The 57,671-nt window shown below is 50.2% G+C and carries 49 protein-coding genes, 1 pseudogene and 1 riboswitch (1 of these 51 running past the window's edge); of the genes and pseudogenes, 24 read left to right on the top strand and 26 right to left on the bottom strand.

What is annotated here, in order from left to right:
- Both E6C74_RS17850 and E6C74_RS17845 read left to right on the top strand, forming a co-directional pair.
- Positions 1–153: the final stretch of an efflux RND transporter periplasmic adaptor subunit gene (locus E6C74_RS17850; RefSeq protein ID WP_136487407.1), read on the top strand. It extends 1,017 nt beyond the left edge of the window; the window shows 153 of its 1,170 coding nt (coding positions 1,018–1,170); its start codon lies off the left edge, out of view; its stop codon occupies positions 151–153.
- Between the two features lie 14 nt (positions 154–167).
- Positions 168–3,320 carry a multidrug efflux RND transporter permease subunit gene (locus tag E6C74_RS17845; protein ID WP_136487406.1) on the top strand — a complete coding sequence of 1,051 codons (3,153 nt, stop codon included), beginning with the start codon at positions 168–170 and terminating at the stop codon, positions 3,318–3,320.
- A 74-nt stretch (positions 3,321–3,394) separates the two neighbouring features.
- Here the strand turns inward: E6C74_RS17845 and E6C74_RS17840 are convergent, their stop codons facing one another.
- From E6C74_RS17840 to E6C74_RS17820, 5 genes are all read right to left on the bottom strand, one after another.
- Positions 3,395–4,285, bottom strand: a complete 891-nt coding sequence (locus E6C74_RS17840) for a LysR family transcriptional regulator (protein WP_136487405.1) — start codon at positions 4,283–4,285, stop codon at positions 3,395–3,397.
- Positions 4,286–4,472: 187 nt separating this feature from the next.
- A complete protein-coding gene (locus E6C74_RS17835) occupies positions 4,473–5,141 on the bottom strand; it encodes a transcriptional regulator (RefSeq protein ID WP_136487404.1) in 669 nt (222 codons plus the stop codon).
- Positions 5,142–5,410: 269 nt separating this feature from the next.
- Positions 5,411–5,731, bottom strand: coding sequence for a DUF2149 domain-containing protein (locus tag E6C74_RS17830; RefSeq protein ID WP_136487403.1), 321 nt, complete (start codon positions 5,729–5,731; stop codon positions 5,411–5,413).
- Positions 5,718–6,188 (bottom strand): MotA/TolQ/ExbB proton channel family protein, encoded by a 471-nt coding sequence (locus E6C74_RS17825; RefSeq protein WP_136487402.1) that lies wholly within the window; start codon positions 6,186–6,188, stop codon positions 5,718–5,720. Before E6C74_RS17825 ends, E6C74_RS17830 begins: the two co-directional genes overlap by 14 nt.
- Positions 6,185–10,501, bottom strand: a complete 4,317-nt coding sequence (locus E6C74_RS17820; protein ID WP_136487401.1) for a cobaltochelatase subunit CobN — start codon at positions 10,499–10,501, stop codon at positions 6,185–6,187. Before E6C74_RS17820 ends, E6C74_RS17825 begins: the two co-directional genes overlap by 4 nt.
- 99 nt (positions 10,502–10,600) lie before the next feature.
- Positions 10,601–10,811, bottom strand: a riboswitch (cobalamin riboswitch).
- A 337-nt stretch (positions 10,812–11,148) separates the two neighbouring features.
- Between E6C74_RS17820 and E6C74_RS17815 the strand changes: the two genes are divergently transcribed.
- Positions 11,149–12,534: an FAD-binding oxidoreductase gene (locus E6C74_RS17815; RefSeq protein ID WP_136487400.1), complete on the top strand. Its 1,386-nt coding sequence runs from the start codon at positions 11,149–11,151 to the stop codon at positions 12,532–12,534.
- Between the two features lie 40 nt (positions 12,535–12,574).
- Here the strand turns inward: E6C74_RS17815 and amrS are convergent, their stop codons facing one another.
- On the bottom strand, positions 12,575–13,660 hold the full coding sequence (gene amrS, locus E6C74_RS17810) for an AmmeMemoRadiSam system radical SAM enzyme (protein WP_136487399.1): 1,086 nt from the start codon (positions 13,658–13,660) through the stop codon (positions 12,575–12,577).
- 73 nt (positions 13,661–13,733) lie between these two features.
- On the opposite strand from amrS, the gene amrB reads away from it, so the two are divergent.
- The gene (gene amrB / locus E6C74_RS17805) at positions 13,734–14,549 is read left to right on the top strand and encodes an AmmeMemoRadiSam system protein B (RefSeq protein WP_136487398.1); all 816 of its coding nucleotides are present in this window, start codon (positions 13,734–13,736) and stop codon (positions 14,547–14,549) included.
- A complete protein-coding gene (gene amrA / locus E6C74_RS17800; RefSeq protein WP_136487397.1) occupies positions 14,527–15,117 on the top strand; it encodes an AmmeMemoRadiSam system protein A in 591 nt (196 codons plus the stop codon). The genes amrB and amrA overlap by 23 nt, the downstream gene beginning before the upstream one ends.
- A gap of 19 nt (positions 15,118–15,136) precedes the next feature.
- Here amrA and E6C74_RS17795 read toward each other — a convergent pair whose 3' ends face one another.
- The 5 genes from E6C74_RS17795 to E6C74_RS17775 form a co-directional block, all read right to left on the bottom strand.
- Positions 15,137–15,622, bottom strand: a complete 486-nt coding sequence (locus E6C74_RS17795; protein ID WP_136487396.1) for a nucleoside deaminase — start codon at positions 15,620–15,622, stop codon at positions 15,137–15,139.
- A 92-nt stretch (positions 15,623–15,714) separates the two neighbouring features.
- Entirely contained in the window at positions 15,715–16,302 is a 588-nt protein-coding gene (locus tag E6C74_RS17790) for an AAA family ATPase (protein ID WP_136487395.1), read from the bottom strand.
- Positions 16,303–16,406: 104 nt separating this feature from the next.
- Positions 16,407–17,981, bottom strand: coding sequence for an EAL domain-containing protein (locus tag E6C74_RS17785; RefSeq protein WP_136487394.1), 1,575 nt, complete (start codon positions 17,979–17,981; stop codon positions 16,407–16,409).
- Between the two features lie 218 nt (positions 17,982–18,199).
- A complete protein-coding gene (locus E6C74_RS17780) occupies positions 18,200–18,958 on the bottom strand; it encodes a metallophosphoesterase (RefSeq protein WP_136487393.1) in 759 nt (252 codons plus the stop codon).
- Positions 18,959–19,045: 87 nt separating this feature from the next.
- Entirely contained in the window at positions 19,046–19,924 is an 879-nt protein-coding gene (locus E6C74_RS17775) for a LysR family transcriptional regulator (RefSeq protein ID WP_136487392.1), read from the bottom strand.
- A gap of 170 nt (positions 19,925–20,094) precedes the next feature.
- Here E6C74_RS17775 and E6C74_RS17770 point away from each other — a divergent pair, with 170 nt between their 5' ends.
- Positions 20,095–21,297 (top strand): MFS transporter, encoded by a 1,203-nt coding sequence (locus E6C74_RS17770; RefSeq protein WP_136487391.1) that lies wholly within the window; start codon positions 20,095–20,097, stop codon positions 21,295–21,297.
- A gap of 206 nt (positions 21,298–21,503) precedes the next feature.
- Here the strand turns inward: E6C74_RS17770 and E6C74_RS17765 are convergent, their stop codons facing one another.
- Together E6C74_RS17765 and E6C74_RS17760 are read right to left on the bottom strand one after the other, a co-directional pair.
- Positions 21,504–23,915, bottom strand: coding sequence for a DUF2309 domain-containing protein (locus E6C74_RS17765; RefSeq protein ID WP_136487390.1), 2,412 nt, complete (start codon positions 23,913–23,915; stop codon positions 21,504–21,506).
- The gene (locus E6C74_RS17760) at positions 23,915–25,282 is read right to left on the bottom strand and encodes an NADH-quinone oxidoreductase subunit L (RefSeq protein WP_136487389.1); all 1,368 of its coding nucleotides are present in this window, start codon (positions 25,280–25,282) and stop codon (positions 23,915–23,917) included. The genes E6C74_RS17765 and E6C74_RS17760 overlap by 1 nt, the downstream gene beginning before the upstream one ends.
- A 99-nt stretch (positions 25,283–25,381) precedes the next feature.
- Between E6C74_RS17760 and E6C74_RS17755 the strand changes: the two genes are divergently transcribed.
- The 3 genes from E6C74_RS17755 to E6C74_RS17745 all read left to right on the top strand — a co-directional run bounded on the left by E6C74_RS17755 (position 25,382) and on the right by E6C74_RS17745 (position 27,794).
- Positions 25,382–26,257, top strand: coding sequence for a LysR family transcriptional regulator (locus tag E6C74_RS17755; protein ID WP_136487388.1), 876 nt, complete (start codon positions 25,382–25,384; stop codon positions 26,255–26,257).
- 156 nt (positions 26,258–26,413) lie between these two features.
- Positions 26,414–27,328 (top strand): EamA family transporter, encoded by a 915-nt coding sequence (locus E6C74_RS17750; protein WP_136487387.1) that lies wholly within the window; start codon positions 26,414–26,416, stop codon positions 27,326–27,328.
- A gap of 97 nt (positions 27,329–27,425) precedes the next feature.
- The gene (locus E6C74_RS17745; protein ID WP_136487386.1) at positions 27,426–27,794 is read left to right on the top strand and encodes a DOPA 4,5-dioxygenase family protein; all 369 of its coding nucleotides are present in this window, start codon (positions 27,426–27,428) and stop codon (positions 27,792–27,794) included.
- A 143-nt stretch (positions 27,795–27,937) separates the two neighbouring features.
- On the opposite strand, the gene E6C74_RS17740 is transcribed toward E6C74_RS17745, so the two are convergent.
- Both E6C74_RS17740 and E6C74_RS17735 read right to left on the bottom strand, forming a co-directional pair.
- The gene (locus E6C74_RS17740; protein WP_136487385.1) at positions 27,938–28,600 is read right to left on the bottom strand and encodes a gamma-glutamyl-gamma-aminobutyrate hydrolase family protein; all 663 of its coding nucleotides are present in this window, start codon (positions 28,598–28,600) and stop codon (positions 27,938–27,940) included.
- On the bottom strand, positions 28,573–29,550 hold the full coding sequence (locus tag E6C74_RS17735) for an amidoligase family protein (protein WP_240798213.1): 978 nt from the start codon (positions 29,548–29,550) through the stop codon (positions 28,573–28,575). The genes E6C74_RS17740 and E6C74_RS17735 overlap by 28 nt, the downstream gene beginning before the upstream one ends.
- Before the next feature lie 246 nt (positions 29,551–29,796).
- Between E6C74_RS17735 and E6C74_RS17730 the strand changes: the two genes are divergently transcribed.
- The gene (locus E6C74_RS17730) at positions 29,797–30,882 is read left to right on the top strand and encodes an ABC transporter substrate-binding protein (RefSeq protein WP_136487384.1); all 1,086 of its coding nucleotides are present in this window, start codon (positions 29,797–29,799) and stop codon (positions 30,880–30,882) included.
- A gap of 201 nt (positions 30,883–31,083) precedes the next feature.
- On the opposite strand, the gene E6C74_RS17725 is transcribed toward E6C74_RS17730, so the two are convergent.
- From E6C74_RS17725 to E6C74_RS17715, 3 genes are all read right to left on the bottom strand, one after another.
- On the bottom strand, positions 31,084–31,512 hold the full coding sequence (locus E6C74_RS17725; protein ID WP_136487383.1) for a hypothetical protein: 429 nt from the start codon (positions 31,510–31,512) through the stop codon (positions 31,084–31,086).
- 132 nt (positions 31,513–31,644) lie between these two features.
- Positions 31,645–33,507 (bottom strand): DUF4105 domain-containing protein, encoded by a 1,863-nt coding sequence (locus E6C74_RS17720; protein ID WP_136487382.1) that lies wholly within the window; start codon positions 33,505–33,507, stop codon positions 31,645–31,647.
- A gap of 69 nt (positions 33,508–33,576) precedes the next feature.
- Positions 33,577–34,062: a DUF3015 domain-containing protein gene (locus E6C74_RS17715; protein WP_136487381.1), complete on the bottom strand. Its 486-nt coding sequence runs from the start codon at positions 34,060–34,062 to the stop codon at positions 33,577–33,579.
- Between the two features lie 397 nt (positions 34,063–34,459).
- Between E6C74_RS17715 and E6C74_RS17710 the strand changes: the two genes are divergently transcribed.
- Both E6C74_RS17710 and E6C74_RS17705 read left to right on the top strand, forming a co-directional pair.
- Positions 34,460–35,707: a dicarboxylate/amino acid:cation symporter gene (locus tag E6C74_RS17710; protein ID WP_206208441.1), complete on the top strand. Its 1,248-nt coding sequence runs from the start codon at positions 34,460–34,462 to the stop codon at positions 35,705–35,707.
- Positions 35,708–35,863: 156 nt separating this feature from the next.
- Positions 35,864–36,322 carry a GNAT family N-acetyltransferase gene (locus E6C74_RS17705; RefSeq protein ID WP_136487453.1) on the top strand — a complete coding sequence of 153 codons (459 nt, stop codon included), beginning with the start codon at positions 35,864–35,866 and terminating at the stop codon, positions 36,320–36,322.
- A 70-nt stretch (positions 36,323–36,392) separates the two neighbouring features.
- Here E6C74_RS17705 and map read toward each other — a convergent pair whose 3' ends face one another.
- From map to E6C74_RS17690, 3 genes are all read right to left on the bottom strand, one after another.
- A complete protein-coding gene (gene map / locus E6C74_RS17700; RefSeq protein WP_136487380.1) occupies positions 36,393–37,178 on the bottom strand; it encodes a type I methionyl aminopeptidase in 786 nt (261 codons plus the stop codon).
- Between the two features lie 420 nt (positions 37,179–37,598).
- Entirely contained in the window at positions 37,599–38,042 is a 444-nt protein-coding gene (locus E6C74_RS17695; RefSeq protein ID WP_136487379.1) for a GNAT family N-acetyltransferase, read from the bottom strand.
- Between the two features lie 247 nt (positions 38,043–38,289).
- Positions 38,290–39,279, bottom strand: coding sequence for a D-glycerate dehydrogenase (locus E6C74_RS17690; RefSeq protein WP_136487378.1), 990 nt, complete (start codon positions 39,277–39,279; stop codon positions 38,290–38,292).
- A 526-nt stretch (positions 39,280–39,805) separates the two neighbouring features.
- Between E6C74_RS17690 and garD the strand changes: the two genes are divergently transcribed.
- The 10 genes from garD to E6C74_RS17640 all read left to right on the top strand — a co-directional run bounded on the left by garD (position 39,806) and on the right by E6C74_RS17640 (position 51,695).
- Positions 39,806–41,356: a galactarate dehydratase gene (gene garD / locus E6C74_RS17685; protein WP_136487377.1), complete on the top strand. Its 1,551-nt coding sequence runs from the start codon at positions 39,806–39,808 to the stop codon at positions 41,354–41,356.
- Between the two features lie 65 nt (positions 41,357–41,421).
- Complete coding sequence (locus E6C74_RS17680; RefSeq protein WP_136487376.1) at positions 41,422–42,459, top strand: ABC transporter substrate-binding protein; 1,038 nt, start codon at positions 41,422–41,424, stop codon at positions 42,457–42,459.
- A gap of 169 nt (positions 42,460–42,628) precedes the next feature.
- Complete coding sequence (locus E6C74_RS17675) at positions 42,629–43,039, top strand: hypothetical protein (protein WP_136487375.1); 411 nt, start codon at positions 42,629–42,631, stop codon at positions 43,037–43,039.
- Positions 43,040–43,363: 324 nt separating this feature from the next.
- A complete protein-coding gene (poxB, locus tag E6C74_RS17670) occupies positions 43,364–45,091 on the top strand; it encodes a ubiquinone-dependent pyruvate dehydrogenase (RefSeq protein ID WP_136487374.1) in 1,728 nt (575 codons plus the stop codon).
- 386 nt (positions 45,092–45,477) lie between these two features.
- Complete coding sequence (locus E6C74_RS17665; protein WP_136487373.1) at positions 45,478–45,891, top strand: tripartite tricarboxylate transporter TctB family protein; 414 nt, start codon at positions 45,478–45,480, stop codon at positions 45,889–45,891.
- A gap of 33 nt (positions 45,892–45,924) precedes the next feature.
- Positions 45,925–47,439: a tripartite tricarboxylate transporter permease gene (locus E6C74_RS17660; protein WP_136487372.1), complete on the top strand. Its 1,515-nt coding sequence runs from the start codon at positions 45,925–45,927 to the stop codon at positions 47,437–47,439.
- Positions 47,440–47,451: 12 nt separating this feature from the next.
- Positions 47,452–48,792: a glucarate dehydratase gene (gene gudD / locus E6C74_RS17655; RefSeq protein WP_206208440.1), complete on the top strand. Its 1,341-nt coding sequence runs from the start codon at positions 47,452–47,454 to the stop codon at positions 48,790–48,792.
- 21 nt (positions 48,793–48,813) lie between these two features.
- A complete protein-coding gene (garL, locus tag E6C74_RS17650) occupies positions 48,814–49,584 on the top strand; it encodes a 2-dehydro-3-deoxyglucarate aldolase (protein ID WP_136487370.1) in 771 nt (256 codons plus the stop codon).
- Between the two features lie 21 nt (positions 49,585–49,605).
- Positions 49,606–50,490 (top strand): 2-hydroxy-3-oxopropionate reductase, encoded by an 885-nt coding sequence (gene garR / locus E6C74_RS17645; RefSeq protein ID WP_136487369.1) that lies wholly within the window; start codon positions 49,606–49,608, stop codon positions 50,488–50,490.
- A gap of 62 nt (positions 50,491–50,552) precedes the next feature.
- On the top strand, positions 50,553–51,695 hold the full coding sequence (locus E6C74_RS17640) for a glycerate kinase (protein ID WP_136487368.1): 1,143 nt from the start codon (positions 50,553–50,555) through the stop codon (positions 51,693–51,695).
- A gap of 4 nt (positions 51,696–51,699) precedes the next feature.
- Here the strand turns inward: E6C74_RS17640 and E6C74_RS17635 are convergent, their stop codons facing one another.
- Entirely contained in the window at positions 51,700–52,800 is a 1,101-nt protein-coding gene (locus E6C74_RS17635; protein WP_168797054.1) for a sugar diacid recognition domain-containing protein, read from the bottom strand.
- 278 nt (positions 52,801–53,078) lie between these two features.
- Here E6C74_RS17635 and E6C74_RS17630 point away from each other — a divergent pair, with 278 nt between their 5' ends.
- A complete protein-coding gene (locus tag E6C74_RS17630) occupies positions 53,079–53,984 on the top strand; it encodes a DUF6279 family lipoprotein (RefSeq protein ID WP_136487366.1) in 906 nt (301 codons plus the stop codon).
- Here E6C74_RS17630 and E6C74_RS17625 read toward each other — a convergent pair.
- Together E6C74_RS17625 and E6C74_RS17620 are read right to left on the bottom strand one after the other, a co-directional pair.
- Positions 53,963–55,294 (bottom strand): basic amino acid/polyamine antiporter, encoded by a 1,332-nt coding sequence (locus E6C74_RS17625; RefSeq protein ID WP_136487365.1) that lies wholly within the window; start codon positions 55,292–55,294, stop codon positions 53,963–53,965. The two genes, E6C74_RS17630 and E6C74_RS17625, sit on opposite strands and share 22 nt — an antisense overlap.
- Positions 55,295–55,306: 12 nt before the next feature.
- Positions 55,307–56,218 carry a homocysteine S-methyltransferase family protein gene (locus E6C74_RS17620; protein WP_206208439.1) on the bottom strand — a complete coding sequence of 304 codons (912 nt, stop codon included), beginning with the start codon at positions 56,216–56,218 and terminating at the stop codon, positions 55,307–55,309.
- A gap of 438 nt (positions 56,219–56,656) precedes the next feature.
- Here E6C74_RS17620 and E6C74_RS17615 point away from each other — a divergent pair, with 438 nt between their 5' ends.
- The gene (locus E6C74_RS17615; protein WP_136487364.1) at positions 56,657–56,899 is read left to right on the top strand and encodes a CG2 omega domain protein; all 243 of its coding nucleotides are present in this window, start codon (positions 56,657–56,659) and stop codon (positions 56,897–56,899) included.
- Between the two features lie 88 nt (positions 56,900–56,987).
- Here E6C74_RS17615 and E6C74_RS21015 read toward each other — a convergent pair whose 3' ends face one another.
- Positions 56,988–57,125: a hypothetical protein gene (locus tag E6C74_RS21015; protein WP_168797053.1), complete on the bottom strand. Its 138-nt coding sequence runs from the start codon at positions 57,123–57,125 to the stop codon at positions 56,988–56,990.
- Positions 57,126–57,245: 120 nt separating this feature from the next.
- Positions 57,246–57,671: pseudogene (locus tag E6C74_RS17610) on the bottom strand (NADP-dependent phosphogluconate dehydrogenase); the annotation flags it as partial.

Genomic DNA, 57,671 nt, shown 5'->3' with positions numbered 1-57,671 from the left:
GGTTCGCTGCGTATCGTGACCAAGGGCCTTAAGCCTGACGAACTGGTGGTACTGAACGGTCCGGCTAAAGTCCAGCCAGGTATGCCAGTCACGCCTCAAGTGGTCGATATCGATTCACAACTCGAACAGGTTGTGGCCAAGCAAGTACAGTAAGTAGGTTATTGCGGATGAAATTTAGTCACTTTTTTATACAGCGGCCGATTTTTGCGGCCATGCTGTCCCTGCTGATCCTGGTAGGCGGTGCGATATCACTGTTTAACCTGCCAATCAGTGAATACCCGGAGGTGGTTCCGCCAACTGTAGTGGTGACCGCCAGTTATCCGGGCGCTAACCCTAAGGTGATCGGTGAAACGGTATCCGGGCCGCTAGAAGATGAAATGAACGGTCTGGAAAACATGTTGTACATGTCATCCCAGGCAACTTCTGACGGCACCATGACGCTGACCATTACGTTTTCTCTCGGCACTGATCTGGATAAAGCGCAGGTTGCGGTACAAAACCGGGTCAGCAGTGCTCTGCCTCGTCTGCCGCAAGAAGTGCAGCGACTGGGTGTCATTGCTGAGAAATCGTCACCAAACCTGGTGATGGTGGTTCACCTTATCTCAGAAGACGGCTCGCGTCCGGCCAATTATCTGTCGAACTATGCCAGCCTGAACGTACAGGATAACCTGCTGCGTCTGCCAGGTGTCGGACAGGTGCAAATGTTTGGCGCCGGCGAATACTCAATGCGTCTGTGGCTTAACCCGGATCAGCTCGCTTCGCGTCAGATGACAGCGATGGATGTGGTGCATGCTGTGCAGCAGCAAAACCGTCAAGTGGCAGCCGGTACACTGGGCGCGCAACCTGTGCCGCTGGATAATCAGTTCCAGTATCTGCTCAATGTCAAAGGTCGTCTGCAGTCACCGGAAGAGTTTGAAAACATTGTGGTCCGTGTCGATGACAGTGGGGCGATTACTCGTCTGAAAGATGTGGCCCGGGTTGAACTGGGTGAAGACAGCTATGCGCTGCGCGCGATGCTGAACGGTAAATCAGCGGTCGGTCTGGGTATTTTTCAGCGTCCCGGCTCGAACGCGATTGAGCTGTCTAATCAGGTTCGTGCGACCATGGATGAGATGGAAAAAGCGTTTCCGAGCGGTGTCCAGTACCGTATCGCTTATGATCCGACCGTTTTTGTACGTGGTTCGATTGAAGGGGTAGTGCATACACTGGTGGAAGCGATTGTGCTGGTGGTGCTGGTGGTGATCCTGTTCCTGCAAACCTGGCGTGCGTCTATTATTCCTCTGATCGCGGTGCCGGTTTCTCTGATTGGTACTTTTGCAGTGATGAACTGGCTCGGGGTTTCGATTAACACCCTGTCGCTGTTTGGTCTGGTACTGGCTATCGGTATCGTGGTCGATGACGCCATCGTGGTGGTGGAAAACGTTGAGCGTAATATCGGGCTTGGCCTGAATCCGCTTGAAGCGACCAAAAAAGCGATGGAGGAGGTAACCGGCCCCATTATTGCGATTGCGCTGGTGCTGTGTGCGGTATTTATTCCGACCGCATTTATTCAGGGTCTGAGTGGACAGTTCTATAAGCAGTTCGCGCTGACGATTACCGTTTCAACTGTGATCTCGGCTTTCAACTCACTGACTCTTTCTCCGGCGCTGTCAGCCCTGTTGCTGAAAGGTCATCACGATAAGCCGGATCTTCTGACGCGCGGTATGGATCGTCTGTTTGGCCGTTGGTTGTTCAAGCCGTTTAACCGCTTGTTTGACGCGGGTGCCAATAAATACGAACAAGGCGTAAAACGTATTATCCGTTTGGGTGCGGTGATCGGGATTATCTACCTAGGACTGCTTTTGACTACAGCGAAACTGTTTGATTCTGTTCCGGGCGGCTTTATCCCGATGCAGGATAAGCAGTACCTGGTTGCGGTGGCTCAATTGCCGGATGCGTCCAGTCTGGATCGTTCACAGGCCGTGGTTGCACGTATGGAGCAGATGGCGCTGAAGACGCCGGGAGTTGCCGATACGTTATCGTTCCCTGGTCTGTCTGTGAATGGTTTCACCAACAGTACCAACAGCGGTATTGTGTTTGTGATGCTGGACGATTTTGACCGGCGAGAAAGTGCAGATAAGTCCGCCAATGCGATCGTGGCATCTCTCAACCAGCAATATTCAGCAATTGATGAAGCCTTTGTGGCCGTATTCCCGCCACCGCCGATTCTTGGTCTGGGCAGTACCGGTGGCTTCAAACTGCAAATTGAAGACCGCGGCAACCTGGGTTTTGAGGCACTGTTTGATAACCTGCAACGTGTGATTACTAAAGCGCAGCAACAGCCTGAACTGGTCGGTCTGTTCTCCAGTTTCCGTATTCAGGTGCCACAGATGGATATCGATGTCGACCGTGAACAGGCACTGATTCAAGGCATCCCTCTGGACGAAGTGTTTGATACGCTGCAGGTTTACCTGGGCTCTATGTATGTGAATGACTTCAACATGCTGGGTAAAACTTATCAGGTGAATGCACAAGCGGACGCGCGCTATCGTGTCGATCCACAACAGATTCTGCGCCTGAAAGTGCGTAACGCTAACGGTGATATGGTGCCACTGGGCTCTGTTCTGCGCGTGACAGCAACGACGGGCCCGGATCGTGTCATGCACTACAACGGCTTTCCGAGCGCTGAGCTGAATGGTAGTCCGGCACCGGGTTACAGTTCGGATCAGGCTCAGGCGGCGATTGAACGTGTGCTCAACAGTGAGCTGGAAGATGGCATGACATTCGAGTGGACGGAAGTGACGTATCAGCAAATCCTGGCTGGTAACACCATGGTGTATGTTTTCCCGCTGGTGGTACTGCTGGTGTACATGATTCTGGCTGCTCAGTACGAGAGCCTGCGTCTGCCGTTGTCAATTATTCTGATTGTGCCGATGACGATTTTGTCGGCCCTGACCGGAGTGTGGCTGACTGGCGGTGATAACAACATCTTCACCGGTATTGCCCTGATTGTATTGGTGGCACTGGCGTGTAAGAACTCCATCCTGATGGTGGAGTTTGCCCGGGATACGCAAATGAGTGGCAGCTCCCGTCTGGACGCGATTCTGGCAGCATGTCGTCTGCGTCTGCGTCCAATCCTGATGACGTCGATTGCCTTTACCGCGGGTGTTGTGCCGTTGATTACCGCAACAGGCGCCGGCGCTGAGATGCGCCACGTGATGGGCATTGCCGTGTTCTCTGGTATGATTGGTGTAACCTTGTTTGGCCTGCTGTTTACTCCGCTGTTCTACATGATGATGACGGCCAAGCGTCAACGAAAGCCGAGTCTTAAACCAAATTAAAATTGTTTGAGCGAATAAAAAGGCCCTTAATTCACAGCGAATTAAGGGCCTTTTTTCATTGTTTCGAGCACTGTTTAGTCGTGGCGCAATGCCTCAATCAACAGCTTGAAGGCATGCAACGGTTGTTTACGGCTCGGGTAATAGAGGTAGTAGCCGGGAAACGGATCGCACCACTCTTGCAGCACTTTGACCAGTTCACCGCGTTCGACGTATTCATCGACGATGTCTTCGGTTAAGTATGCCAGGCCAAGTCCGGATAGGGCTGAGCGGACAATTGGCATATAAGTATTGAACGTCAGCTGACCTTTGGGACGGATGTTGATCGTTTGTCCGTTATGGTCAAATTCCCAGATCAGATTACCGCCGGATGTCGGCAGGCGCAGATTGAGGCAGGAATGTTCGAGCAGATCTTTCGGCTGTGTCGGTTTATCAAAACGGGTGAAGTAATCGGGCGAGCCGACCACGGCCACACGCATCGGCGGGCCGACTGGTATTGCGATCATATCTTTTTCAACCATGTCACCCAATCGGACACCGGCATCAAAACGTTGATCGACGATATTAGTCAAGGTGTTGTCCATGTGTACTTCGACATGAATGTCTGGGTACTGGGCAATAAATTTAGCCAGTTTAGCGTAAATTACGCTGTCGAATGCGTGTTCGCCACAGGTGAGGCGAATGTTACCGACCGGCGTATCTTTGAAAATAGATAACTCAGACACATGAGAAGAAATGTCGCTGAAATGCTGCTCTAAGGAGCCCATCAGTTTTTCACCCGCTGCGGTCGGCGATACGCTGCGCGTGGTGCGGGCCAGTAAACGAATATTGAGGCGTTCTTCCAGTGAACGAATGGTCTGGCTTAAGGCTGACTGAGTCACACCGAGCTTAGCTGCCGCCTTGGTAAAGCTTCTTTCCTGCGCCACAATGACAAAGGCGTAGAGATCATTAAAGTTTTCGCGAATCATTTATTAGTATTTCTTATTAACTCATGATGATTATCCTATCTAATCAAGGCAGCGAAGACCATTTAAAATTGCGTTATTCTGATTAAGTTGATGCTCAGGGCAGCTGCTGATTTGGCTCGTCTTGAAGCGGTAATGGCTAAGATTGAAGTTGCCAGTTCTCGTTGCTGAGTCTGCTTGTGCTTACCAGTTATTGCAGCAGATCGAGCAGGTAAAACAGCACATAGCGCGAGTTATTGACGTTCATCGAAATCAGCGTCGAGATCAGCAACAGCAAGGTAATCAGTGACAGAAAAAACAGACGGGTAACTTTGTTATTAGCGGCGATTGTGGCCGCCTCTGCTGTGCCCGGCGTTATCTGGCATTCGGGTGCAGGCGGAGTGGCGCCGCTGTTATTTTGTAGCGCAGGTTTTGTGACCCGTGGCTGAGCGCTCATCTGCGGCGCAACGACCTCTGACAACGGCTGACCGGCGTCATCCTCTGCCAGTGAACGTACATCAGGTTCGACAATAGTTACGTCCGCGATAAATCGATAACCTATTTTAGGTTCGGTGCGGATACATTTCGGACTTCTGGCGGAATCACGCAGGTTCTTACGCAGCGTCGATACCGCCTGGGTCAGGCTGGAATCATCGACCTCAAAGCCTCTTGCTTTCCAGACGTAATCATACAGCTCATCGCGACTGATACTGCGATGTGGATTAAGGATAAAAAAGTGTAGTAACCGGCTTTCATTTTCACCCAGGATATAATCTTGTCCGGCAATCGTTAAGGTATTGATTTCTGATTTAAAAACCAGCTGACCATTAATGATAGCCTTTACCTGACTGACTTTGGTTTGAAACGTGCCCAACATCATTGCAATAAATAATTATGATAGTTATTGAATTTACTGGGATTATAAACGAATGGACAATGATAATTAGTGGTTTTATCTGAATGGTATTATTAGGTCAGCTAATTAATAAAAAACTTTAACCTCTTAATAGTTATGGATATTAGTTGGGCGACCACGCCTCGGCTGGGATGTGGTCGCCAAAACAGGACTTAGAACAGGGGCAGCATGACATAACATCCTGCCCCTGTTCTTGATGTCTTCCTAAGGCTGATGCCGATTGATCGTCGCCGTTAATTGCCGATTAAGATCAGCTTACCGGTGCGGGCGTCGCGGTAGACTTTGCCGACCGATTCCATCCCGTTTTGATCCGTGCCGCTACCCTGCATACTTTCCGGCATGTCAATCAGTTCTTCGCTGGTGGTTACCGATACGGTTTCCAGACCAAAATGCTGCTGCAGCGACTGGCTCTGGCTGATAAGTGCGACCATCAGTCCGAGGGCAAATACCAGCATCACATCCATCAGGTTGGCAAAGCCGGATAACGGGTCGACATCCTGTTCGGCAAAACGCCTGCGCTCCCACGGACGCGGATGATGCTTAGGCTGGTTCATGGAGCGCCTCCGCGATTGCCAGGCCCGATTCCAGTTGCTGGAAGGTTTGCTCATACCAGCGGCGTCTGACCCGACCGAGCGTGTAGCCGACCAGACCAATGCCGAGGCCAAGTACTGTGGTATCAAACGCCACCATCATCGCGGTGGCGAGTTGAGAAAGGTCACCGTTTGACAGCGCCGCCAGTCCCGGCCCCAGTGGGATCAGGGTGCCCATCAGGCCAAGAATCGGGCCGGTACGTGACAGCAGATCCACCCGCTCGAGGCGTTTTTCCGCGTAGTCAGCAAACAGTCCGATATTGGCCGGGGAGAGATGACGCAGGCTGCCTAACCCCTCACTGATGAAGGTGCCGATCTCCCAGATCACCGCCAGTAAAGCGATGCCAAGCGCGAGCAACACCGGGTACAGTAACCATTCGACAACATGATGAAGTATGCCGATTGTCAGACCATGAATCATGACATTTTTCCTTTCATTTTCAGTGTAATGTGACGGTTGCGTCTCCAGGCAACCACCAGAGTCAGTACGGCCAGTAGCCCAATCAGCCAGTACCAGTCCGGAATCTCGGTTTCGCCCTGGCTTTCTTGCTGCTCGGCGTCGCCGGATTGCTGAGGAGCGGTTGGCGCCTCATTGGGCTGATTGTCCTGGCTGATGGTCAGCTCTTTAATTGAGTGTTGTTCCTGCTGTTTCTGTTCAGGTTGTAATGCCTGGTCGAGGACAGATTTAAGTGCCTGCCAGTCTTTGGGCTGCAGGTATTGTTCCAGCCACGGCATCATCGGATGATCGGGCTTGGTGTGTCCGCTGCCCGGTAAACCGTGCTCAGCGACTGACTGGGCAAAGTCGGTCGCGATGTCACGAATGGTTTGCGGCGATGCATCCCAGAAGCCTTTGTTAATCGCGACCAGCATAATCGCCAGCATGTTGGTACGTACCTGGACGTTGTGACCTTGCTTGAGAAACTCATCGATGCCGATGTCATAGCGGTCATCGAGATAGACATCTTTCACTTCTTCCCAGGCCCAATTTCCGACCAGAGACGGGTTGGTCACCTGCCAGCCCCACAGGTATTCAAGAAACTCAGAACCCATGGTCCGTGCGCCCGCGTAGCCATGTTTCATCAGCCCTTGCAGCCACTCCGGATTAAGGAATCGGCCACGTAACTCCTGGCGTAATGCCAGACTAAGCGGTTGAGTGATGATATTTTCAGGGTCGGCGTGGTTGAGCACAAAGTTATTCGGTGCCTGCCCGGACAGGCTTTCAACCGCCAGGCTCAGACCACCGAGGTAGTCAAACGCATCGTTGTTATCAATCAAACCGTAGAGGTTACTGGAGCGGCCAAAATAGGTATTTTGCACATTGGACAGCACGTGCTTAAACGTCTCTTGTGCCGGCAGACCGTATGAATCAGAGGTGTAGGCGTGGCCGAGACGGCGCAGGTACACATCCGCCAGCTCTTCACGTTGCTGCCAGGCTCCGGAACGTTCGACCAGACGGTTGACTCCGGCACCATAACTGCCCGGCGCATCGCCAAAAATACGCAGCGTGCTGAGTTTGGCCGCTTGTTTGGCCGTAATCCCCTGGCTGATTTGCGCGCGGGTATCTTCCACCCAATGAGCGGCAACCTGGTTGACTTGCAGTGATTCGCTGCCGCCGCGTTGCAGCTTACCAAGCGGTGATAAAGCGCTGTTGAGTGCTTCCGTCAGCGCCGGGTACTTGGCAATGATCTCATCGGCCGAGGCGTCCAGAGCGAGAAGCACAGCCTGATCTAACAGGTGCAGCTGCTTGGCATACAGATCGCGGAACAAGCCGGAGGTGGTAAACACCATGTCACGGCGATGTCGTCCTGGCTGCAGCGCTTGTGAGCGCAGACCGGTGACAAGGCCACGGCTGTTCCATACCGGTTCAAATCCCAGCATATCGAGCGCAAAGGCCACCATTACCCCTTCGTCGCGCACCACGTCGGATGCCCACAACACCTGAGCTTCACGCTTGTCAGCCTGAAACGGGTTTGACCGGCGAGCATCCTGCGCCATGCTCTGGCCAATCTGCCAGGCGACTTTACTTGGGATCAGGCTGTTATCCAGAGCGTAGAAGTTACGTCCGGTCGGCAGACTTTCCGGACTGCGGATAGGGTCGTTACCTTTCCCCGGTTGAATAAACTGGCCATTGAGACCGGCCAGCAGGCTGATCATCTCCTGTTTTGGCGAGTCGGTCAGATTATCGCGCCACTCCTGATGCGGCTGACCATCTTTAGATGACATTGAGGCCAGCATCATTTCAATCGCGTTGTCTTGCCACGGCTTACCAAAGATATGTAAACCGTAAGGCATGAACTTCTCCTGCAGGCTGGTGAGGTAGTGGCCGATTTCATGCACCAGCATCGCATCGTCTACTTCCTCAAAACTGATGCCCATCACCGCCAGTTCGGCTGACATCGACTGCGCCAGTTCATCGCGCAGATCCAGTGTGTCGACTTTATCGCGAATGCGTTTAATCAGGGTTTTCGGCAGGGATTGGTTCTGGTTATCGCGGTTGGCCTCGTAGCTTTCGATCAGCTGACGCAGCTGCAGCAGTTCATCATATAATGGCGTACTTTCCAGTGGCGGCGTCAGATGATCGACCATCACAGCCAGGCCGCGGCGTTTGGCCTGGATGCCTTCACCCACTCCATCCACGATATACGGGTAGACGCCGGGAATATCGGCCGCGATAAGGCGCGAGTAGTCGTCTCCGGCCAGACCGACTGAGCGATGCGGCAGAAATTCATAGGTCGAGTGGCGGCCAAGATGCACCATGGCATCGGCTTGAAAAATATCGCGCAGGTAGTGGTAAAAGGCCAGATACTGGTGCGGCGGCGGGAAAGCCAGGTTAGCATGCAACAGCTCTTCGTTCACTTCCCAGCCACGCGGCGGCTGCGGTCCGATAAAGATGTTGCCAAATTGCAGGCCCGGCAGCAGCATTTGGCCGTCATGCACCATCACGTAGCCCGGTGCTTGGCCCCAGCCACCTAACGCTTCGATGCCGATTTTACCTAACGCATTAATAATAGTTTGTGCCTGTTGCCAGCCTTGTTCTGAGTAAGACTCCAGCTCCTGCTGATAGGTATCCCGCAGTTGATTGAGCAGCGCCAGAGCGCGGGCGCGGCCCGGATGATTCACCCCTTCAATCAGATGGAACATCTCTTCAATCGTTGAGTTAAGTAGCTGACGCGCAAAGTCGGTCTGTTTGTGCTCAAGGTTAAATTTGAGCTGGGCATGCAGGCGTCCCATCGGACCGTAGATGATCTCTTGCTGAACCTCACCCGGCAGAGAAGCGAAGTAAGGCTGATACTGCTCAGCGGTCATGGATAAAATATTGCTGCTCATCGCATCCAGTGCCGCTCGGTCATTGGGTAAATTGACCCCGCGTTGCTGAATCTGGTCCAGCAGCGCTTCCTGGCTCTCTGGCAGGGTGCCGACATCGTAACCCTGGGTTTGTAACGATTGCAGGATTTGCCACAAACTGGCCGGAACATCGAGGTTATCGGCACCGATATTGTGGCGACCTGGGGGATGGTTATAGTAGATGATCGCGATCTTCTTATCGCGATTCTGTTTAACCTGCAACTGATGCCAGCGATGGATCCGTTGACTGATGAGATCAATACCATCCTGCGCGCTGCTGATCGGTTGAATTCGAATGCCGCTGATGACGTCATCCTGAATATCGCCCGCCGTTGCGACCACGATCGGCTGGCTGACTCCCTGAATTTCCGGCATGGAAACCTGGTAGTAGACTTTATCTGAGGCGAGGCCGTCGGACGAGTTAAGCCATTCCTGCTCAGTGCGGTCACGCAGCTTGAGGGCTTTGAGCACCGGTACATTCAGTTCAGATAATACCCGGGTTGCCTGCTCACGTCCTTCACCGCCACCGATAACGAAGTCTTGTAACATCACAATCGCGGCCAGCGGCGCGCTGAGCGTTTTCAGGCTTTGCACTGCTTCAAGGCTGGGCGCGCCCCAACTGGCCAGAGCGACCAGACAATGCACGTCATCGTAACGGCTGATAGTGTCACACAGATTCTGAAAGACCAGACGATCGCCCGGACGGTCAGAGCCTGAGTGATCGATAAGCGTGACCACGGCTTTGTCCGGACTCAGCTCCGGCAGCGTTTCTACATACTGACCCTGATACCACCATTGCAGGCGTGGCTGCGGTTGCGGCGGGTGAAGGGTGATGTTTCCGTCGACCTGATGACTCATCCAGCGCATCAGCTCCACTGTATTATCGACTCCGCCGGCCTGCCAGTAGGCGCGCGCGTCGAGCCAGTCGCGCTGTTTGGGATATTGCTGTTTTAAGCGCTTCAGCCAGTGTGACAGATCATCCCCCGGACGTGTGGCGGCTATTTCGGTCACTTCATCGCTATTCGCAAACGGACGCGCCCGCTCACTGTGGCTGAGCTGGATCAGACGGTGATCGCTGCTGAAAATCATCACCTGCGATGGCGAGTGGCGTTGGAGATCACTGGCGACTTCACTGACGGATGCACCAAACAGACCAATACCGACCATAGCATCGGCTTGTTTAAGGATCCGCTGTCTGTCGTCCGGGGACATTTCCAGCCATTGAGTATCTGAGCGGGCGATAATCGGGTTATCGTGCGCGGAGGAAAATTGCTGCGCTGCCTGGGCAATCGTCTCAGCATTACGCTGTGACACCAGCAGAAACAGAGTGGGGGACGCTACGGCCTGAGCCGTGAACAACCCGAAAAATAACACAAATAGAAAACGCATTGTTACCTCAAGGAGAATAAACCTTAAGGCAAAGAAAACTGACTACTGACATTATGGGCGAAGCCAATCATAAACCAGTACCAGGTCTTCCCGCCCGGTGTTGCTTGGTAAAATTTGAGCTTCAAGTATCTGACTTGTAACCAGGAACGCATTTTCAAAAGCAAAGTGACTGTTTAGAACAAGCGGCTGCTAAAAATGAATAACGCTCAATTGGCTGGCTATTTACAGTTGCGGGTACAGTGACGGAATTACACCATCTTCCTTGATGCGGATGAGAATTTTGCATCCAGCTCGAAACGCGTAGTTATAGAGAGTTCTGATTGAAAGGTCAACACGGCTTGGCTGTGTGAATGGGTTTTATCGATTAATTAATATTTTTATCATTTTATATTGTTGTTATAAAGCTATGATTTTTATTTGTTCTGAATTATCTATGGGGGCTAATTTTTTTATCCACTCAAATAAAGAGGTTTCTTTCTGCTAGGCTTTTAACTCATAAAGTGCCTGCATCATTTCGGGCGCTGTCGCGATTAAGCACGACACAGGTACGCTAACTCTAAGTCTGATAAATAGTACGCTGGACGCAGTTCGAATTAGCTTGGTTTCACTGTTGCGATGACTCATGGAAAACATGAGAGGTAAATCGTATGAAAAACTTACAAAACTCAGAAATTGAGGCTTTTAAAAATCAATTTGGTGGTGAAGTTCTTTTGCCGACCGATCCCGCCTATGAAGACGTTCGTCAAATCTGGAATGCCATGATCGACCGTAAACCCGGTATCATCGCTCGCTGCACGTGTGCGGACGATGTGGTGTTGGCGGTTAACCTGGCCCGCGAGCACCAACTGTTATTGTCGGTGCGCGGTGGCGGCCACAATATTGCGGGTAATGCTGTGTGCGATGAAGGTCTGATGATTGATCTGTCGCTATTAAATCAGGTCGAGGTTGATCCTGATGCTCGCCTGGCGAGAGTCGGTCCGGGCTGCACCCTGGCTGATGTGGACGGGGCGACCCAGAAACATGGGCTGGCACTGCCGGTCGGCATCAATTCCACTACCGGGATTGCCGGTTTAACCCTGGGCGGCGGATTCGGCTGGCTGAGCCGCAAGTATGGTATGACCATCGATAGTTTGGTCAGTGCTCACGTGGTGACTGCGGACGGGCGTCAGATCCTCGCCAGTGAAACAGAAAACAGCGACCTGTTTTGGGGGCTGCGTGGTGGTGGCGGTAACTTTGGCATCGTGACCCAGTTTGAATTCAAATTGCATCCGGTGGGGCCGGAGGTACTGAGCGGCTTGATGGTGTTCCCTTTTGCGCAGGCCAAATCGATTCTGACGCAGTTTGCCAGCTTTACCCAAACCGCGCCGGATGAACTGAGCGTGTGGATGGTCGCCCGTAAAGCACCGCCATTGCCGTTTCTGTCCGAAGATGTGCATGGTAAGGAAATTATCGCTCTGGCGATGTGTTACGTCGGCGATCCGGCGGAAGGCGAAAAACTGATTGCGCCGTTACGTCAGTTTGGTGACCCGCATGGCGAACATATCGGCGTGCAGCCATTCTGTGACTGGCAACAGGCGTTTGATCCCTTGTTGACGCCCGGGGCCCGCAATTATTGGAAATCACATAACTTTACTGAGCTGAGTGAAGGTGCGATTGATTGCGCGCTTGAGTATGCGGCCAGCCTGCCATCGCCACAGTGCGAAATATTTATTGCCTCACTGGGCTGTGCCACCGGACGTCCCGCGCCGGATGCGATGGCATATTCCAGCCGTGATGCTAATTATGTACTCAATGTTCACGGTCGCTGGGATGTGAAAGAAGATGATGAAGCCTGTATCGAGTGGGCGCGTGAATTTTTCAGAAAAAGCAAACCGTTTGCCAGTGGCGGGGCCTACATTAATTTCCTCACTCAGGATGAAGCGGACCGCACCGAATCCGCTTACGGGCCTACTTTCAAGCGGCTGCAGGCGATCAAGAAAAAATATGACCCGGATAATTTGTTCCGTATGAACCAGAACATCAAGCCCGCCTGACGGCGGATCGGGTTATGCCACGCTTTCGGGTTATACCATGCTAACGATGGATCGCGACCGGGATACGGCGCGGTCCGAAATTTTCGCGTGGCCCGGCAAAACGGCCGGGCAGCGAATATCCGCAATGAAGGCAGTGCCCGGTGTCGTCCAGGGCATAATCACCAAGCTGATACCAGTCACGTTCAATCACCGGTTGATGGCACGCCGGGCAATAGGTGGCATCCGAGGCCGGATCATGCACGTTGCCGCAATAGACAAAGTGCAGGCCGTGAGCAAGGGCGATAGCGCGGGCGTGCAGCAAGGTATCGAGCGGTGTTCTTGGCTTATCGCGCATTTTAAAGTCAGGATGAAAGGCGCTGAAATGCAAGGGCACATCCGGGCCGAGATGATCGCTAATCCACTGACACATCGCATGCAGTTCCTGATCGCTGTCGTTTTCATCCGGGATCAGTAAGGTGGTGATTTCCAGCCACACATCCGTTTCTTGTTTCAGATAAAGCAGTGTATCGAGCACCGGTTGCAGGTGGCCATGGCAGATCTTGTGGTAGAAATGTTCACTGAAGCCTTTTAAATCAATGTTAGCGGCGTCCATACAGCGGTAAAAGGCTTCTCTTGGCTGGTCACAGATATATCCGGCACTGACTGCCACGCTTTTCAGTCCGAGTTCGTGCGCGGCGAGCGCAGTATCCATGGCATACTCCAAAAACACCACAGGATCGTTATAAGTAAACGCCAGACTTTTACAGCCGTATTTGAGCGCGGTTTGCGCCAGCTCCTCGGGCATCGCGGTGTCGCATAAGGTGTCCTGTTGGCGCGATTTACTGATATCCCAGTTCTGGCAAAACTGACAGCTGAGGTTACAACCGGCCGTCCCAAAGCTCAGTACGCTGGATCCGGGATAAAAATGGTTGAGCGGTTTCTTTTCAATCGGATCAATACAGAAGCCGGATGAACGGCCGTAACTGGTCAGAACGATCTCGCCCTGGTGATGAATACGCACAAAGCAGGCGCCGCGTTTGCCCTCACGCAGGGTGCATTGGCGCGGGCAGACATCGCAGCATACCCGGCCATCGGCCAGTTTATGCCAGTAACGGGTCGGGAAATAGTCGGGTGGAGAACCTTGCATAACCGATACCTTCTGTCTGCTGCATCATGACCTACACTGAAAGTATAGTTGATGGGATGTGGGCACAAAGCTAATGAAGTATCGTGACGCCGCCGTGGCCGGAAAGTTTTATCCGAGCACCCCGAATGAACTGAGACGTCAAATGACGCTCTATCTGGGCCATGAACCTGCCTCTGGACATCGGCAATACAATCAGCCTAAGGCGCTGATTGTTCCTCACGCCGGCTACTTTTATTCCGGTGAGGTGGCCGCACAGGCGTATCAGTGTCTGGCACCGTTTCGTTCGGTGATCACTCATGTTGTGTTGCTCGGCCCCAGTCATCATGTCGCCTTGCAGGGCGCAGCTGTACCTGACAGTGATGTGTTTATCACGCCTTTAGGTGAGGTAAAGATTGATAAGGCAGGTGTTGATATGTTATTGCAGCGGCAATTGGTGATTCAATCTGAGCGCGCTCATCATTGGGAGCATGCACTGGAAGTGCAACTGCCGTTTTTGCAGCATTGCCTTGCCAACTTTACTGTCTTGCCGTTGGTGGTCGGTCCGAGTGAGCCGACTAAGCTGAAACAAATACTGACGTTATCATCGTTAGGAGACCAGACGTTGATCGTGGTGAGCAGTGACCTGAGTCATTATCATCCTTATCAGGAGGCGCAGCGTATTGACGCCGATACGGTTGAGCGGGTGTCTGCCCTGAGTACGGATATTCATTCTCACCAGGCTTGTGGCTGCTATGCCATTAACGGCTTACTGGAATTGGCCCGAGATCAGGCCTGGCAGATTGAGTGTCTGGCTCAGACCAACTCAGGTGAGGTGATGGCAAAACGCAAGCATCGCGCTGTCAAGGCTGATGAGGAAGTGGTGGGCTATGCCAGTTTTGTCTTGTATTAAGCTCAGCGATGACGAGCGCCGGGCATTGCTCGATTTGGTGTGGCAGGTGTTGGAACAGGCGCTCGCTGGTCGGGGCTTTCAACTGCCGAATGCGCCGCAAAGTGAAACCCTGAGCCAACCTGCCGCCAGCTTTGTTACTCTGCATCACAACGGGCAACTGCGCGGCTGTATTGGTTCGTTGTCGGCCGATGAAGCGTTATGGAAAAACGTCTGTCACAATGCTTACGCCAGTGGATTTAAAGACGCGCGCTTTGCGCCGCTGACAGTGCAAGACAAGGCGGGATTAAGCGTTGAGGTTTCAGTATTGTCTACGTTCACTCCCGTCGAAAATCTGGGTGAGGTTGAATTGTTGCAGCGGCTCAGGCCAGCCATCGATGGCTTATTGCTTGAAGATCAGCGTCATCGCGCCGTCTTCCTGCCCTCGGTATGGCAAGTCTTGCCCGAGCCCGATCAGTTCGTGGCCGCGTTAAAAGCCAAAGGTGGCTGGCCGCCGGGCTATTGGAGCAAGGACATCGACATCCATTTATTTGCGACCACGGTCATCAGTGACAACGCAGGCTCGGTATAAATTCGCTCGTGTTAACACCTTATGGTTTAGCACTCAGCCGGGTGAACTCATCCCAGATGGCCTGACAGTCTTCTCTTCCCTGAGTGACATGAATCATGTCGAAGGCCGATTTGTCCGAGCCATCAAGGTAATCACGCAGGTGTTGGTCGGAAAAGCCATGCGCGGCCGCATCACGGTGTGACGACGCGTAATAACAGGTTTTGATACCGGCCCACATCATCACCGCGACACACATCGGGCACGGCTCACAGGTGGCGTACATCACACAATCGGACAGATCCAGGGTGTCGAGTTTTTTACACCCCTGTCGCACTGCGACCATTTCGGCATGGCCGGAAATATCGGTTTGTTCCAACACCGTATTGCCGACCGCACAAATGACTTCACCGTTGCGTACTAATGTGGCGCCAAATGGGCCGCCGGTGCCTTTTCTCAAACCTTCGATGGTGGTATCGCAGGCGAGCTGAAAATATTGACCGAGATGGGTTGGCACCGTTTGACACATAATGATGATCCGCAGTTGTTAAGGAAAGTGAAGTCACGAATTATATAGGATGTCGTTCTAACATGCTTTGCCACAAATCCGCTTGAACCCGCTTAAGGCGCAGGGTAGCGATTAATCACATTCTCCAGCGTCATAATGCCGAACATGATTTTTCTGACAAAGGATTCGGAGCTGCCGACAAAATAAAAGTGTGGATGGCGTGACCAGATACGCTGTAACTTTTTATCCAACTTGGCCGCCTGAGCCAGAGATTCATTACGGGTTGGATTATTGCTGCTGATGTCTTTACCCGAAGCCGCGGCTGACTCAAAAAAGATCACGGCGTCGTAGCGGGCGATCTCTTTCTCGAAAGTGGAGTTAACCTGCTTGAAGAAGTCACTTTCCGAATTGGGCCAATAGGCGAGGCCATCGAGAGAGCCACGATCACAGACTAATAAACGGTCCGGATACTGCAGTTTATGAATATCTTCCAGGTTTCTCTGCAGCTGAAAAATGGTTTTCTGCACCATTTTTATCGCCTGCTCGTTATTACAGCGGGTTACGCCGCCTGAAAACAGCAGCGTTGCCGCTTCGGGGACCACAACGATCTGCTTTCCCAGTTCGCGTCGAAACAGATCCAGAGCGGTGGTTTTACCGCCGCCAGGGCCTCCGGTTACTACCACTTGTAATGGCTTTTTCATCAGTGCCTCGGTTGCGTTTTTGTGTTGTTTTAAGCATAGCCAAGAGCACCCAGGTAGGGCGGTAAAGTTAGATGACTTAAAGTGAGCGAAAAGATCGTCGGTTATTAAATTACTTTTAGTTGTGCCAGATTTGGTGTCAGTGGGCCATTGTGAATCCCGGGCGTTAACGCTTGCTTAGCCAGCAGTTGGTCCAGTTCGGGTTTCGGCATTGAACGGTAAAAGTACCAACCCTGAATATAGCCCCAATGGCAGTTTTGCTTGATGATGTCGTGTTCGCGCTGGGTTTCAACCCCTTCAAATATCACTGGTCGGTTTAAACTGGTGAGCAGTTCCATTATCGGCCCAACCATCTTGCGTTTCACATCGTAATTCAATGCATTCACAAAAATCCGGTCTACTTTGATAAAGTCAAAATCGAGCTCGGTCAGCCACACCAGGTTGGCGACACCGGTGCCGAAATCATCCAGCACCACATTAAAACCGAACGATTTTGCCCGTTGGGAAAAATCCGACAGTTCAGTTAGTGGCAGAGAAATGCGCTCGGTGATCTCGATTTTGATCTGATCCGGATTAATGTTGTAGCATTGAACCAGTTCAAACAGGTAAGGCAGGTATTTCTGATCCTGTATTTCATAGGTATCAATATTTATGCCCAATGCAAAGGTTGGATACCTCTGTAATATCGGCGCCATTTCTGTAACCGAGTGTTCGGCGATAAAATAAGATAACTTCGGATAAAGATGCAGCTTTTCTGCAATAGCAATAAATACTTCAGGAGATACTCGGCCAAACTTGCTGTCATGCCAGCGTACCAAGCTTTCAACACCAATAATGTGGCGGTCATTCACCGCGATTACTGGTTGGTACTCCATAGTTAAGCTTTTCTCTTTTAATGCTTTACGAAAGCGGCTTTCCAGAGAATTACGCTTTTGAAAAAAACTGAACCAGGCATAGGTGGCAATAAGACCAAACAACCCTGCGATGAATAATAAAACAAAAAATATGCCAGGAGGATAATGCGCTAACCCTGCAGCGTAATTATCAATATAGACACAGAAATTGTAATCATCATGACATAACTTCGTATGTATTTCTAATGGCGGGAATAATAGTTTCTTTGATTTGTTTGGTTGATAACGATAAAACACGTGCTGGCCATCATGGGTGCTTATTTGAAACCAGAAATGAGGTTGCTGTCTTATCAAAGATGCATAGAGATTGGGTTCATCGACAGAGAAAAACCGACCTTTTTGTACCAGGCTATAGGTTTGATCGGTCGGAAACAGATGACTGACTTGTGAGTAAAACACAAAGCTTGAAAATGCAGTTTCATTATTGGAAGCAATTTTAATCGGACCCAGTTTGCCCCAGTTTGCAGAGCACAGCACGGTATCGCCTTCGATAAGGCCGAGGTCATAAATTTTACTGTTATGGTGAGTGAGTACTCTGAGAGAATTTAAGGTCTCTGAGTCACATTTAGGCTGTGGCAAAGTCTGCGCTGTATTCAATACCGCGATAATTTGCTCGGCGACTTGCACCGCTTCTTCATAGGCAAGTCGATTAAATCTCAGTTGTTCGTCTTTCTGAATATGATAAGTAATATAATCAACGACTAAGATTGTAATGACAGTGATAGTCAAAAAAACTAAGCATTGATAAAAACGTTTTACTATATCCATTTCCACGTCAAGGCAGGACAATTTCTGAGTGGTATTACTATTGATCGTTTGTTAATTCACATGCAAGAGAAATGTGATGTCTTTTACGCCTTGCTGTCTGTTAAGGGTGAGACTTATTATCTGAAATCGGGTGGTACGTGAAAGGGTAAGAAAGTGCGTTTAGTCGAAACAAAGCCAGAATAAGCCTTAACGCATGACTAAGCGTTGAAGTCTGCATGCTAGACCAATTCGATTTCAGTGCGTTTCTCATCGTGTAAGTTAAACGAACGTATTTCGATGGCGTTCGGATGAAACTCGCAGACGCTCAGCCGAGGATCAGGGATAAAATTATTGGGTTCGTAGCCGGAGCCTGTATCGATAAACAGTTTGTTTTTTCTGATCTTAGGGCAATCGAGAGGTGTGTGTCCGCACACGACAAAGTCCACGTTATCAATTAACTGCGCGCTGCTTCTCAGAATATCGTCTCTTCCCCACAGCATCCGATGGCGCAATTCCTCATCAATAAACTCAGCCTGTGGTGGCCAGTTGAAATACGGGTACTCGGCGTGCAAAACACCGATCGTCTTATTGCCCACCGCGACACTGAGCGTCAGACTGTATTGGCTCACTACGATTTCCCGCGCAAGGGCTTGTTGTGCCGGGCTGAGTTGTAGCCACCATCCACCGCCATTGAGCAGCCAGTTGCTTTGCCGGTCGGGCGATTCATCGTAACGTTGCAGAATGAAGCTTTCATGGTTACCCAATACCGGATAAAACCATTTCTCTCTGGCGAGGGTCAGACACTGCCAGGAGTCATTGCCCCGGTCAGTGAGATCGCCCACCGCAAACACCCGGTCGCGGTACTTGTCAAAATGAACCATCTTGAGCGCATGGATCAGCAAAGTGAAGTCACCGTGCACATCCCCGATAAACAGATCCCGCCCCGAGGTATTGGCACTGATAGAGCGATGTAATGGCAGTTTTTCCAGCGCGTTCATCCTTCTTGCTACCTCAACTTTATCTGTTACTTAAGCTTAGCAGAGGTGGGTTTAGCTGTTTATGTATGAAGGTAAGTGAGGAAAGCCCTAATGCCCATTCACCTCAGCTAAAATGAAATCACGGAATACCTGGTTGGCGCGGGAGAGGTAACTGTCTTTGCGCCAGGCCAGGCTCAGATCAATTTCAAACGTTTCGGCAAATGGGCGGGTGACTATCTGGTCATCCTCGCGGATGGCAACCTGCCACATCGGAGAAATGGCGTAGCCCTGGCGGATAACGGATTTGATCAGTGGTAACAGGTTACTGATAAATGCCACCCGTGGCTTGATGTTCTCTTTGCGGCAGATACGATCGAGCAGAATGTGGTGATAGTAGCCCTTGCGGAACAGCACCAAATCATGGGAGAGAAAGTCGGCATATTCGATGACCTCTTTTTCGGCCAACGGGTGATCGACCGACATACAGACGACCATCTCTTCGCGAATTAACGGGCCGCTTTCGAGTTCCGGAGTGAGATCTTTACTTGCTACCACACCGAGTTCAACCTCGCCATCAAGCAGCATACGGCGAATATTGCGGGTACCAGTGTCCTGAATACTCATATCGATATTGGGATATTGATGGCGAAAGGCCATCAGCAGAGGCGGGAAGTAATAGGAGCCCAGCATGCTCGGTACGGCAATATCGACCTGCCCCTGATCCAACCCTTCCATGGCTTGCATCGCCAGTTTAGCGTCGTCTGCCTGGCGTAATATTTGCCGTGCATGCAATACGAATTCGCTGCCCGCTTTGGTCAGACTGATGCCGCGGTCACGGCGGTTGAACAGCGGTGTTTTCAGCTCCTGTTCGAGCTTTTTGATGCTGCTGCTGATGGCTGGCTGAGCCAGATTGAGTACCCGGGCTGCGGCTGAAATCGACCCCTGTTCCACGGCAGTGACAAAGTGCTTTAACTGTCTGAGTTCCATATGTGTTCATCCCTTACCTGAACTGAATGCCGATGTCATTGTTTTTTCTTAGGGTATAAATTTTATCTATGGTTCAGATAAATACAAAATATTTTTTTTATTGCTTATGGACCGATACCCTAACGCTGTAACCCGTTTCCTTGTTCCGTCACCTGAGTAAGTCGTTAGCAGTGAAAAAAACAGCCCATTACAGTCGAGTCGTTATTTGTGTTTGTCTATTTTCGATAGTCACCTTTGCCAATATCTATTGGTTGCAGCCGTTGTTGCCCGTGATTCAGAAAGAATTTGAGGTAAGCTCTCTGGCCGCTAACCTGGCTATGTCTGCACCTTTGCTGGGTATGGGATTAGGACTGCTTATTTTCGCCAGCGTGTCGGATGCGATAGGTCGTTGTAAAGTGCTGCTGGTCGGGACGGCGATTGGCTTATTGGTGTCTGTGGTTTTGCCGTTGGTGCACAACTATCAGCTGTTTCTTACGCTGCGCTTTTTGCAGGGTGTGTTTCTGGCGGTGACGCCGGCGCTGGCGGTGCCACTGATGGGCGAAGAGCTGAGAAAAAGCTGGCTCGCCGGTGCGGTTGGTTTTTACGTGGCATCGAACACGCTGGGCGGGATTTGCAGCCGCTTACTTGGTGGCCTGAGTACCGAATATCTGGGCAATTGGAACTATGCCGGTTATGTGATTGCCGGCCTCAGCCTGGTTTTGTATGCCATCATCTATTATCTGTTACCTGCGCAACGCCACTTTAAGCCGGCGCCACTTAAAGTGGGTAAGTGTTTGAAAGCGTATGGCTATCATCTGAAAAATCCGCAGTTAGTGATCCTTTATCTGTTGATTGGTCTGGCATTCGGCACTTTTGTTAACTTGTCTAATTACCTGATGCTGGTGCTGAGCGAGTTTCCGTATAACCTGCCAAGTGATGTGCGCAGTCTGATGTTCCTGACTCTGCTCGGCGGAACGACCAGCTCTTCGCTGGCCGGTAAATTTGCCAAGAAGTACAGCCAGATCGCGGGTGTTGCGTTTGGCGCTATCATCATGCTGATGGCGAACTTTCTGATGAGCTGGGCGAACATTTATACCATGGTGATTGGTATGGTGATGGTGTCGGTCGGTTTCTTCTTCTGTCACGCTCAGGCAAGTACCCTGATTGGCCGTAAAGTGACCCAATCAAAAGGCAGCGCCCAGGCACTTTATAGTTTGTTCTATTACTCCGGTGCCAGCTTAGGTGTGTTCTTTCTGGAGCCTTTCTATCAAACCTGGGGGTGGCAGGGCATTCTGGGGGCGACCCGTATCGCCCTGGCGTTGTGTATTTTGCTCGTCATTATTTACCAGTGGATCAGCGCCTATAAAGACAGCCATTCTCACGCAATGTCTTAAGCTCAATAAATAGGTTTAGTTTGGTTGAACGCTGGTAGCTAACCGACTCTGCCTGATTGGAAAGGCGGTTAGAGGATGGAATGGATGGCGCAGGGAAGAACAACAGATTATCTGGCAATAAACTCCGGGTGTCAGTAAACACAACCTAGGTTTCCGGAAAGCAAAAGAGCCGCGCGAGCGGCTCTTTGCGTAAACGCTTGGTGCCATCAGACTGCGGCTACCCACTGCTTGTTGTGATACTGCCAAACCTGGTTGTTGTCATCAATCTGATACAGGAACAGCCAGCCATTATCCACCAAAGACGCAACGTCCTGATGGCGAGCCATAATGGCCTCAATGGCGTACTGTGGAGCCTGAATAAAAGTACTCAGGCGCACAGGCTGATGACGGTACTCTGTGCCGTCATGCACGGATTGCTGAGATAAACCAATACGCAGATCACCGCCGTTGCCTTCAAACACACCGATATGACCACCGACCACGTTATGCAGCAGTTTGTTACCACTGCCGTATTTTTCCGGCGTCGTGACTGACGCATAATATTGCAGATTAATCCAGTTCATCACCAGCAGAGGCGCAGTCATGATCTTTTCCAGTTGGCTGAACTCCGGATCCTGACTGACATGGTATTCATGTAAGAAGGCCCGGCCGTCAAAATTGAGTCCGCGGGTCAGGTAACGTGGTGCGATAAACACGCCAGCGTTGTTACACAAACCCCATTCCGGACGCATCTGAGCCCAGTTGGTGGCACGTTGCTTAAAGAAGCGGCTTAATTGCGCATTATCTTCCGCTTTGGTGCCATCGAACAGTTTGGCACGTTCTCGGCGCGCGTGGTCACTGGCTGCGCTGAGGTTCTGTTTCCAGGAAAGCGGTGCATCGGGCGCATCAAACACCTGATAATCGTCGGTGGTTGTATTGTGCAGCGCGGCAAAGAAGTGGGTGTCTTTCGGAACAACCACCCCAAATTCTGCCATAACCAGACGCACAGCGGAGTCGTTGAGCAGACTCGCCAGGACTTTCACGTTGACTTCGCCGGTTTGACCGCCACACGCACCGCAGTCGAGACCCGATGACGTATGGTTGTTGCAGGTCTGGCTACCGTGACCGGTTAACAGCACGACTTTCGCCAGGCGTTGGCTGATGCCCATTGCTTTAAGAATCCCGGCGCCAAGTTCTGCCTTCTCACGCACGCTAAGCGTGATCTGGTTACGTTTCAGTTGCCACTCTTCGTTACCACGTGCATCGCGGTTAATCGGGTTTTCAGTCCCATCCTGCATCACTACCCGTTTAAACAGGCTGACCAGTTTTAGCAGGCCACCGGCTTCGACCATGCCCAGATTGGAGGATGGTTTTTCCAGACTGTTCTGCCAGCCCAGTTTTGTCACCCGCAGCCAGCGATCCGGTTGCAGTTGGGTCTGCTGCGCAACCAGAGTAGGAGCCAACAGGCCCGGTAATTGAGGACGATGAATATTGCCATCCTGAGTCTGATAGGCGATCGGGATACCAAAGAAGCCGGCAAAACCCAGTGTCTCGATGTGGCTGCCTTGTGCTTCCAGCGCACGACGCATACGTTCCGAACGTACATCAATACAGAAAATAGCCTGCAGTTCAGGACGATTCGGGTCTTGCTGAGTAGTGACGTTCTGCACTTGAGTGATCCAGTCTTTTTGTACACTCAGTTCAAGGGCGCGTTGCCATACCCAGATTGGTGCCAGTTGCTGTTCCGCTAACTGGTACATTTGGCGAACATTAGTCGCTTGATGGCGCAGTAACTGACGGATTTTCAGCGCGGTTTCCAGATGATTTTTCTGCAGCCACTGCATCAGGACACTGTTCCAGGCCAGCAAGATAGCAGTCAGTCCCAGCGCATGGGGCAGATCGGCTTGCTTATTGGCAAGGTTAGCCTGCCAGTCTTGCCAGGATTGCCATCCCGCCCAGCCGGACAATTGATGTAACAGGGCACGCAGAGATGCGTAAGCGCCGTCTTCATCGGTCCAGATGTCCTGCCACAGCGGTCCGACGGTATCAAGCAGGTCATAGATCGAGCCGGGTAAAGTACGGAAATAAGGCAAAAGATCGACGCCCAGCAAGGTTTTGATCCCTTTGTCGCGTGCAACGACTTCAAGCCAGCTCTGGTACAGGTGTTCACCGTTTTTACCTTCAGAATCGAAACGTTCCGGGTATTGGTGGTACAGCGCGATGAACTGGCTGACCTGCTGAACGATTTCCTGCACCCAGCTGTGCCCTTGAGTGGAAGGGATTTCTTCATCCATCAACATGCCCAGAGTTTTCCAGCGGGTCAGCGGTGCTTGCGGGCGCTGAATGTCTTCTTCCAGCTGGGCTATGGTCATGTCGACGCCAAGCTGCTCAATCGCTGAGGCCAGATGTTGCGGTTGAATCTCGGTCTTCCAGCGCTGCTGATAGTAACTTTTGTCCATCAGGCTGGTTTCGCCGGTCAGAACCGCCTGCTCGGCGAAGGTCTTTTCAATACTGTCATGACGTTGTTGCCACCAAGGGTTAACCGCAATGGACTGATCCAGCGGCCAGGCCGGTGCGATAGAAGCGGAAACTTGTTTGGCGATTGTTGCGTATGGAAGCGCGTGTTTTTGTTCGATCATTATTTTGCCTCTGGTTCCATTTGCACTTGAGCTTGTTGCAGTTCAAGCAGTGACTGGCTTGGCCACCATTTCAGGGTCAGGCGGGTCGCCCATTCGTCCAAATACGCACCGGCGTTGAGCCAGATAAATAGTCGTTTAACCCAACCGACATGCGGGCTATATTGTAGTGCCAGTGACAGAGCAAACAGCAGGATAAACATCAGCGCGACCAGGCCATCAGCGGCCAGGTTGAGCGGGACGTTCAAGCCGGTAATCTGTGCCAGTGAATGTTTGGCTGTGGTGTACAGGGTCAAGAGGCCTGCCGCGAATGCCAATGTGATCATCAGACGTGGCAGCATGGTTTTATCCCAAGCGGTCACGCTCGGCACAATCAAAGCACTTAGTGCGAACCACACCAATATGGTGGCGGCAAAACTGGTCATCACAGCAAACTGCCATTGAGCAACAGCCAGCATCAGTGAAGAGAGCAGCAACGCGACACACCAGTTACGAACCTTAGGTTTGACTTCACCCGCCAGCTTGGCGGCCAGATAGTGGTTAACCGTGTTGCCACTGTTAAGGAACGAGTACGCTTTATAAAACGAGTGGGCAAACAGGTGCAGCAGAGCCATCTCATACAGACCCAGGGCAATTTCAACCAGCATCAGACCCATTTGCGAGCTGGTCGACCATGCCAGTTTCACTTTGATACTGATGCGGGTGGTGCTGACCAGACCAGCAATGACGGTACTGATACCGGCACAGACGATGATGAGCCAGCAAGCGATACTGCTGGATGCCAATACCGGTGCGAAGAACAGCAGCAGGATACCGCCCAGGTTGACGATACCGGCGTGCAGCAGTGCTGAGACCGGAGTCGGTGCTTCCACCACCTGCATCAGCCAGCCGTGTACAGGCAATTGAGCACATTTGATCATCGCGACCAATGCCAAAAGTACTGCAGCAATATTAAGGTGCAGACTGCTGTGAGCAAACGAAGTCTGGCGGACGATGTCGCTGATGAAAGGTGTCTGGAACTGATGGTAAAGCGCAAAGAAGGCACCGGCCAGCAGCAGTTCGCTGAAACGAGCCAGCAGGAACTTCTTGTGCGCAGCCAATTGAGCACGCGGGCGCTGCGGATAAAACAGAATCAGTTGGTGCAGACATAGACTGACACTGACCCAGGCTGCCCAGAACAGCAGCAGGTGGTCGCTGAGTATCACTACAACGACGGCTGAAATTGTCATGATAAGGGAACGAAGAAAGCGAGCGCGATCCGCTTCGCCACTGAAGGCCACCCAACTATAACGTACGATAGTGAATCCTAAAATCGCCACCAAACCGAGTAACATCAGTTTGAGGGGCGTCACTAAAAACAGAGAAAACATGACTATCCTCACAGTTCCAAAAGTCGCGGCTATTGTGAAACTGTCTGATTGTTAAGTAAAATATATAATAATTTATGAATCGTTCTGTTTTAGAGAATTATGAGTCGTTTAAACTACCATCATCTGTACTATTTCTGGCAAGTGGCCAAGCAGGGTAACCTGACTCAGACTGCGCAGAAGTTGCATGTGTCTCAGTCTGCTCTTTCTTCACAAATCAAGCAGTTAGAGCAAACTTTGGATGTGCAGTTGTTCACCAGAAAAGGGCGTGCACTGACCCTGACCGAGAGCGGATATCATGCGCTGAGCTATGCCGAAGAAATCTTCAAAAATGGTGAAGAGCTGGAAAAATTATTGACCAGTGGCAAAGCATTACCTGGCGCAACCATCCGGATTGGAATCCTATCGACTATCTCGCGTAACTTTATAGAGCAGTTTATTCAGCCACTTATCAACCAGGAAGACTGTCGTTATACCCTGCAGTCGATGAGTCAGACCGGTTTGCTGACCGCTTTGGGAGAACACCAGCTCGATATGGCATTGACTAACATTCCGGTCAGAGGTTCGAATAAACAGAACTGGCAAAGCCGGGTTCTGGCGCGTCAGGCGGTGTCGATCATCGGGCCGCCGGGGTTAGATCTGGGCAAAGATCTCGGCGCCAGTTATCGCGACCGCCGTTGGGTTTTACCGTACGGAGAAAATCCGCTGCGCGCTGCTTTTGATGCTTTTGCGGCTCAATATCAGCTACATCCCCACATTATCGCCGAATCTGATGATATGGCGATGCTGCGTCTTTTGGCCCGTGACACCGGCGCACTGGCCGTAATGCCGGACGTGGTAGTAAAAGACGAACTCGATAACGGCATTCTGAAAAGTTATCTGGTACTGCCAAGCGTATTCGAAAACTTCTACGCGGTTACGGTCAAGCGGCGTGTGGTGCATCCTAAGCTGGATACCTTGTTCAGGCCATTATTATGACCCTTCCTGTCTGGCGCTTGTTTTATATACGGGAATAGGGCAGTCTGAGGATTCCTTTTTCTCACTCAATGTCAAACTTACCCTTGAAAGGCAAACGCTGAGCAGGTGGCTGCTCGCGTCTCTCCTGACACTGTCGGACGTTTGTAAGGATACAAGATGTCATTACGAGACAGATTCCTGGCCCTGGCGATTGTGCTGGTCTGGGGTGTGAACTTCGTGGTTATCAAAGTCGGATTACAGGGGATGCCACCGCTGCTGCTGGCAGGCTTGCGGTTTGCTTTGGTGGCCTTTCCTGCCCTGCTGTTTATCAAGCGTCCCACCTTACCGCTGAAATGGCTGGTGGCCTACGGACTGACCATCAGTTTTGGTCAGTTTGCCTTATTGTTCTGGGCGCTGAGTATCGGCCTTGCCGCAGGATTAGCTTCGTTGCTGTTACAGGCGCAGGCTTTTATTACTCTGGCGTTTGGTTGTGTGCTGTTGAAAGAAAAAATTCGTCGCCATAATGTGATAGCGGTCATCACTGCGGGAGCGGGGATTTATCTGCTCGCAGTGGCGCAAGGCGCGGGAACCGCATCACTGACAGCTGCTACCTTGCTGTTAATCATCGGCGCGGCCACCTGTTGGGCATTAGGTAACATCACCAATAAGGTGATCATGCAAAACTACGCCGTTCCGACCATGTCTTTGATCGTATGGAGTGCTTTAGTACCAATGTTCACGTTTGCTGTTGCTTCACTCTGGATTGAAGGACCTCAGACCATTGCTGAGTCGCTGCTCAATATGCAGTGGCATAATTTGTTCTCGGTGGTTTACCTTTCTTTACTTGCCACGATCGTCGGATATGGCGGCTGGAGCTACTTGTTGAGCCGTTATCCCACCGCATTGGTTGCTCCGCTTTCGTTGCTGGTTCCGGTATTCGGACTACTGAGCGCCTGGCTGCTGCTGGATGAGAGCCTTACTCTGTATCAAATCGCAGGCGTAGTGGTTATTGCGGTCGGGCTGGTGATTAACGTTTTTGGCCAGCGTTGGTTTGGTCGCCAAGCTGAGCCGGCTTCTTCTCTGGCCAGATAATCCATCGATATACGGATGAGACAACGTGGTACGGAAAGGGCAAGCGACTCGATCCTTAATGAATTCTTTACTATTTTAAGACGTAGAGGCAAAAATAATGACAGAGAATAAACGACCGGTAAATTCCCATCGCGCTTACCATGCTCATGTGTACTTTGATGCGCAAACGCTGGAGTTTGCCTCGCGACTGGTGCATGAAGCGGGGGAGCGTTTCCCTGTGAAAATCGGTCGGGTGCACGAAAAACTGGTGGGCCCTCACCCGAAATGGAGTTGCCAGATTAAGTTTACTTCACACGATTTCGATCAGTTAGTGCCTTGGTTGGACGAAAACCGTAATGGTTTGTCGGTACTGGTTCATGCGCTAACCGGTGATGAAATCGAAGATCATACTCTGTATGCCTGGTGGTTGGGTGACAGCCTGAAACTGGACCTGTCGGTATTTGACAGCTCTTCGATTGAAGACTGAGTTGCAGCGCTTGGGGCCAAAGCCACTGAGTTACAGAGGCAAAGCGCCGCATTACGGCTCGTTTTGATGTTATTGCCAATCACCGCATTGAACTGGCGGTCACTTTCACTTCTGCATCCTGGGTAAATACTTCACCCATACGCTCAGCCTGAGCGCACCAGCCAGCGAAACAGCTTAAATTGGCTGGGAAGATAAAACAGATATTCAGGGTGCCACTGCACGCCGTAGATAGGCTTTTCTTGATTACTTTCAATTGCCTGAGTGAATTGGTCAAGATCTCGCCCGACGACGCGCAGGCCATTACCGACATCCTTGATCGCCTGATGATGCAGGCTGTTGACCCGTAATTTCGATTTGCCACACAAGGCAAACAAATGTGAGTCTGTATCGACAAAGACTTGCTTGGTTGGCAGCAGGCCCGGGCGGTTATAGGTTCGTTTGCGCAATACGGAAATATCGGAATATAAGTTGCCGCCGAGAACGACATTGATTAGTTGCGAGCCGCGACATATCCCTAATAAGGGAGTATTGCGTTCTAATGCCCACTTGATCCAACGTATCTCTAATGTGTCCCGCTCGGGGTCAAACTCATCTTTTTCACTGGCTTGGCCTCCATAGTGCTCGGGATCGATATCATCGCCCCCGCCCACGATCAGACCATCCAGTGGCTGACCGGACCAATGATGTTTAACGCTAATCCTTTCTGCTTGAGCGCCGGCAAGTGCCAGCGCCAGCTTCGTGCACCACCAGGAGGGTGACCAACTGCGATGGTTACCGGTTACTCCAATTCTCGGCTTTTTATCCACTGTTTGACTTCCTTGATCCAATCATTGCGTTTCACGCCGATTACAGGCAGAGACATTGCTTTAAAGCGGCGGGCTAAAAAGTTTAACGCTTCTGGGTCTGCTGCCAATACCTCAACTAAATGCCAGATGTTCCATGAGCTTGCAAAACTCCAGTGGGTATTCTCGATCAAGCAGTCGGGCAGGCGATAATGAAATGTAGGTCTTGGATTAATTTTGGTGTCTTTGACCGTCTGCTTGACTTTGTCTTGGTCAATGGACGCAAACAGCGGCAGTATATCCAAAGCGCGGTTGCGACTTGGATTATGTTCCAGGTAATCATCCATCAGCTCATCGATAGTCTGGTACTGTTTGGTGAGCAGTACTTCAACGTAATCTTCAGTATACAATTGGATATACGGGCTGATTTTGCGGGATACGTTAACGTCATGCGCTTTGTCGAGGCACCACTGTAATAGTCCGAACGATTTCAGATAAGCATGCAGGGTGTGAACATCTAATGATGGGGTTTCCGGATTAATGTGAACACCAAAAGCGGCGATGACAGAATCATCTGTACCTTTTGCCCCGGCATTTCTCAGGGCTGGTATCAGTTTATCTAAATGATCCAGTTTATCGAGAGGGAATGGAGGAGTCACTATTTCTATAGGCACCACTGATAGAGCAATTTTGTGTAAAAAATCGACCCACTCGTGTCCGTGATCCTTAAGCTTGGCTTCCAGCGCGGTGTTCTTGAGGAACTCCCAGTCTAACTCAACTTTAAACTTGCCATATTCTGGGGTCTGCAAGTCATACTCAACCGCGGACTTCTTCTCTAGCTCACCGCCGAAAGTATCCTGCATAATTTGTGTCACTGCGCTGATTGTCAGCCCGGTAAACTCGATTTCGAACCCAACACGGCGGGTAGCGCCATCGTCGGTCGTTGTTAAAGGCGGAGTTTTAAAAGCCATCATTGCCTCCACTCGTTGATTGGGGAATAGACTTTGACCGTTATACGAAAGATTACTCTAAAACCATGACAAAAAATGTGAAACTTTACAAGGCGGTATGTATCGAGATTGCGTATAGCGCAATCATACATTGGTGTAGCGATTAACTGATAATGATTTTCATTGCGGCCATTTATAATGTGATGCATAATCACTGACAATTTTAGTCATATCAATGCTATTCGCTTTAACCTGAAGATGGAATTTTCGATGCTCAGAAAGCTTTTACTTCTTATCTCCCTGACGACCAGTTCTTTTGCCTTTTCAGCGGTGACGACCGTCACTGATGTTCTGGGGCGCGAGGTGACATTCGATGCCCCCGCCAAACGGGTTATTGTCGGTTTTTATCCTGAAGATTATATGGCTATCGGTACGGAAGCGGCATACGACAATGTCGTCGGTATGTCTAAATATATCTGGCAGGCCAGGGCGATGAACTGGGAGATGTACGTTCAGCACCGTCCATCATTAGACGACATTCCGGAGATTGGCCGGGTGGACACCAACGCGTTTTCTCTCGAAAAGGTGCTTGGGTTGCAGCCTGATCTGATCATGCTGGCCGATTGGCAATATAAAGCGTTGTCGTCAGAAATGGAACGCTTAGAACAAATCGGTATACCAGTGGTCGTGGTCGATTACAATGCGCAGACGGTTGAGCGGCATGTGAAAAGTACCCGTTTGATTGGCGAGATTACCGGTCAGCAGGCGCGTGCTGAAAAGATTGCCACTGAATATCAGGATAATGTGGCGATGATTTCACAGCGATTGGAGAAAGCCGGCCTTGCGAAGCCGACGATCTACACGGAATTTGGCGCCAATGGCGTGGCTGATATTGGTTACACCTTTGGTAAGAATATGTGGGGGGCGATCAGCACCACGGCTGGTGGTGAGAACATCTCTAAGCCGTTTGTCGAATGGTGGGGTAAACTCAACCCGGAACAGATCATTGCCAGCAACCCGGATGTGATTGTGATTACCGGTTATGAAACCAGCAGTGCTGACAACGGGATGAAGATAGGGCAGGGTGTGCAAGAGCAGGTCTCGCAGCGGGCTTTAGCAGGGTTTAAACAGCGTTTGGGCTGGTCGTCACTGAATGCGGTGAAAAATAATCGCATGTACGCTGCGTATCACGGCGCATGCCGAACGATTATGGATGGCGCAATGATTCAGTTTTACGCCAAAGCTCTGTATCCGGAGTTGTTTGCAGATTTGAACCCGGAGCAGGCTTACCTGCAATTCTATGAAAAGTATCTGCCGGTTGTTCCGCAAGGGACGTTTATGACTAAACTTCCTTAAGTTAAGTGGTCGTAGATTAAATGGATAATGATCCTGCTCGTACGCTGCGGGCAGGAGGCGGATAGCGTGACGCCACGGTATGCGGTCTCTGCTGGAAGGCAACAATATTCCTATCAACCATAGCGCTGGCGTTTTACGATGTCTACTGGTGTGTACAAAAACGGCCACGTCTCAATGACGTGGCCGCTGCGCAAAATAGGTTTAACCTGCTTGCACTGGAGTTGCTTCGCTGTTGTTAACGTAGAAGCTGAGCTCGTCGATAGAGTTGGCCTGATAAGATTGTAAATCTTTGGCCGCAATATGCTGACCGGTCTTATCCGACACGATTTTGGCAATCGCATCCATCCGTTGCGACTCGTCAAGCTGTTTCAGCATGTTGAGCTCATCTTCGTCCAGATCAATCGAGGCTGAATTTGGCAGATAAATGGTGCCGTAATAGAAGTCAACGCCAAACGCGATTAGCCCGGGAACAATGAACAGGATTAAGCCCGCTGCGTCGAGAATCGCGATCGCCGGGTCGATTTTACCGCCGCGCTGTCCTTCCCGCTCCGGGTGCAGCAATACCCCGCATCCACTTAGCTGAGTAACTAAAATAGCAATAAAAGCAGACATTAACGTTTTATTTTTCATTGGCTCTCCTTAAGTTTTGCGCTCAAGTCATCATCTCAAAGGTTGTTTCAATCATAGGTCAGATTAATCAAGTTTTATCAGCAAACCATCAGCTTTACGTATGTTTTTGATGGATTGGCTCATTGTTCAGGCTCAATAATAATAGTAAGCACTGAGGCGCGAGCTTACTTCTTCCTGATGCCATTGCTGATAATTCAGGCTGGCCCTGAAAGCGAAATTAGGCCGTACGCTCCAGTTCCAGGTCGCATTTACGGAGAAATGGTCATCGACCTCATCGCCTGCCAAAGCAATCCAGGCTGCATTCAAACCCAGTCTCTGGCGGTTATTGATCGAGTAGAATAGCCCTGACTGCAGACCGGCCCCGGCGATAACATCATAACCGGTTAATCTGCCCTGACTGAGTTCGCCTTTCAGCAGGGTATAGAAATGTAATCCATCAGCCTGTCCCCAGGCTTTGCCTGCTCCGCCTTCGACAAACCAGCGGCTGTCGGTATTGGCATCGGGTCGGTCGAAGCCGATTTTTAATCCCCATGCCAGGCTGTCAAATACTCGGTTGCTGGGCGCCAACGCCAGTACGTCGATGATATTGAGATGATCGAGCCGGCTGGTACCGCTGTCGTCGAGACTCAGTTTAGTGTCGAGGAAGTTAATTTGCGCGCCGGGAATAAAGCCATCCAGCGCATCGTACATGTCGTGGTAAGCCGGACGCCACTCGACAGATGTTGAGTGGGTTTGCTGCTGATACAGATTACGCGCGACGCCGACACGAGCTGACCCGTGTCCCTGTTCCGGTGACGTTTCCGGCCGCACCACCGAGGGAAAAGGGGATTCTCGGTTGATCTGACTGCGCTTGATCAAGATTTGGGTCAGTTGTTTGGCGGTTATATCGCGTTCAAGGCCGTCATCGTAAAGTTCAAAATTAAGCCATTCATATGCGAATTCGAGAATTGCCGCCCGCTCTGACTCAGTAAACTCGGCTTTGGAAGGGTAAATACCTTGCTCTTTCAGGCGCCGCGTGGCGAGGTAAATACGCTCGCTGACCAGATCCGATTCATGATTCAGCCGGGTACCAAACGCAGCCCGATAGTGCGGAGGCTGAGTTAATCCGGCTTCAACCAGAACTTTCACCGTATCGGAAGGAATGGCGGTGACCGGAAACTGACTGACTAAATCGAGATTCTGATTGGCCAGTTGCAGCAGAGCCAATAATTGATAAGAGCAGTTTTCGTCCAGGAAGTAGTAGTCGAACTCGGCTTGTTCCATTTCCCACAGATGAAGCAAAATTCTATCCACTTCTTCAGCGGTGAAATTGAGCGGGTATTCCCAGATATCCCGCGACTCGATATCGTTATATTCACGCACTTTTTTGTAGTACGGCATGACGGTAAAGCGGCTTGGATATGCGCCAACCAATCCTTTGAGTGCATAAAGGGCCGGATTATCTGCGCTGTCCGGTTCTGCGGCAAAGTTGATCGCATAAGCGACCAGTGCATTGTTCTGGTTCTGATTCTTGGCATCGACCCGTAGCAGGGTATGGCCAAACATGGACGAAGGATTATTCATAAAGGCAGTTGGAAACACCAGGGTCAGTTTTTCCGGATCCATCGCCTGCTGCCACTTTTTTAATTCAGGGCAATTTAACTCAGGCGGTGCCTTGCCTTGTTGTTGTTCCAGCCATTGATAACGGGCCGGAAACGTGCAGCGCGCCTGATGGCGGCTTTGCGCTGGGCCCTGATACAGCGCCTGAATCGTTGCTTGAAGCTCCTGCGCAGGTTGATGTTTGCCCTGCGATGCTAAAAAAAAGCTATCTGAATCAATGGTGCTGACGTAACCGCCGCTCAGCGCGGGCAGGTAATGGCCCAATTTGAGCCAATAGTTATCCTGGCTTAAGGCTATGACGTTCAGTTCAGGTAACGGTCCGGGCTCTACGTAGGCAAAGCTCAGGGACGAATGTAATCCGCCCAGTAATATGAAAATACAACGCTTCCACTGCATAACGACTCTTGAAATAAAAAGGTGCCTCGTGTTGCAACGAGGCACAGAAGGGTAAGACGAAAGAAGCGGTTACATTGCGTAGCCAGACAGCTTAGAATCGTTCGACATCAATGTGTTGAGGTTATTCAGTACCTCATTAGAGGTGACGTTTTCAGAACGATAAACCACGGCAAAATTTTGTTTCGCCATGGTGTTGAAGGTTGCTTTATCTTCATTCGGGATGCCCCAGACTTCAGACAAGGTTGCCAGTGTTTCACCCTGACCTTTGGCCATATCACGTGCCAGATTGTCCATGTTACCGTCAATAAACATCGCCAGCTTCTGACGTGAATCAATCGTGCCGGTACCATCACAGCCCAGAGTTCCGAATGTGATACCAAAGGTTTGGTTGCCTGATGTACCGTTGGTTGTCGCGCCGAGCACTTTGACCACTTTTCCGGATTTACCGTCAAAAATCATGGTACCCAAACCACAACCAATATCATCATCAGCCATAACCGCCTGAGCAAACGGCAAGGTAGAGAGTAACGTAGCCACTGCGAATAACTTTTTCATATTAATAATCCCTTAGTTCGGTCAAAAAGTGGTGGTCATAAAACGCATTACCACTAGATGAAGATAGGAAAAAGTCGGTGATATTCCAATGTCATGTTGGCGAAATGGGATTAAAATCAAAGCGATTTGGCAAATATTGCCCTGAATATGTCGCGAATAGTGTGAGCTGTTTTTTAAACGACGTACGGTTAAATAGAAATAAAACGCACAAGACCAATGAAAATTTATATGGGGAAAGTTGCATTTGACCCAGCTCTGAGTCAGTTTTGTTGGATAATTATTCCTTGTCAGGGAGTGAAAATAGTCATTTATCACAGTTTACGTCAGGCGACTTTTATTGTGTAATTACGCCTTTGCTTTTTTTAGTCGTTTACACTATCAACACACAAGGAAAGAAATGGACAATCAAGTACAGTCATCCCGTCAGGGTTTTTGGTCAGGCATGGCGCTGTGGAAAAAAATCCTGATTGGTATGGTGGCCGGTATTATCGTTGGTGCGCTGATGGGCCCGAGTGCTGCATTGCTTAAGCCAATCGGTACTCTCTTTATTAACGCGATTAAAATGTTGATCGTGCCTTTGGTGTTCTGTTCTCTGATCGTTGGTATTACATCGATGAAAGACACCCGCAAGATGGGGCGTATTGGCGTCAAAGCCGTGGTGTTGTATTTGGGAACGACCGCCGTTGCGATTGCCATTGGTCTTGGCCTTTCTGCTCTGCTTGAACCTGGCGCCGGACTGAACATGGTTGCGAAAGATCTTGATGATGCTGGTAAGAGTGCGCCCCCGCTGGTGCAGACGCTGCTGGCGATGATCCCGCAAAACCCGGTCAATGCTCTGGCGGCGGGTAACATTCTGCAAATCATCGTTTTTGCGGTTGGTCTTGGTGTTTCCCTGGTGTTGGTGGGTGAAAAAGGTGAACCGGCAGTGAAACTGTTTGAGAGCCTGGCGGAAGCCATGTACAAGCTGACTGAACTGGTGATGAAACTGGCTCCGTACGGCATCTTTGGTCTGATGGCCTGGGTTGCCGGTACTTATGGTCTGGACGTCCTTCTGCCACTGATCAAAGTGATTGGTGCAGTGTACCTGGGTGCGCTGATCCATGTGTTGGTGTTCTATTCAGGCGTGCTGAGCGTGCTGGGTCGACTGAACCCAATCAAATATCTGCGTGCGATTACTAACCCTGCAGCGGTTGCGTTTACCACATCGAGCAGTTCAGGTACCTTACCTGCGACAATTAAAGCGACTCGCCAGGACATGGGTGTGTCTGAAGGTGTGTCGAGTTTTGTTTTGCCGCTGGGGGCAACCATTAACATGGATGGTACGGCACTCTATCAAGGTGTGTGCGCGCTGTTCATCGCGCAGGCATTTGGTATCGATCTGCAAACCTCAGACTACCTGACCATTATTCTGACCGCGACACTAGCATCGGTTGGTACTGCGGGTGTACCGGGTGCGGGTCTTATCATGTTGTCTCTGGTACTGAGCACGGTTGGCCTGCCTGTAGAGGGCCTGGCGATTGTGGCCGGTATTGACCGTATTCTGGATATGGCGCGTACTACGATTAACGTTTGTGGTGACATGATGGTGGCCGTTCTGGTTGCGAAAAGCGAACGCGAACTGGACGAGAATGTCTATAACAGTTAATCAGCGCCACGCCTGATCTCTGCAAAGCCCCGGCCTGTGCCGGGGTTTTTATTATGCAATGAAAATAGCCTTTGAAAAGAAAAGAAATTTGATTTGTGCAGTGGTATCGTGGTCAGGCACAAAACCGAAACAGAGGTGATTATGGCAGTTCGTTTTATGTTGGCGCAGGATGTCCCCGCGGCCGCTCTGATCCATCAGGTGGCTTTTCCGCGTCAGCAATATTCACAGCAATGGCTCCAGTGCAGTTTTAAAGCCGCGCCACGTACGTTTTGTCTGGTCGCAGAGAAACGAGGGGAAGTGGTCGGTTATATCATCTGGGCGCAGAAAAGCGGCTTTCGTCCCCAGGTCGTGTTGGAACTGGAACAACTGGCCGTTGAACCCTCTTATCAGGGCCAGGGGATTGGTCGTCAGTTACTCACCGATTCCCTGCCTCTGGTCAAAGAGCAGTTACGTAATCAGGGTTCCACTCTGAAACATATCCTTATCACTACCCGGGCCGATAACCGGGCTCAGAATCTATATCGCCAGGCGTTGGGAGCGGAAGTCGAAGCGACCCTGAGCGATCTCTATAGCGCCGACGAAGTGATTATGATTGCCCGCCACATCGATGTGTAGCGTTTACGTCAGTGTAACTAAAGCCTGGCTAAGACAGGGTTGACCAAGCCCGTGTCGCAGAACTGTGGCGTTACGCTGCCGGTGAGCCAATCGGATGCTGAGCGGTAAGGACTTCGTAGCCAGTGGCGGTCACCAGTACCGTGTGCTCTGACTGGGCGGAGAGTTGATTATCTGAAGTCGCGACGCTCCAGCCATCTTGCCGGGTATAGACTTTGTCACCGCCGAGATTGAGGATGGGTTCGATGGTAAATACCATTCCTTCGCGCAGTGTCAGGCCGCGGTTGGGCAGGCCGTAATGTAAAACCTGCGGTGCTTCGTGCATTTCGCGGCCAATACCGTGCCCACAGTATTCGCGAACAACGCTGTAACCATGTGATTCAGCAAAACGCTGGATGGTGTAGCCAATGTCGCCCAGCATGGCACCGGGCCTGACTTGCCTGATCCCTGCCCACAACGCCTGATGACTCGCACTGACCAATGCTCTGGCGGCCGCATCGGCGTTCGGCATGAGATAATTTTTGCTGCAATCAACAATGAAACCCTCATGTTCGAGTGTGACATCCAGATTGAGGATGTCTGTCTCGCTCAGGATCTGATCGGGGGCCGGCACGCCGTGGCAAGCAACCTCATTAACAGAGCTGTTAATCGCATAGGGATAACCATATTGCCCTTTGCTGGCAGGGCGTGCACCTAAAGTCCGGACAATAAAATCCTCAACTCTATGATTGATTTCCATGGTCGAACGGCCGGGAATGACGAACTCATCAAGCATGTCGAACACTTGTGCCAGCAGTTTGCCTGCTGTACGCATTTGGGCTATTTCCTGCGCGTTTTTGATGTGTACCGTTCTGTCCATAGCGGTTTTTCCTTACGCCAGTTTTTGCATCAGATCCAGCGAGCACCTTGCTGTCTATTTTTCGGGGGAACAGCGTTTGTGCGGCAGATATCGGATGTACAAAAACGCTTCGTTTAGCGGTGCCAGCAGCTTAATGATTAATAGCTTGATTGTATGAGTTGTCGGAAAGGCGTCAAGATAAAGCGGATGTTATAACAGGCGATTGGGCTTAATTCGAACTGACCAGCCTGATGTCGGGATGAAAAACACTCGTGCGGATCGCAATTTGTCATCCGAACGAGCCGGCGCTTATCTGAAAAAGCTGACTTGTTGTTTGAGGTGAGTGGCTAACTGGGGCAAGTCCTTAGTGCTTTGTGATGTCTGTGCTGCTTTGACTTAATTGCATCAGCGATGCGGCGTTATCGGTGAAAGAAAAGATCATTAATCATCGGTTGGCTTAAATTTCATATAAATAAATTGATAATCTTGACGGTAAGTCTTGAATCCAAAACGTTGATACAGCTCAGTCGCACGGTTACCCTGAATGCAGCACAGCAGACAGGCACGTTGTAACTGGGTGCAACGTTTCGTTACGAATGTCAGTATTTCACTGCCCAGGCCCTGGTTTTGATAGGCGGGGAGAATAAAAAAGCGCGAAAAATGAAAACGCTCATCATGAAGATGAAGACGAAAAGTGCCGACAGCAATCCCGTCAGCACAAATCAGGGTCGGCAGGCCTGAACGCCATTCCTGGCGATGTAACTCCAGTTGCAATTCTTCATCCCAGCCAAATTGACGGGTGATGACATCCTGCTCGCACAGTTTCTTGAGTTCAAACGCGAACAGGTAATCTGCATCGGTCGCGGGGCGCAAGGAGAGCTTCATACCATTCCATATAAAAAATCAGATCCAAAACAAAGTCAGGACAAAGACGAAAGATGGCTATCAGCACACATCTGCTATCCTGCGCTAACTATGAGCAATACCCAGTTAATGCAGGATAAAGTATCAATATGTTCACTGTATAGGATCACACCAAATTCGCCACCCTGATGGCTGAGATAATCACGATTGCCCGGGCTTTTTTCAGAGAAAGAACAGTGGCGGCTTGTGAGCAGATCCTGACGAGCGATCAGATCTCTGCTAAGGCCGCCAAGCGCTTTTGGTTGGCGCACGCTTGCGAGTAGTCGCCGTTCATCGCAGCGATAAACCCGTCGACCGCACACTCCACCATTGCAAGGCGTGTTTCACTGGTCGCTGAACCGATATGCGGCAGCAGAAATACGTTGTCGAGTTTGGTGAGCTCAGAGTTGGCGGGTAGAGGTTCGACTTCAAACACGTCCAGCCCGGCAGCCCGAATCATGTTGTTTTTCAGAGCCGTGATCATGGCTTGTTCATCGACAACCTTACCGCGTGCCGCGTTGACAAAGACAGCACTGGGTTTCATCCGGGCAAACTGCGCCTCGCCAATCAATTTGGTGGTTTGCTCACTGAGAGGCACCAGCACAACGATGAAGTCTGAGACTTGCAGTAACTCATCCAGTTCCAGACGCTGAGCCGCGAAATCCTGTTCTGCTTCCGGGTTAGCCGAGCGATTGTGATAGCAAATCGACATACCAAAGCCATGATGGGCACGTTTTGCGACTGCGCAGCCAATACGGCCCATACCGATGATGCCCATGATCTTGCCGTACAGATCAACCCCAAAATGTTGCTGTCCGATGTTTTGTGTCCAGCGTCCATCCAGAACCATATTAGACAGTTCAACTGCGCGGCGGGCGGCGCCCAATGCCAACAGAATCACTGTATCGGCGACCGTTTCGTTTAATACGCCAGGTGTATGAATCAGCGGGATACCGCGCTGAGTAAGGTAATCAAGATCAAAATGATCCGTACCGACGGAAATGGTTGCTGCGGCTTTGAGATTGGTGGCGGTATCGAGCAACGGTGCCGGCATATTGACCCCCGAACCAATAATGCCTTCGGCATGGGTGAGAGCATGATGAAATTGTTCACGGTTCTGCGCATTCACGCCATCGAAGCAGGTTAGATTAAAGTGACGATGTAACTTATTGAGTTCCGGATCCGGAATGGATTTATACAGTACAACATTGGGTTTCATTACCAATCTCCTGATTTTAGCAAGGTAGGACGGCATTAAATCCGGGCCAGTAAAACCGTATACGCAAATTGATTAACCACATCACTATATATTTCCGGTCTATTAAAGCCAACAGATATTAAAGCCAACTGATTATCGTTATATGATTTATTATGCCACTGTATGATCATTTTAAATTATTTCAAATGATTTTGTTGAATAAATTAAATTAGTAAATAGTTCGCTGTTTAAATGAATTTTATTTATAAATGATGATGAGTTAGTTCTGTGCGATGGTGACGTGATTTTATTTGTGACTGCGATCTCTTTATATAACTAAATTTTAATTATTAAAATTTAGTGACATTGAATCACTCTTAGACCAAAGTTCTATTTTTGTGGGTCGCTTGTGATGTGTATCTCTGCCTTTGTGAATTATTACAAAACCGGGCTGAATAAAAAGTAAATTTTTTGATAATAGTTCTGATGTTATGCAGGGTCTGATGTTTTAATTTTTATGAGTTGAATAAAAATAAGAAGTCAGATTATGAAAAATGTGCTGCCTCGCTATATCAAAGTTCATCCGGAAGACAATGTCGCTATTGTGGTCAACGATGGTGGGTTGCCGCAGGGAACCTTATTTAATAACGATTTTGCCTTACAGGAAGACATTCCCGAGGGCCATAAAGTGGCCCTGGCGCCATTCGCTCCCGGCGAGCCCATCGTGCGCTATGGTGAAGTGATTGGCTTTGCTAACGCTTCAATCCCCAAGGGTGGATGGATCAACGAATTTTTAGTCGACATTCCGGAAGCCCCGCCGCTGGATGACATTCCTCTCGCCACAAAAGTCCCCGAACCATTGCCTCCTTTGTCAGATTACACCTTCAAAGGCTATCGCAATCCGGACGGCAGTGTCGGCACGAAAAATCTGCTCGGTATTACCACCAGCGTTCACTGTGTTGCCGGCGTGGTTGATTACGTGGTGAACCTGATTAAACAGGATCTGCTGCCTAAGTATCCGAATGTGGATGGCGTAGTAGCACTCAATCATTTGTACGGTTGTGGTGTGGCGATCAATGCTCCTGCATCTGTGGTGCCGATCCGCACCATACATAATCTGGCTCTGAACCCTAATTTTGGCGGCGAGGTCATGGTGGTTGGCCTCGGTTGTGAAAAGTTACAGCCGGAAAGGCTGCTGCAGGGAACGGATGATGTCGAGACGATTAACGTCGCACCCGAAAGTATTATCTCGTTGCAAAGTGAAAACCATATTGGTTTTCAATCCATGGTGCGCAGCATTCTGGCAACCGCTGAAATGCATCTGAAAAAACTCAATCAGCGCCAGCGTGAAGAGTGTCCGGTATCTGAGCTGGTGGTGGGCATGCAGTGTGGCGGCAGTGATGCGTTTTCAGGTGTCACGGCGAACCCGGCCGTGGGTTATGCGTCCGATCTGCTGGTCCGCTGTGGCGCCACCGTGATGTTTTCGGAAGTCACTGAAGTGCGTGATGCGGTTTATCTGCTGGGGCCCCGTTGTATTGATGAGCAGGTTGGCCGGCGCCTGATGGAAGAGATGGCCTGGTACGATCATTATCTTAGCCTCGGAAAAACCGATCGCAGAGAAAACCCTTCTCCGGGTAACAAAAAAGGCGGACTGGCCAACGTGGTTGAGAAAGCGCTTGGGTCCATTGCCAAGTCAGGCAGCAGCGCGATTGTTGAAGTTCTTTCTCCGGGGCAGCGTCCGACCCGAAAAGGTTTAATTTTTGCTGCCACGCCTGCCAGCGATTTTGTCTGCGGCACTCAGCAAGTCTCATCGGGGATCACGGTACAGGTGTTTACCACCGGCCGTGGGACACCTTACGGACTGGAAGCCGTGCCTGTCATCAAGGTGGCGACACGTTCCTCGTTGGCGCGCCGCTGGCATGATCTGATGGATATCAATGCTGGTACGGTGGCGACCGGAGAAAGCTCACTCGAAGAGATGGGCTGGGAAATTTTTAACCATATTCTGGCCGTGGCGAGCGGTGATAAGCAAACGTATTCCGACCAGTGGGGCTTGCATAACGCACTGGCTGTGTTTAATCCGGCTCCGGTAACCTGATAACCGAGATAACCGATAGAAGAGATATAACAAAGACAACAATTAACGTGAAACGAGAGGAATTTATGAAAAAACTGATTAAACATGCGATTGCCTTCTCTTTAATGGCATTGCCTATGGTCGCGATGAGTGCTGATAAGCCGAACTTTGGCAATATCCGTGTGGTGATCGGCTCGAAATCGACCGGAGGCGATACCTATCAGGCCGCAGCCATTATTTCTGAAGCGCTGGCAAAAAAACTTGATACCAACATCAAAGTAGATGCGGTGGGCTCAAGTGCCGCATTCAGCACGCTGAAACGTGTTGGCAACGGCAGCACCATTATGATTTTCCACGATCAGTCATACCTGGGTAATCTGTACGGCACTCGCGGTTACTACGATATTTTCAACCAATATATTATTGGCCCCACTTTCGCGATTAACCCGGCTAACGCTTATCTTGTGCCGAAAAAATCACCCTACAATACGCTGGATGACATCATCAATGCTGTTGGTGAAGGCAAAGAAATCCGCGTAGCGATTCAGCCGGGTGGTGTTTCTGAAATTGGCTACAGCGCGGTAAAAAATGCCATTAAGATGAAGTATCCGGGGCAGGAAAGTCATTTTATTGCGGTGAATACCGGTTCTCAGGCTGATAAGAACCAACAGCTGTTTGATGGTTTGGCTGATATGATCCAGGGCAGTTTACCGGCGAATGAACAATTTACCCGCTTGCCTGAATCGGATCAGAAGGCGATGAAATTTGTCTGGTTAACCTCAACCAAAGATAGCATTGCGGACGTCAACAAAAACGGCTTTGGTAGTCTGAGTCAGAAACAGATCTTCTCTTATGCTGAGCCCAATGTAGTGGTGCCGATGGATGCGCAAAGTAACTTTACGTTCGATAAAGAGTTTTTCTTCCTCTACAACAAGAAAATGCCGAAAGACCAGATCGCCTATATCGATAAAGCGTTAAAAGAGATTTATGCCGAGGGCGAAATTCAAAAAACGTTTGAGAAGGCTTTCTTTGTGCCTAACTATCGCGATTCAGCGGATGCCCTCAAGCATCTGCAGGCGAAAAACGATAAATACAAACAAGTGCTTGCCAATATCACCGAGTGACGAGAGTTCGCTTTTTAGGGTGGTGATAGCCATGATTAAGCCCACTCTGTGGGCTTAATCATCAGGGGCGATGCTACTGTTCATCGTTTTTGCAGCAAAGATTGAGTGATCCGCAAAGATAGGTCTCAATCATAACTGCGTTTCTATCCCTTTGATTTGAGGAGATGTCATGAAATACCTGTATATTCTTCGTGGGCCTTTTGGCACCGGTAAAACAGAATTTATCCGGACCTTATTGGCCAATGACAATATCGTCTCGTGCTGGGATTACTATCGGCAGTATGGTCAGAACCGATGGAATGAAAAATTAAAACCTTATGCGGATGAGTATTGCCGCAACGGAGTCAAAAATCTGATGGAGCAGGGGGCTAACAAGATAGCGGTCACCAATTCCTTCTCCAAATGTGAAGATATGGAATATTTTTACCAGTTGGCAGAACAGCATCAATACACCGTTTTCAGTATGGTGATGACTAACCAATGCTGTGATGAATATAAGAAGAATGTTCCGGGTCACGTCATTCAGGATCAAGCCGAGAGATTGACAGCAGACATGAAGTTTTACAGCATCATCTCTTAACATACTTTCCCGCTCAGTGCTCCCGCTCGCCGGGAGCATTATCTGGCTTCTGCCTTGTCCGAGTGACCTCTTACTCACCATATGTGCGGCTGATCTGCTCCTTAGGCTGCTATCAACTAACTGCTATCTGCGGTTTGCTTATGCTCTTTATGCCTAAAAAATCATCTTTTATAAAAAAACATTACAAGAATTCAAATAAATTGATATTGAACAAGTTTTATAGAGAGAGGATGATAGAAAACGAGATAACACGCACGGTTTTTTTGAATGCACTCCTTTGCTTTGCAGATTTTTCGCATCAATCACCGACGTGGAGATTTTCGTATGAGTAATCCAACTATCGCCTATTTTATCGCAGATACGTTGCGCCAGGCTGGCGTGGAACGCATTTGGGGAGTCACTGGCGACTCGTTGAACGGGCTGAGTGACAGCCTGAGAAAAATTGGTCAGATCGAATGGCTGGGAACCCGCCATGAGGAAGTGGCGGCGTTCGCCGCCGGCGCTGAAGCCCATCTTTCCGGGCAGTTGGCTGTGTGTGCCGGTTCTTGCGGGCCCGGCAATATGCACTTGATTAACGGCCTGTTTGATTGTCACCGTAATCGGGTTCCCGTGTTAGCGATTGCGGCACATATCCCTTCTGCAGAAATAGGAACCAACTATTTTCAGGAGACTCACCCCCAGGAATTATTCAAAGAATGTAGTGTTTTCTGTGAGTTAGTTTCCAACCCAGAGCAAATGCCTTACTTGCTTGAAACCGCGATGCGTCAGGCTATCCTGCACAATGATGTGGCCGTGCTGGTACTACCAGGCGATATAGCGCTGAAACCGATGCCGGAAGGGGTGTTACCGAAGTGGAGTTTGCCTAAACCGGCTTTGTATACGCCGCATACATCGGATATTGAACAGTTAGCGCAGTATCTCAACAGCAGCGACAACGTGACGCTGATGGTTGGTGCCGGAGTGAAAGGTGCGCATCAAGAGGTGGTGGCTCTGGCAGAAAAACTGCAGGCACCGATTGTGCACGCTCTGCGCGGGAAAGAATACATCGAATATGACAATCCGTACGACGTAGGGATGACCGGTTTGATTGGCTTTGCCTCCGGTTACCACGCGATGCGTGAAGCGGATACTTTACTGCTTATTGGTACCAGCTTCCCGTACCGGGCATTTTATCCGGAGAATGCCAAAATTGTACAAATCGACAATAACCCCGCCTCTCTTGGTCGTCATACTCAGATAGAATTTGGTGTGCTGGGGGATACGAAAGCGACATTGGACAAGCTGCTGCCTTTTATCAGTAGTGGCCGTTCATCCAAACATCTGAGCGACTGTATTGCGAACTATAAGCAGGCGCGTAAAGGTCTGGATGATCTGGCTAGTGGTAAAACCGGACGTGGTCTGATTCACCCGCAATATCTGGCGCGCTTAATTAGTGAGCAAGCGGCAGAGGATGCGGTATTTACCTGTGATGTCGGTACCCCGACTGTGTGGGCGGCCCGTTATCTGGAAATGAATGGTCAGCGCCGCCTGATCGGTTCGTTTAACCATGGCTCAATGGCCAATGCGATGTCACAGGCGATGGGCGCGCAGGCGCTGGATCGCACTCGTCAGGTTGTTGCCCTGTGTGGTGACGGTGGCTTCTCTATGCTGATGGGGGATCTGTTGTCTCTCAATCAGCTGGATTTACCGGTTAAAATCATCGTATTCAATAACCGTTCTCTGGGGTTTGTTGCGATGGAGATGAAAGCCGGAGGCTATTTATCAGATGATACCGATCTGCAGAACCCGAGCTTTGCCGAGATCGCCCAGGCATGTGGTATCAAAGGTATTCATGTCACTGATCCCGAGGCGCTGCCGGGGGCACTGAGCGAAACGCTGCATTATCCGGGGGCGGTGGTTCTGGAAGTGGATACCGCAAAACAAGAACTGGCGATGCCACCCCAGATCAATATAGAGCACGCGAAAGGGTTTAGTCTTTACATGCTCAAAGCGATCATTAACGGTCGTGGCGATGAGATTGTTGAACTGAGTAAAACCAACTGGCTGCGTTAGCAACCAACACGCCCATCAGTGGATAAGTAATTTCACTATTCACTACTTAGTAAAAATGGCCTGACGGTAATTCCGTCAGGCCATTTTTTAGAAAACAGATCTGGCTACGGTAAGGATTGTGATGGCTATCAGATTTCTACTTGCATCTGCATTTTGTAAAGAAGCACAAAAGCGACCCTGGCATGAATTTATTATAGGTATTTTATTTTATTTAATAAAAACAATAGCTTAATTGTTTTGTGTCCGTGTCACACCCTGTTGTTGGATCCTACAAAATAGCCCGTTAACTTAATGCTATTTTTGGAGTTTTTAATAAAGCCCTCGCTTGGTCGATAGTCATATACTAATTCAAACAAAATCAAAACTACCCTACACAAGGAAACGATATGCTCGATGTAAATATTGACTTTGCACAATCGCATTGGTTTTTTCCAAAAATAATCATCACCTGTTTAATCTGTCTGCTTATGATTATTTTGGTCAAAGAGAGAAAAATAATAGCAGCCAGTGTGAAGTCATTTTCCTGGCAAAAGATCATCAATAATAACAACTATAAAGCTTACTTTTTTCTGGCCCTTATTAGTGGTTACATATTAATAATGCAACAGCTGGGAGAAATTTTCCCTAATACTGGCTATGCGTTTTTGATTGCGACCGTTCCTTTTCTCTTCATCATTCCATTTCTAATGGAAAAAGAAATAACGCAGAGAAAAGTTATCTATATAACAATAAATTCAATTTTATCACCAGTGATTGCCTGGGTCGTTTTAGGGCAGATGTTTGGTATTACCTTGCCTTAAATTTATTACGTGAAACTGAATGTGGAATATCTTATGGAAATTTTGTCACATTTATCTGTCAATATGTTTTTACTGAGCTCCATCGGGGTCCTGATTGGGATTATCTTTGGTGCCATACCTGGTATGACAGCGACGTTAGCGGTTGCGGTCTGCCTGCCATTAACCTACTCACTCGGTCTGAATGATGGCCTGGCACTGCTGCTTGGACTGTACGTCGGTGGCATCTCGGGAGGCCTGGTTCCTGCAGTACTGCTCAATATTCCCGGTACGCCTTCTTCCATCACCACAACATTTGATGGTTATCCCATGGCCCAGAAAGGGCAAGGAGAAAAAGCACTCAAAGTGGCGGTCGCTTCGTCACTGTTTGGCGGTTTGTTCAGTGCGGTGGTGCTGTATTTCTTTGCCCCTTTCTTAGCAAACTTTGCGATTAAATTTTCGACGGTTGAAAAGTTCCTGCTCATTTTTCTGGCACTGACAGTGATCTCCTCACTCTCAAAACACATCCTGATGGGCATCTTCAGTGGCTTGCTTGGCATTTTGATCAGCCTAATCGGCGCGTACGACATTTCTGTTGGCGGTAATGGCGAATATCGTCTCATGCCACAGGCACTGGAAGATCAACTGAGTTTTGGTTTCTCGCTGCTTCCTGTGCTGATCGGTATGTTCGGGCTTGCCGCGATCATCACCGCCTGTTGCCGCGTCAGCCAGGCTGATCATGTGCAAGGGGACATGATCCAGTTGGATCGCAAAACGCGCTTTGACTGGAAAGTCTTTAACGGGCAGTGGTTTAACCTGATTCGTTCTTCGTCGATTGGGACTTTTGTCGGTATGTTACCCGGTATCGGTGGTAGTGCCGCTTCGGTGCTGGCTTATACCCAGCAAAAGAACATCAGTAAGAATAAGGAGCAAATGGGTAAGGGCTGTCCAGAGGGCATTATTACTTCCGAATCGGCTAACAATGGTCTGACTGGTGGCGCATTGATTCCCTTGCTGTCGCTGGGCATTCCGGGCGATTCAACAACCGCGGTATTGATTGGTGCCTTTACCCTGCAGGGTATTCAGGTCGGTCCATTGTTCATTAACGAAAATCTCGAAACCTGGGATTTTATGATCCTCTCACTGTTTTTCGCCAATTTCGTCATGTTTGCCATCATGTACTTCGCCATTCGTCACGTCGCTAAAGTGGTGATGATTCCTAAGTACATTCTCTATCCAATCATTGTGATGATGTGTGTCATCGGAGCCTATGCCATTAACTACGGTGTGATGTTTGATGTCTGGACTCTGGTGTTATTTGGTGTGTTCGGCGTGGTGGCCCCCAAAATTGGTCTCGAAGTAGTGCCGTTTATTATCGGATTTATTTTAGGCAAATCGGCCGAAGTCTATTTCGTCAAAAGTATTGAGTCTTACGGAAACCTGTCGGTGTTCTTCACCAAGAGCCCCATCGCCATGTGCTTGTGGGTGATTATTCTGGCGTCGGTCATGTATGCAATTCGCTCAGTGTTTAAAACAAAGAAGCAGACGCGTGCTGATAAAAAAATAGCTTAAAGGATGAATAGTATGAATTTTGAAAAAGGTATGCCTGTTATTGAAAATATGTTGGTGATTCCGGTAGCCGGTCACGACAGCATGCTGCTCAATCTCAGTGGCGCACATGCCCCTTACTTTACCCGCAACATTGTCATTATGGAGGATAATTCCGGCAATATCGGTTTGGGTGAAGTTCCGGGAGGAGAGAGTATCCGTAAAACACTCGAAGATGCGCGCGGCTTTATCATCGGCCGTGGCCTGGGTGAATATAAAAATATCATGAATCAGGTGCGCCACGCGTTTGCTGAGCGTGATGCCGGTGGGCGTGGCTTGCAAACCTTTGATCTGAGAACGACCATCCATGCTGTGACCGCTATTGAAGCTGCGATGCTTGATTTGCTCGGCCAGGCGTTGAACGTGTCGGTGGCGTCTCTGCTGGGTGAGGGTCAGCAACGCGATAAAGTCGAGATGCTGGGTTACCTGTTCTTTATCGGTGACCGCAACAAAACCGACCTGCCTTATCAGAGTCAGCCGCAGGATAACTGCGACTGGTACCGCATTCGCCATGAAGAAGCGTTAAGCGCTGAGCGGGTTGTGCGTTTGGCGGAAGCATCCTACGAAAAGTATGGCTTCAACGACTTCAAACTGAAAGGCGGTGTACTGCGCGCCGAGGAAGAAGCGGAAGTGATCAAAGCGCTCGCTGCCCGTTTCCCGCAGGCTCGGGTGACGCTTGATCCTAACGGTGCCTGGTCTCTGGAAGAAGCGATTCGGGTCGGGAAAGAACTCAAAGGTGTTCTGGCTTATGCCGAAGACCCGTGTGGTGCAGAACAGGGGTATTCCGGCCGTGAAGTGATGAGCGAATTTCGCCGCGCCACAGGCCTGCCGACTGCAACCAACATGATTGCCACCGACTGGCGTCAGATGGGGCATACCATTTCGCTCCAGTCGGTCGACATACCTTTGGCAGATCCACATTTCTGGACCATGGAAGGCTCGGTACGTGTGGCGCAGATGTGCCACGAATGGGGCCTGACCTGGGGATCACATTCCAATAATCATTTCGATATTTCACTTGCCATGTTTACCCAGGTTGCCGCCGCGGCACCGGGCAACATTACCGCCATTGATACCAACTGGATCTGGCAGGAAGGCAATCAGCGCCTGACTAAAGAGCCATTGCAGATTCGTGGCGGCTTTGTTGCTGTGCCTGATAAACCGGGCCTGGGCATTGAGATTGATATGGCTCAGGTCGAGAAAGCGCATGAGCTTTACAAAAATATGGGACTGAGCGGACGCGATGACGCCATTGGCATGCAGTACCTGATTCCTAAATGGACATTCGATAACAAAAAACCGTGCTTGGTTCGTTAAGCGCGAACAGAGGATAACGTAATGAACGAAAACACTTACCCGAATCATTTTAAGCGTGCGCTGCTGAATCAGGAGCAAAGAATCGGTTGCTGGAGTGCCCTGGCAAGTCCCATCACCACGGAAATCCTTGGCCTGGCCGGTTTTGACTGGGTTTTGCTCGATGGTGAACATGCACCGAATGACATTCAGACTTTCATACCGCAGTTAATGGCACTCAAGGACAGTCGCAGTGTGCCTGTTGTTCGCCCGTCAGTGAACGATCCGGTTGTTATTAAGCGTTTACTGGATATCGGTTTTTACAATCTTATCGTCCCGTTTGTGGAAACACAGCAACAAGCGGAACTTGCGGTGGCGGCGACGCGCTATCCGCCACAGGGCATTCGCGGCGTTTCGGTCGGACACCGCAGTAATGGCTACGGTACAACCGCCAATTATTTTCAGGATATCAACGACAACATTGCTGTGGTGGTGCAGATCGAGAGCCAGTTAGCGTTGAATAACCTCGACAGTATTCTCAGTGTTGAGGGAATTGACGGGGTCTTTGTCGGACCGAGCGATTTGGCGGCCGCGCTGGGGCATTTGGGCAATGCTAACCATCCGGATGTTCAGGGCGCCATTCGCATGGTGTTTGAAAAAGGTCAGGCGAAAGGCAAAACCATCGGCATTCTGGCCCCGGTGTATGAAGACGCGCAGCGTTACCTCGAATGGGGCGCCAACCTAGTGGCGGTGGGGAGTGATTTAGGCGCATTCAAAGCAGCGACACAGGCACTGTGTCAGAAATTTATTAAGTAAATCAAGGCAAGAGGAAGTGTTATGAAAATCGGATTTATTGGCCTCGGCATTATGGGTAAACCTATGAGCAAAAACCTGCTTAAAGCGGGTTACTCTCTGGTGGTACTGGATCGCAATCAGGAATCAGTGAATGAGCTGGTCAATGCTGGTGCAGAATCGGCCACATCACCAAAAGCGGTTGCACAGCAGTGTGATGTGGTAATCACCATGTTGCCGAACTCACCGCACGTCAAAGAAGTTGCCTTGGGTGAGCATGGCCTTATTGAAGGCGCGCATGCCGGACTGACCCTGATAGACATGAGCTCCATTGCTCCGTTGGCAAGCCAGGAGATCGCCAGAGTGCTGGCCGAGCAGGGTGTGAGCATGCTGGATGCACCGGTCAGCGGCGGGGAGCCGAAGGCGATTGACGGCACCTTGTCCGTCATGGTCGGCGGTGACAAGGGTTTGTTTGAACAGTATTACGATGTGATGAAATCCATGGCAGGATCTGTGGTGCATACCGGTGATATCGGTGCTGGCAACGTCACTAAGTTGGCTAACCAGGTGATTGTTGCGCTCAATATCGCTGCGATGTCTGAGGCTTTGGTTCTGGCAACCAAAGCAGGTGTGAACCCTGAACTGGTTTATCAGGCTATTCGTGGCGGCTTGGCCGGCAGTACCGTACTGGATGCCAAGGCGCCTATGGTACTGAATCGTAATTTTGAACCTGGGTTTCGCATTGACCTGCATATTAAAGATTTAGCTAACGCGCTGGATACTTCGCACGGAGTTGGGGCACAATTGCCGCTTACCGCACAAGTAATGGAGATGATGCAGGCATTGAAAGCGGATGACCTGGCATCAAAAGATCATTGTGCTTTAGCGTTGCATTACGAAAAACTGGCTAAGGTTACGGTAGCGAGCTAAATAAAATGCAGCAGGTTGTGACAACCTGCTGCTTCATAATTTCTATCAAGTGGTGCTTATTGATGAAAATTGTTATCGCCCCTGATTCATACAAAGAAAGTTTAAGCGCGATTGAAGTCGCAGAAGCGATTGAAACGGGATTCCGACAGGTTTTTCCGGATTGGCAGTATGTGAAGTGTCCGACCGCGGATGGAGGAGAAGGGTCCGTGGAAGCATTAGTCGATGCCTCCGGTGGCGAACGGGTCACGGTGAATGTGGTCGGGCCACTCGGTGAACAACATGATGCTTTTTATGGTGTCTCCGGAGATAAGAGAACCGCATTTATTGAAATGGCGGCGGCCAGCGGTATTGAACTGATTCCGAGCGCAAAACGTGACCCGCTGGTCGCGACCAGTTACGGAACCGGCCAATTGATCGAGCATGCCTTGAATCAGGGTATCCGTCATTTGATCCTCTGTATTGGCGGCAGCGCGACCAACGATGCAGGCTGTGGCATGCTGCAGGCATTGGGGGTGTCGTTCACCGATGCCAGCGGAATCGAGTTGCCGTTTGGCGGTGCTGCGTTACAGGAGCTGGCTCATATCGATGTCAGCGCGCTGGATTCCCGCCTCAAAGAATGTCTGATAGAAGTGGCCTGTGATGTCAGTAATCCGCTGACCGGAAGTAATGGCGCTTCACATGTGTACGGCCCGCAAAAGGGGGCAACTGTGCAAATGGTCGAGCAACTGGATGCGGCATTGACCCGCTTCGCGGTAATTGTCGAGCAAGATCTGCAGCGTAAAGTGAGTGACATTCCGGGTGCAGGGGCTGCGGGCGGGATGGGAGCCGCGTTTTACGCGTTTCTCGATGCAGAGCTCAAGCCAGGTATCGAGATCATGACTCGAGCGGTCGGGCTGGAGGAGCTGATTAAAGAAGCGGATCTGGTGATTACCGGAGAAGGGCGCCTCGACAGTCAGAGTGTGAATGGTAAAGTACCGGTTGGTGTTGCCAGTATTGCCAAACGTTATGATCTCCCTGTTATCGCCATTGTCGGTGCGTTGGGGGATGATATCGAGGCCGTGTACTCCCACGGAATTGATGCTGCCTTTGACTCCGTCTACAAGGTGACGACCTTTGAGGAGATTGTTGCTCAGGCAAAATTCAACGTGATTCGCAGCGCACACAATATTGCTGCTGCCCTGAAAGTCGGGCAACAGCTCTGCTAATACTCTATAAAATCAAACTAAAATACAAGCAACACATGTCATTGTAGTGGTGCAAATTGATGTTACAGATCTCTTCCACCCTTTTTATGCGATAACGCAGCGTGTTAGGGTGAACATATAATTTTGCAGACGTTTTTTTGATATCACAGTTATTTTCAAACCAACACAACACAGTATTGATCAGTGTCGGATCGTGGAGTTCAAGCTGTTGTGCATGAGTGGCTAGCTTATTTCGTTGCCAGTGAGATAAGCAGCCCTCAAACAGTGCCGGCAGCTCGTATTCGTGGTAAGGGTAGAACTGCTGCTTCGGATTGAGACGTTGCCCGCATTTCATCACCGCCATCGCGCTTTCAAACGCAAACGGCAGTTCCTTAGGTTGGCTGTAAACCGCGCCCAGAGAGCACTGAAACGGTACCTTCAGCGACTCACTCAAATAGCTGCGGATACTTTGCCAGTCATCAATCGCTTTGCCATCCTCGCGTTCCGATTCGGAGACATTCAGCAGCACTACGCTCGACTTATAAGAGTATTCGGCTTTCAGTCGCTTACGTGACCAGTTGTTGAGTACTTTGACCACCTCTTTTTGCGCCTCTGAACTGTCCACTTCAATCACACACATCGCATGGTGGTTGAAGATGTCGACTTTGAGCTGGGCGGCCATATTGGTGATGTGTTCCAGCGAGGAACTTCGGTCAATGCATTCCAGTAGCAGTTCTTCAAGCTTACGTTCACTCCAGCGGGTCATCTCCATCATAGAGGTGTATTCGACCACCATTTCAGCCGCCATTTTTACCATTTCGCCAAACGGACGCACTTCCACCAAGGGGCCGGAAATACCAATGACGCCAATCGCGGCGTTGTTATACACAATCGGTAAGTTGACGCCCGGCTTAACATTGGGGAACTCTGGCAGCATGGTTTCGGAGATTTCGATAGGTTTGAGTTCCGTCAGGGCGAGAACGGCTCCGCCGTGTTTTTGATAGCGCCGCGCCGGATTAGTGGAGGCAATGATGATGCCGGTCTCGTCCATGACATTCAGCGGATACTTGATGATTTTCTGCGCGCGATCGACGATACGCTGCGCTAACTGCTCGTGTAACTGCATAGGTTCACTTTTTATTGGTAGCGTTTGTTCAGACAAGCAGCCATGTTGATACATGGTCTAATTTTGGAGTGCCTGACCAGACTAACCGAATTAAAAACGGTTTAATGAGATCCAACTCCCAAGCTCAAAAAACCAACAATCTTGCCGTATAATAAATAGATTATGTTGTTAAGTTAAAAGAATTTTCTGAAGCAGAATGTCGCGAGGAATACGCTAAAAGTCGCATAAGCTTCGAACGCAGTCTATGGTTACTGACAGAGCGAGAAAGGACGTGCCCGATGGTAAGATGGATAGCAATAATCATCACTGCGCTGGTGCTGACCGGTTGCGGTGCCAAGTTTGTCTACAACAATATTGATTGGTTTGTGATTGATTATGTTGAAGATTACGTGGAATTGAACTCGACGCAGAAAGCATTGCTGAGCGATAAAATTGCCTCGTTCAGTACCTGGCAACAACAGGAAGAGATGCCACGTTACCTGCATCAGTTAGAGCAGCTGTCCTTACTGCAACCGGATCAATTTAGCCCACGGCAACTCGACTTGCACCGAACGGAGGTGCAGCAGCATTATCAGCGCCTGGTAATGCATCTCCTGCCGGATGCGTATCTGTTGGCTAATACTCTGAGCGATGCTCAGATTGAGCAATTTATGCAGGGATTAACTGAGCGCCAGCAAGAGTTTGCCGAAAAGTATCGTGACACGACTCAAAGTCAGGCTCGCGTACGTTATCGGGAACGGATAACAGACAATCTGGAGGAGTGGTTTGGCAGCCTTAGCGCTCAGCAAGAGGACGTGGTTTCGCAGTGGGTAAACGAGATGAAAGTGACCACGGCAGACTGGATTGCCTTTCACAGCCGCCTGCGGCGCGAGTTAACTCATTTGTTTACACTGCGACACAATGAAGCTTTGTTCAGCGCGCAGTTACAGGCGTTATTGTTTGCTCCCGAGCAGTTCTACAGTCCGGTTCTGCGTGCTAAATTTCAATACAATCAAGCCATTTCCGATAAGTATCTGGTTGAGATTGTACGCTTGGCGTCAGATAAGCAAATTGCCTATTTTCGAGGGGAGATTAACGACTGGCAACAGTTGGTGCAGGAACTCAGCGCGGATGTTGGCACTAGTGTGCGACAGCCCCCTGATGAGCAGGGGGTGTCAGCAGATCATGTGGCAGATGCCAGTTGACGATGTTTACGACGGCTGTAGTAAAACACCATCAAACCCGGAATATAGAGCAGGGTGGATAAGACCAGAGCGTTGAGGCCCGCGGCGTAAATCAGCCACAAACCATACAGGCTGGCGCCGAGACCAATGGCTTTGATATTCCAACTTGCGGCTTGTCCGAAGGCGATTTTGACCAGATAAGCACCCACCAGGAAGTAAGGTATCAGGATCATCGAAGTCGAGATAAGTACCAGAGTGTTATAACTCTCCCCGGTCCACATGATCAGCACCAGGCATAACTGGACTGTCACGCTGGTTAGCGTTAGCGAGGCCGGTGATGTGCCTTGTTCGTTCTGTCTGGCAAAAAAGCGCGGGAAAGCGCCATGCTGTGCAGCAGTGCACGGCACCTCTGCTGAGTACATGATCCAGCTCAGGTAAGAGGCCAGAACTGATACGATAAGTCCGAGGCTGATTACCCACTGGCCAAGGTTACCACTCATGTGTGCCATCAACCCGGCCATGGATGGATTATTCAGGGCGGCGACATCTGCCCGGCTCATTACGCCCAGAGATAGCAGAGTAATGGCCACATACAGAATCAGCGCAAATATCACACCCAGACAGGTCGCTTTACCGATATCATTGCGACGTTTGGCACGCACCGATAATACGATTGCCCCTTCAATGCCGGTGAACACCCATAGTGTAATGAGCATGGTGCCTTTTACCTGCTCAATGAACGGGGTTTGTAAGCTTTGACCCGCACGGTCGAAGTTAAACGTTGCCGGCTCAAATGCCCAGTAGGCGAGGACAATAAACACAATCAGTGGCAGACATTTTGCCAGGGTTGCCAGCAGGTTGATGAAGGCTGCCTGTTTGATACCGCGCAGCACCAGATAGTGTACCGCCCACAGGATAAGCGATTCGCCGATAAATGCGGGCAGGGTGTTTCCGTCGCCAAAAATGACCGATTGTGGTGTATCGACAAAGGCGCCAATGGCGGCAAAGGCAACCACCAGGTAACCGACCACGCCAATTGTGGCACACAGCCAGTAGCCCCAGGCGGATAAAAAGCCTGCAGTGTCGCCAAAGCCTGTGCGGGCGTAGGTATAGATACCCCCATCCAGTTCAGGCTTAAGACGGGACAAATGTAAAAAACAGCCGGCCAGCAGTAAGATGCCTACGCCAGTAATAAGCCAGCCGGTGAGAATGGCATCCACACCAGCGACTTCTGCCATATTTTGTGGCAGGCTGAAAATACCGGCGCCGACCATGGAGCTGAACACCAGAGCAGTCAGCGTGGTCAGGCCGATTTTTTGCGGTTGTTGCATCACTCGCTCCGATTAAGCGAAGTGCTGATGCAGCGCAGCAATATGCTCCGGACCGATACCGCAGCAGCCGCCAATCAGGCTGGCGCCTTGTTGTTGCCACTTCTCTGCCCACAGTAGGTAGGCTGGCGGTGTCAGGTCGGCACGCAGTTCATCCAGGCCATCGTTGGCGGTCGCGTCTTTTGGCTGAGGAGGAAATGCGTTGGCATACGCACCAAGCTGAACTTGCTGTGCCCCTGCTGTGTCCAGGCAACGCTTGGCGATGGTCAGGGCTTCCTGAATCACTTCAGGTTGGCAGCAGTTAAACAAGATGGCGCTAACGTTAAGAGCCAGCATCGCATTGATGGCATCTTCAACCAATTCGCCTGAGCGCAGGCGCGGTACATCAGTCGGCTCTGAATCTTCTAGTGTAAATGATACCCACAGCGGTTTGTGTTCGCTATCCAGTTTGTCGAGCAATGCTTTGACCGCCACTGGTTCGGCAATCAGGCTTTGGGTTTCACACAGCCAAAAATCAACATTATCTTTCAGTCCTTCGATCAAAGGTGTAGCGATCTCTGCGACCCGATCGGCCTGATACAGATCAGCGCGGTAAGAACCAAACAGCGGTGGCAGTGAGCCGGCGACCCGGGCGGTGTTACCTTCCAGGGCTACAGCCTGACGAGCCACTTCACCGGCGCGGTGAGCGAGTAACTGAGCTTCACGCTTAAAGCGTTCCTCACCGATATGAAAAGGAACTAAGGCATAACTGTTGGTCGTAATGACCTGAGAGCCACTCTGAATAAATGCGCAATGAACATCACGGACAATGTCAGGAGCTTCGATCATCGCCAGTGCTGACCATTCGGGCTGACGGAACGGCGCGCCACGTTTTTCTAATTCACGACCCATTCCACCATCGAGAACACTGACTGTATGATTTGACATAAATAAACCCTCTGTTGTTGTTTTGGATGTTTAAGCGCAAAGACGTTTAGACGTCTATAAACTAAAGGTTATTGAGATAACATTCAACTCAAAACCCGATTGTAATCGTAAATTGACGTTCAGATGCTGAAGTTTTGTTCGTTGTTGCTGACGGAGTGACAACAATGAAACACGCACCCGCGGGTGCGTGTTTAAGCGCAATGTTTAAACGGTGTCGTAGAAGTGGACCTGAGAACAATGAAGCCCGTCAGAAATGTGATGGACTGAAGTCATCTTTCTAGTGTCGGATCTGTGCATTCAGACGCACGGTGTTATGCCATATTATAAGTGGCCTGTATAGAGCGAGTCATTTTACTGTCAGGCTTGGTGTCTGCTATTGAGGTCAGCGCCGGACAATAGTTAAATGCGCAGCTTAGTAAACTGACAAGGATAACTAGAATGAAACGCACAGGAATTGTTCTGGCCTTACTGATGGCTTGCAGCGGCGCACAGGCCGGGATCAGCATCGGCGATAAGTTAGATATTTCGGCTGACTGTATGTCCGTTGAGGCTGGTGGCATAAAAGTGGGTGGCGGCGATTGTGATACTCATAAGCATAAAGCCAAAGGCGGTAAAAAGGATAATCATAGCTTTAATGGACACAACAACCCGGGTAAAGGCCATAACAAGAAGCATAAATAAGAAAAGCACCGCAGGGTGCTTTTCTTATTTATGCCTTCAGCCTGTTCCGCCGTGCTAAATCGAAACGAGAGTCTCTTTTTCAGCGGGATTAGCATCCACCTTGTTGCTGGGCGTGTTTTACCATCGCCAGGCGCAGAGCTTTCTGCTCAGATGAACACTCATTTCCGTTATGTGTTTCATGTTCCGCTTCCTGTGGAACAAATACATAGTCTTTATAAAATGTCATCGTGGTTTCTCTGTAACTGAATTCAGACAAAAAAATAGAGGATGTTAACTAAGTTAACATCCTCCCTGATGCTTAATTTTCAGGCGTAGAAGAGGGGGGTGAATTCCCCCTCAACACGTCTTATACGTCGTATGTTGTGGACGCTGTGTCACCACCGGTACCGGTCCAGTTGGTGTGGAAGAACTCACCGCGTGCACGGTCAGTACGCTCATAAGTGTGCGCACCGAAGTAGTCACGTTGCGCCTGCAGCAGGTTCGCTGGCAGACGAGCCGTGGTGTAGCCATCCAGGAACGTCAGCGCTGAAGTAGTACATGGCATCGGGATACCTGCTTCCAGCGATTTCGCTGCCACTTTACGCCATGCTGCCAGACTGCCGGTCAGGATGTTTTTGAAGTAGTCATCTGAGCCCAGGAAAGCCAGTTCAGCGTTGTTTTCGTAAGCGTCACGGATGTTGCCCAGGAACGCAGAGCGGATGATACAACCGCCACGCCACATCAGAGCGACGTTACCGTAGTTCAGATCCCAGCCGTTTTCGTTTGACGCTTC

This window comes from Vibrio sp. H11, from assembly GCF_004804295.1.
Taxonomy (GTDB): domain Bacteria; phylum Pseudomonadota; class Gammaproteobacteria; order Enterobacterales; family Vibrionaceae; genus Vibrio; species Vibrio ostreae.
This window is presented reverse-complemented; position numbering and strand designations above follow the sequence as displayed.

Excerpts from the sequence above, each read along its gene's own strand:
- E6C74_RS17845 (WP_136487406.1), top strand. The coding sequence starts at position 168 with ATGAAATTTAGTCACTTTTTTATACAGCGGCCGATTTTTGCGGCCATG.
- E6C74_RS17840 (WP_136487405.1), bottom strand. The coding sequence starts at position 4,285 with ATGATTCGCGAAAACTTTAATGATCTCTACGCCTTTGTCATTGTGGCG.
- E6C74_RS17835 (WP_136487404.1), bottom strand. The coding sequence starts at position 5,141 with ATGATGTTGGGCACGTTTCAAACCAAAGTCAGTCAGGTAAAGGCTATC.
- E6C74_RS17830 (WP_136487403.1), bottom strand. The coding sequence starts at position 5,731 with ATGAACCAGCCTAAGCATCATCCGCGTCCGTGGGAGCGCAGGCGTTTT.
- E6C74_RS17825 (WP_136487402.1), bottom strand. The coding sequence starts at position 6,188 with ATGATTCATGGTCTGACAATCGGCATACTTCATCATGTTGTCGAATGG.
- E6C74_RS17820 (WP_136487401.1), bottom strand. The coding sequence starts at position 10,501 with ATGCGTTTTCTATTTGTGTTATTTTTCGGGTTGTTCACGGCTCAGGCC.
- E6C74_RS17815 (WP_136487400.1), top strand. The coding sequence starts at position 11,149 with ATGAAAAACTTACAAAACTCAGAAATTGAGGCTTTTAAAAATCAATTT.
- amrS (WP_136487399.1), bottom strand. The coding sequence starts at position 13,660 with ATGCAAGGTTCTCCACCCGACTATTTCCCGACCCGTTACTGGCATAAA.
- amrB (WP_136487398.1), top strand. The coding sequence starts at position 13,734 with ATGAAGTATCGTGACGCCGCCGTGGCCGGAAAGTTTTATCCGAGCACC.
- amrA (WP_136487397.1), top strand. The coding sequence starts at position 14,527 with ATGCCAGTTTTGTCTTGTATTAAGCTCAGCGATGACGAGCGCCGGGCA.
- E6C74_RS17795 (WP_136487396.1), bottom strand. The coding sequence starts at position 15,622 with ATGTGTCAAACGGTGCCAACCCATCTCGGTCAATATTTTCAGCTCGCC.
- E6C74_RS17790 (WP_136487395.1), bottom strand. The coding sequence starts at position 16,302 with ATGAAAAAGCCATTACAAGTGGTAGTAACCGGAGGCCCTGGCGGCGGT.
- E6C74_RS17785 (WP_136487394.1), bottom strand. The coding sequence starts at position 17,981 with ATGGATATAGTAAAACGTTTTTATCAATGCTTAGTTTTTTTGACTATC.
- E6C74_RS17780 (WP_136487393.1), bottom strand. The coding sequence starts at position 18,958 with ATGAACGCGCTGGAAAAACTGCCATTACATCGCTCTATCAGTGCCAAT.
- E6C74_RS17775 (WP_136487392.1), bottom strand. The coding sequence starts at position 19,924 with ATGGAACTCAGACAGTTAAAGCACTTTGTCACTGCCGTGGAACAGGGG.
- E6C74_RS17765 (WP_136487390.1), bottom strand. The coding sequence starts at position 23,915 with ATGATCGAACAAAAACACGCGCTTCCATACGCAACAATCGCCAAACAA.
- E6C74_RS17760 (WP_136487389.1), bottom strand. The coding sequence starts at position 25,282 with ATGTTTTCTCTGTTTTTAGTGACGCCCCTCAAACTGATGTTACTCGGT.
- E6C74_RS17755 (WP_136487388.1), top strand. The coding sequence starts at position 25,382 with ATGAGTCGTTTAAACTACCATCATCTGTACTATTTCTGGCAAGTGGCC.
- E6C74_RS17750 (WP_136487387.1), top strand. The coding sequence starts at position 26,414 with ATGTCATTACGAGACAGATTCCTGGCCCTGGCGATTGTGCTGGTCTGG.
- E6C74_RS17745 (WP_136487386.1), top strand. The coding sequence starts at position 27,426 with ATGACAGAGAATAAACGACCGGTAAATTCCCATCGCGCTTACCATGCT.
- E6C74_RS17735 (WP_240798213.1), bottom strand. The coding sequence starts at position 29,550 with ATGATGGCTTTTAAAACTCCGCCTTTAACAACGACCGACGATGGCGCT.
- E6C74_RS17730 (WP_136487384.1), top strand. The coding sequence starts at position 29,797 with ATGCTCAGAAAGCTTTTACTTCTTATCTCCCTGACGACCAGTTCTTTT.
- E6C74_RS17725 (WP_136487383.1), bottom strand. The coding sequence starts at position 31,512 with ATGAAAAATAAAACGTTAATGTCTGCTTTTATTGCTATTTTAGTTACT.
- E6C74_RS17720 (WP_136487382.1), bottom strand. The coding sequence starts at position 33,507 with ATGCAGTGGAAGCGTTGTATTTTCATATTACTGGGCGGATTACATTCG.
- E6C74_RS17715 (WP_136487381.1), bottom strand. The coding sequence starts at position 34,062 with ATGAAAAAGTTATTCGCAGTGGCTACGTTACTCTCTACCTTGCCGTTT.
- E6C74_RS17710 (WP_206208441.1), top strand. The coding sequence starts at position 34,460 with ATGGACAATCAAGTACAGTCATCCCGTCAGGGTTTTTGGTCAGGCATG.
- E6C74_RS17705 (WP_136487453.1), top strand. The coding sequence starts at position 35,864 with ATGTTGGCGCAGGATGTCCCCGCGGCCGCTCTGATCCATCAGGTGGCT.
- map (WP_136487380.1), bottom strand. The coding sequence starts at position 37,178 with ATGGACAGAACGGTACACATCAAAAACGCGCAGGAAATAGCCCAAATG.
- E6C74_RS17695 (WP_136487379.1), bottom strand. The coding sequence starts at position 38,042 with ATGAAGCTCTCCTTGCGCCCCGCGACCGATGCAGATTACCTGTTCGCG.
- E6C74_RS17690 (WP_136487378.1), bottom strand. The coding sequence starts at position 39,279 with ATGAAACCCAATGTTGTACTGTATAAATCCATTCCGGATCCGGAACTC.
- garD (WP_136487377.1), top strand. The coding sequence starts at position 39,806 with ATGAAAAATGTGCTGCCTCGCTATATCAAAGTTCATCCGGAAGACAAT.
- E6C74_RS17680 (WP_136487376.1), top strand. The coding sequence starts at position 41,422 with ATGAAAAAACTGATTAAACATGCGATTGCCTTCTCTTTAATGGCATTG.
- E6C74_RS17675 (WP_136487375.1), top strand. The coding sequence starts at position 42,629 with ATGAAATACCTGTATATTCTTCGTGGGCCTTTTGGCACCGGTAAAACA.
- poxB (WP_136487374.1), top strand. The coding sequence starts at position 43,364 with ATGAGTAATCCAACTATCGCCTATTTTATCGCAGATACGTTGCGCCAG.
- E6C74_RS17665 (WP_136487373.1), top strand. The coding sequence starts at position 45,478 with ATGCTCGATGTAAATATTGACTTTGCACAATCGCATTGGTTTTTTCCA.
- E6C74_RS17660 (WP_136487372.1), top strand. The coding sequence starts at position 45,925 with ATGGAAATTTTGTCACATTTATCTGTCAATATGTTTTTACTGAGCTCC.
- gudD (WP_206208440.1), top strand. The coding sequence starts at position 47,452 with ATGAATTTTGAAAAAGGTATGCCTGTTATTGAAAATATGTTGGTGATT.
- garL (WP_136487370.1), top strand. The coding sequence starts at position 48,814 with ATGAACGAAAACACTTACCCGAATCATTTTAAGCGTGCGCTGCTGAAT.
- garR (WP_136487369.1), top strand. The coding sequence starts at position 49,606 with ATGAAAATCGGATTTATTGGCCTCGGCATTATGGGTAAACCTATGAGC.
- E6C74_RS17640 (WP_136487368.1), top strand. The coding sequence starts at position 50,553 with ATGAAAATTGTTATCGCCCCTGATTCATACAAAGAAAGTTTAAGCGCG.
- E6C74_RS17635 (WP_168797054.1), bottom strand. The coding sequence starts at position 52,800 with ATGCAGTTACACGAGCAGTTAGCGCAGCGTATCGTCGATCGCGCGCAG.
- E6C74_RS17630 (WP_136487366.1), top strand. The coding sequence starts at position 53,079 with ATGGTAAGATGGATAGCAATAATCATCACTGCGCTGGTGCTGACCGGT.
- E6C74_RS17625 (WP_136487365.1), bottom strand. The coding sequence starts at position 55,294 with ATGCAACAACCGCAAAAAATCGGCCTGACCACGCTGACTGCTCTGGTG.
- E6C74_RS17620 (WP_206208439.1), bottom strand. The coding sequence starts at position 56,218 with ATGTCAAATCATACAGTCAGTGTTCTCGATGGTGGAATGGGTCGTGAA.
- E6C74_RS17615 (WP_136487364.1), top strand. The coding sequence starts at position 56,657 with ATGAAACGCACAGGAATTGTTCTGGCCTTACTGATGGCTTGCAGCGGC.
- E6C74_RS21015 (WP_168797053.1), bottom strand. The coding sequence starts at position 57,125 with ATGACATTTTATAAAGACTATGTATTTGTTCCACAGGAAGCGGAACAT.